This is a genomic window from Dapis brunnea BLCC-M229 (assembly GCF_050015995.1).
In the GTDB taxonomy this organism is placed as follows: Bacteria; Cyanobacteriota; Cyanobacteriia; order Cyanobacteriales; family Microcoleaceae; genus Trichodesmium.
Genome location: NZ_JBNHEP010000029.1, coordinates 1 through 52,992, shown reverse-complemented (window position 1 = coordinate 52,992; position 52,992 = coordinate 1). Strand labels below are relative to the sequence as shown.

43 protein-coding genes are annotated in these 52,992 nt (G+C 36.9%); 33 read left to right on the top strand and 10 right to left on the bottom strand.

The window, feature by feature from the left end; all coding sequences use genetic code 11:
• The 4 genes from ACP6PM_RS02970 to ACP6PM_RS02955 form a co-directional block, all read left to right on the top strand.
• A partial coding sequence (locus tag ACP6PM_RS02970) for a DUF3134 domain-containing protein (protein ID WP_426581712.1) occupies positions 1-437 on the top strand: 437 nt, incomplete at its 5' end.
• 99 nt (positions 438-536) lie between these two features.
• Positions 537-1,625 carry a phospho-N-acetylmuramoyl-pentapeptide-transferase gene (gene mraY, locus ACP6PM_RS02965; RefSeq protein WP_426581710.1) on the top strand — a complete coding sequence of 363 codons (1,089 nt, stop codon included), beginning with the start codon at positions 537-539 and terminating at the stop codon, positions 1,623-1,625.
• 135 nt (positions 1,626-1,760) lie between these two features.
• Entirely contained in the window at positions 1,761-2,687 is a 927-nt protein-coding gene (locus ACP6PM_RS02960) for a glycosyltransferase (RefSeq protein ID WP_426581709.1), read from the top strand.
• A gap of 542 nt (positions 2,688-3,229) precedes the next feature.
• Positions 3,230-3,601: a hypothetical protein gene (locus tag ACP6PM_RS02955; protein ID WP_426581707.1), complete on the top strand. Its 372-nt coding sequence runs from the start codon at positions 3,230-3,232 to the stop codon at positions 3,599-3,601.
• A 391-nt stretch (positions 3,602-3,992) separates the two neighbouring features.
• Here ACP6PM_RS02955 and ACP6PM_RS02950 read toward each other — a convergent pair whose 3' ends face one another.
• From ACP6PM_RS02950 to ACP6PM_RS02940, 3 genes are all read right to left on the bottom strand, one after another.
• Positions 3,993-4,214 carry a DUF4351 domain-containing protein gene (locus tag ACP6PM_RS02950; protein WP_426581705.1) on the bottom strand — a complete coding sequence of 74 codons (222 nt, stop codon included), beginning with the start codon at positions 4,212-4,214 and terminating at the stop codon, positions 3,993-3,995.
• 24 nt (positions 4,215-4,238) lie between these two features.
• Positions 4,239-4,553, bottom strand: a complete 315-nt coding sequence (locus ACP6PM_RS02945; RefSeq protein WP_426581703.1) for a PD-(D/E)XK nuclease family transposase — start codon at positions 4,551-4,553, stop codon at positions 4,239-4,241.
• A 763-nt stretch (positions 4,554-5,316) separates the two neighbouring features.
• Positions 5,317-5,814, bottom strand: coding sequence for a 2TM domain-containing protein (locus ACP6PM_RS02940; protein ID WP_426581701.1), 498 nt, complete (start codon positions 5,812-5,814; stop codon positions 5,317-5,319).
• A 1,466-nt stretch (positions 5,815-7,280) separates the two neighbouring features.
• Here ACP6PM_RS02940 and ACP6PM_RS02935 point away from each other — a divergent pair.
• The 9 genes from ACP6PM_RS02935 to ACP6PM_RS02895 all read left to right on the top strand — a co-directional run bounded on the left by ACP6PM_RS02935 (position 7,281) and on the right by ACP6PM_RS02895 (position 17,153).
• Complete coding sequence (locus ACP6PM_RS02935) at positions 7,281-8,003, top strand: DUF928 domain-containing protein (RefSeq protein ID WP_426581699.1); 723 nt, start codon at positions 7,281-7,283, stop codon at positions 8,001-8,003.
• Positions 8,004-8,241: 238 nt separating this feature from the next.
• Positions 8,242-10,476, top strand: a complete 2,235-nt coding sequence (locus ACP6PM_RS02930) for a CHASE2 domain-containing protein (protein ID WP_426581697.1) — start codon at positions 8,242-8,244, stop codon at positions 10,474-10,476.
• Positions 10,477-10,612: 136 nt separating this feature from the next.
• Positions 10,613-11,365: a glycosyltransferase family 2 protein gene (locus tag ACP6PM_RS02925; RefSeq protein ID WP_426581695.1), complete on the top strand. Its 753-nt coding sequence runs from the start codon at positions 10,613-10,615 to the stop codon at positions 11,363-11,365.
• Positions 11,366-11,815: 450 nt separating this feature from the next.
• A complete protein-coding gene (locus ACP6PM_RS02920; RefSeq protein ID WP_426581693.1) occupies positions 11,816-12,988 on the top strand; it encodes a Gfo/Idh/MocA family protein in 1,173 nt (390 codons plus the stop codon).
• Between the two features lie 397 nt (positions 12,989-13,385).
• Positions 13,386-14,234: an FkbM family methyltransferase gene (locus ACP6PM_RS02915; RefSeq protein WP_426581691.1), complete on the top strand. Its 849-nt coding sequence runs from the start codon at positions 13,386-13,388 to the stop codon at positions 14,232-14,234.
• Positions 14,235-14,653: 419 nt separating this feature from the next.
• Positions 14,654-15,628: an endonuclease/exonuclease/phosphatase family protein gene (locus tag ACP6PM_RS02910; protein WP_426581690.1), complete on the top strand. Its 975-nt coding sequence runs from the start codon at positions 14,654-14,656 to the stop codon at positions 15,626-15,628.
• A gap of 21 nt (positions 15,629-15,649) precedes the next feature.
• Positions 15,650-16,399 carry a Rossmann-like domain-containing protein gene (locus tag ACP6PM_RS02905; RefSeq protein ID WP_426581688.1) on the top strand — a complete coding sequence of 250 codons (750 nt, stop codon included), beginning with the start codon at positions 15,650-15,652 and terminating at the stop codon, positions 16,397-16,399.
• A 14-nt stretch (positions 16,400-16,413) separates the two neighbouring features.
• The gene (locus tag ACP6PM_RS02900) at positions 16,414-16,830 is read left to right on the top strand and encodes a XisH family protein (RefSeq protein ID WP_426581686.1); all 417 of its coding nucleotides are present in this window, start codon (positions 16,414-16,416) and stop codon (positions 16,828-16,830) included.
• Positions 16,818-17,153, top strand: coding sequence for a XisI protein (locus ACP6PM_RS02895; RefSeq protein WP_426581684.1), 336 nt, complete (start codon positions 16,818-16,820; stop codon positions 17,151-17,153). The genes ACP6PM_RS02900 and ACP6PM_RS02895 overlap by 13 nt, the downstream gene beginning before the upstream one ends.
• A 386-nt stretch (positions 17,154-17,539) precedes the next feature.
• Here ACP6PM_RS02895 and ACP6PM_RS02890 read toward each other — a convergent pair whose 3' ends face one another.
• Positions 17,540-18,313: an SDR family oxidoreductase gene (locus tag ACP6PM_RS02890; RefSeq protein ID WP_426581682.1), complete on the bottom strand. Its 774-nt coding sequence runs from the start codon at positions 18,311-18,313 to the stop codon at positions 17,540-17,542.
• A gap of 414 nt (positions 18,314-18,727) precedes the next feature.
• Between ACP6PM_RS02890 and ACP6PM_RS02885 the strand changes: the two genes are divergently transcribed.
• From ACP6PM_RS02885 to ACP6PM_RS02865, 5 genes are all read left to right on the top strand, one after another.
• Complete coding sequence (locus tag ACP6PM_RS02885; protein ID WP_426581680.1) at positions 18,728-19,078, top strand: SH3 domain-containing protein; 351 nt, start codon at positions 18,728-18,730, stop codon at positions 19,076-19,078.
• A gap of 178 nt (positions 19,079-19,256) precedes the next feature.
• The gene (locus ACP6PM_RS02880) at positions 19,257-19,778 is read left to right on the top strand and encodes a photosystem I assembly protein Ycf3 (RefSeq protein ID WP_426581678.1); all 522 of its coding nucleotides are present in this window, start codon (positions 19,257-19,259) and stop codon (positions 19,776-19,778) included.
• A gap of 173 nt (positions 19,779-19,951) precedes the next feature.
• The gene (gene gatC / locus ACP6PM_RS02875) at positions 19,952-20,242 is read left to right on the top strand and encodes an Asp-tRNA(Asn)/Glu-tRNA(Gln) amidotransferase subunit GatC (RefSeq protein ID WP_426581714.1); all 291 of its coding nucleotides are present in this window, start codon (positions 19,952-19,954) and stop codon (positions 20,240-20,242) included.
• Positions 20,243-20,590: 348 nt separating this feature from the next.
• The gene (locus ACP6PM_RS02870; RefSeq protein WP_426581676.1) at positions 20,591-24,664 is read left to right on the top strand and encodes an nSTAND1 domain-containing NTPase; all 4,074 of its coding nucleotides are present in this window, start codon (positions 20,591-20,593) and stop codon (positions 24,662-24,664) included.
• 289 nt (positions 24,665-24,953) lie between these two features.
• Positions 24,954-27,620, top strand: a complete 2,667-nt coding sequence (locus ACP6PM_RS02865; RefSeq protein ID WP_426581674.1) for a C1 family peptidase — start codon at positions 24,954-24,956, stop codon at positions 27,618-27,620.
• Positions 27,621-27,756: 136 nt separating this feature from the next.
• Here ACP6PM_RS02865 and ACP6PM_RS02860 read toward each other — a convergent pair whose 3' ends face one another.
• Both ACP6PM_RS02860 and ACP6PM_RS02855 read right to left on the bottom strand, forming a co-directional pair.
• Positions 27,757-28,764 (bottom strand): glycoside hydrolase family 10-like protein, encoded by a 1,008-nt coding sequence (locus ACP6PM_RS02860; protein ID WP_426581672.1) that lies wholly within the window; start codon positions 28,762-28,764, stop codon positions 27,757-27,759.
• Positions 28,765-28,987: 223 nt separating this feature from the next.
• The gene (locus ACP6PM_RS02855) at positions 28,988-30,292 is read right to left on the bottom strand and encodes a homoserine dehydrogenase (protein ID WP_426581670.1); all 1,305 of its coding nucleotides are present in this window, start codon (positions 30,290-30,292) and stop codon (positions 28,988-28,990) included.
• Between the two features lie 807 nt (positions 30,293-31,099).
• Between ACP6PM_RS02855 and ACP6PM_RS02850 the strand changes: the two genes are divergently transcribed.
• The 3 genes from ACP6PM_RS02850 to ACP6PM_RS02840 all read left to right on the top strand — a co-directional run bounded on the left by ACP6PM_RS02850 (position 31,100) and on the right by ACP6PM_RS02840 (position 34,122).
• Positions 31,100-31,933, top strand: a complete 834-nt coding sequence (locus ACP6PM_RS02850; RefSeq protein ID WP_426581668.1) for a class I SAM-dependent methyltransferase — start codon at positions 31,100-31,102, stop codon at positions 31,931-31,933.
• A gap of 19 nt (positions 31,934-31,952) precedes the next feature.
• Positions 31,953-33,287: a guanine deaminase gene (gene guaD / locus ACP6PM_RS02845; protein WP_426581666.1), complete on the top strand. Its 1,335-nt coding sequence runs from the start codon at positions 31,953-31,955 to the stop codon at positions 33,285-33,287.
• A gap of 190 nt (positions 33,288-33,477) precedes the next feature.
• Positions 33,478-34,122 carry a restriction endonuclease subunit R gene (locus ACP6PM_RS02840; RefSeq protein ID WP_426581664.1) on the top strand — a complete coding sequence of 215 codons (645 nt, stop codon included), beginning with the start codon at positions 33,478-33,480 and terminating at the stop codon, positions 34,120-34,122.
• A 121-nt stretch (positions 34,123-34,243) separates the two neighbouring features.
• Here ACP6PM_RS02840 and ACP6PM_RS02835 read toward each other — a convergent pair whose 3' ends face one another.
• Positions 34,244-35,425 carry a GNAT family N-acetyltransferase gene (locus ACP6PM_RS02835; RefSeq protein WP_426581662.1) on the bottom strand — a complete coding sequence of 394 codons (1,182 nt, stop codon included), beginning with the start codon at positions 35,423-35,425 and terminating at the stop codon, positions 34,244-34,246.
• 310 nt (positions 35,426-35,735) lie between these two features.
• Positions 35,736-36,914, bottom strand: coding sequence for an NHL repeat-containing protein (locus ACP6PM_RS02830; RefSeq protein ID WP_426581660.1), 1,179 nt, complete (start codon positions 36,912-36,914; stop codon positions 35,736-35,738).
• 576 nt (positions 36,915-37,490) lie between these two features.
• On the opposite strand from ACP6PM_RS02830, the gene ACP6PM_RS02825 reads away from it, so the two are divergent.
• From ACP6PM_RS02825 to ACP6PM_RS02775, 11 genes are all read left to right on the top strand, one after another.
• The gene (locus ACP6PM_RS02825) at positions 37,491-37,949 is read left to right on the top strand and encodes a hypothetical protein (RefSeq protein ID WP_426581658.1); all 459 of its coding nucleotides are present in this window, start codon (positions 37,491-37,493) and stop codon (positions 37,947-37,949) included.
• Positions 37,950-38,307: 358 nt separating this feature from the next.
• A complete protein-coding gene (locus tag ACP6PM_RS02820) occupies positions 38,308-39,087 on the top strand; it encodes a hypothetical protein (protein ID WP_426581656.1) in 780 nt (259 codons plus the stop codon).
• Positions 39,088-39,264: 177 nt separating this feature from the next.
• Positions 39,265-40,086 carry a DUF1822 family protein gene (locus ACP6PM_RS02815; RefSeq protein WP_426581654.1) on the top strand — a complete coding sequence of 274 codons (822 nt, stop codon included), beginning with the start codon at positions 39,265-39,267 and terminating at the stop codon, positions 40,084-40,086.
• 697 nt (positions 40,087-40,783) lie between these two features.
• A complete protein-coding gene (locus ACP6PM_RS02810; protein ID WP_426581652.1) occupies positions 40,784-41,029 on the top strand; it encodes a UPF0175 family protein in 246 nt (81 codons plus the stop codon).
• Positions 41,026-41,517, top strand: a complete 492-nt coding sequence (locus tag ACP6PM_RS02805) for a PIN domain-containing protein (protein ID WP_426581650.1) — start codon at positions 41,026-41,028, stop codon at positions 41,515-41,517. The genes ACP6PM_RS02810 and ACP6PM_RS02805 overlap by 4 nt, the downstream gene beginning before the upstream one ends.
• A gap of 153 nt (positions 41,518-41,670) precedes the next feature.
• Complete coding sequence (locus ACP6PM_RS02800) at positions 41,671-41,916, top strand: UPF0175 family protein (protein ID WP_426581648.1); 246 nt, start codon at positions 41,671-41,673, stop codon at positions 41,914-41,916.
• Between the two features lie 139 nt (positions 41,917-42,055).
• Positions 42,056-42,358 carry a nucleotidyltransferase family protein gene (locus ACP6PM_RS02795; RefSeq protein WP_426581646.1) on the top strand — a complete coding sequence of 101 codons (303 nt, stop codon included), beginning with the start codon at positions 42,056-42,058 and terminating at the stop codon, positions 42,356-42,358.
• Entirely contained in the window at positions 42,355-42,699 is a 345-nt protein-coding gene (locus ACP6PM_RS02790) for a HepT-like ribonuclease domain-containing protein (protein ID WP_426581644.1), read from the top strand. The genes ACP6PM_RS02795 and ACP6PM_RS02790 overlap by 4 nt, the downstream gene beginning before the upstream one ends.
• Positions 42,700-42,708: 9 nt before the next feature.
• Positions 42,709-42,909, top strand: a complete 201-nt coding sequence (locus ACP6PM_RS02785) for a DUF2283 domain-containing protein (protein ID WP_426581642.1) — start codon at positions 42,709-42,711, stop codon at positions 42,907-42,909.
• A 164-nt stretch (positions 42,910-43,073) separates the two neighbouring features.
• A complete protein-coding gene (locus tag ACP6PM_RS02780; RefSeq protein ID WP_426581641.1) occupies positions 43,074-43,331 on the top strand; it encodes a hypothetical protein in 258 nt (85 codons plus the stop codon).
• Positions 43,332-43,695: 364 nt separating this feature from the next.
• Positions 43,696-48,210, top strand: coding sequence for a CHAT domain-containing protein (locus ACP6PM_RS02775; protein ID WP_426581639.1), 4,515 nt, complete (start codon positions 43,696-43,698; stop codon positions 48,208-48,210).
• A 131-nt stretch (positions 48,211-48,341) separates the two neighbouring features.
• On the opposite strand, the gene ACP6PM_RS02770 is transcribed toward ACP6PM_RS02775, so the two are convergent.
• Together ACP6PM_RS02770 and ACP6PM_RS02765 are read right to left on the bottom strand one after the other, a co-directional pair.
• The gene (locus ACP6PM_RS02770) at positions 48,342-49,010 is read right to left on the bottom strand and encodes a Uma2 family endonuclease (RefSeq protein ID WP_426581637.1); all 669 of its coding nucleotides are present in this window, start codon (positions 49,008-49,010) and stop codon (positions 48,342-48,344) included.
• A gap of 346 nt (positions 49,011-49,356) precedes the next feature.
• A complete protein-coding gene (locus tag ACP6PM_RS02765; protein ID WP_426581635.1) occupies positions 49,357-50,844 on the bottom strand; it encodes a SulP family inorganic anion transporter in 1,488 nt (495 codons plus the stop codon).
• Between the two features lie 660 nt (positions 50,845-51,504).
• Here ACP6PM_RS02765 and ACP6PM_RS02760 point away from each other — a divergent pair.
• Positions 51,505-52,884, top strand: coding sequence for an aromatic ring-hydroxylating dioxygenase subunit alpha (locus tag ACP6PM_RS02760; RefSeq protein ID WP_426581633.1), 1,380 nt, complete (start codon positions 51,505-51,507; stop codon positions 52,882-52,884).
• Positions 52,885-52,992 lie beyond the last annotated feature (108 nt).

The window sequence follows — 52,992 nt, the reverse complement described above, 5'->3', positions numbered from 1 at the left end:
AACCTGTAGTGCCACAAACCCCCGTACAGGAAACAGTAGTGCCACAACCTGTAGTGCCACAAACCCCAGTACAGGAAACAGTAGCAAAACCAACGGTATCAACAAGCATTGTAGAAGCAACGGTAGAAAAAACAGTAGAAAAAGAAATCGGAGCTATTAGCCGTAGAAATAATCAATCCCAGTCACCAACAGTTACACTCTATAATCCCTCTCTGCTTCTAATACCTCGTCATGAACCTGCAGATGTAATTACTGCCCAACGAGACTCATCTTTAGTTGATTGGTTGGAATCATCAGGCAAAATGTTGCCTAGAGACCCCGTTGAATCAGAGAAATACACAGAAGAAGAAGAAGAAATCTCAGCATTAATAGCTGTAGATGACAATTCTTATGATGATGAGCCTTTGGATGAAAATTCAGATGAAGCAGTTGAATAAAGATTTGTGATGACCAAAAAGCTATTTATTTATTAGCTAAACTTGATAGTTATTTATCAAATTTTAAATCTAAAAAAGTGTGTGTTGAGGAGTTTTTTTATGCAAAATAAGTTGACTTTGAATAAGTCTATCACCTTATCGGGAGAAAATTTATTATGGGGTCTAGGTTTAGGATTAAGTTTCTTTGCCTTGATTCTAGATGGTATGGCTAATAGGATTTTTAGTATCGGATCTCTTACTTTTCCCCTAATTCTTTGTGGCCTATTAACTGTAAGTTTAGGGTATTTTGCTCTACCTATACTAAGAAAGCTGAAAGCTGGACAAATAATCCGGGAGGATGGCCCCCAAGCCCACCTACAAAAAGCTGGGACTCCAACTATGGGAGGCATATTTTTTGTACCAGTGGGAGTAGCGATCGCCCTGATATTGTCCAGATTTCACCCAGATGTAATAGCTGTATCTTTACTTACTCTAGCTTATGGCTTTATTGGTTGGCTAGATGATTGGCAAATTTTGCAACGCAAGTCTAATAAAGGAATATCTCCAAAAATGAAACTGGCTTTGCAGATTGGTTTTGCTATTCTATTTTGTGGGTGGCTAGCATGGAGTCAGCCTAGTACGATTAGTAATATTGCTTTACCTTTTGGTCTAGAATTATCTTTGGGATTGCTATTTTGGCCTCTGGCAGGTTTTGTTTTAGTTGCTGAAAGTAACGCTACAAATCTTACTGATGGTGTTGATGGGTTAATGGGCGGTTTGGGAGCGATCGCTTTTTTAGGATTAGGAGCTTATTTAGCCCCTACCTCTTTAGAGCTGATGATTTTCTGTGCTTGCATGAGTGGTAGTTGTCTTGGTTTTGTTGCTCATAATCGTAATCCTGCTAAAGTGTTTATGGGTGATACGGGTTCTTTAGCTTTGGGTGGTGGTTTAGCAGCAGTTGCTTTACTGACTAATACTCTCTGGGTACTTTTAATTATTAGTGGAATTTTTTTGATAGAAACTCTTTCTGTAATTGCTCAAGTGAGTTATTACAAAGCAACAAAAGGTCATGATGGAGTAGGTAAACGGTTATTTAAAATGGCTCCTTTCCATCATCATTTGGAACTATCGGGTTGGTTAGAAACTCAAGTGGTAGGAACTTTTTATTTAGTTAGTTCAATTCTAGTTAGCTTCTGCTTATTACATTAGAAAATAGGGAGTAGGGAGTAGGGAGTAGGGGGAAAAAATTGATCGATTAAGAGTACTATAATTGATTTGATTTTTGATTATTTGGAGATGTCTATTAGTCATTGAAAATTTTAACAACTTCCTTGAGCGGGTAAAATGACAAAAGTTTCAGTAGTTATACCAATTTATAATGGTGAGAAAGACTTGCCAGAGTTGATAGAATGTCTGCGATCGCAAACTTATTCTGCCGACAAAGTAGAATATTTACTGGTAGATAATAATAGTAGCGATCGTAGTAGTTCTATTATTCAAGCAGCAGCAGAGTCAAAGGAAATTACGATTCGCCCACTGGCAGAAAATCAGATTCAAAGTTCTTATGCTGCTCGTAATGCTGGTATTCGGGCAGCTAATAGCGAGATACTGGCTTTTACTGATGGCGACTGTCGCCCCCAACCCGAATGGTTAGAAAATTTAATTCAGCCATTTTCTGACTCTAATGTTGGTCTTGTAGTGGGGGAAATACTTGCTTTACCCGGTGATAGTTTATTAGAAAAATACGCTGACAAACAAGAGACTCTTTCCCAAAAACATACTTTAGCTCATCCATTTTGCCCTTATGGTCAAACTGCTAACTTAGCTATTAGAAAGCAAGCATTTGTAGAAGTAGGATTATTTCGTCCTTACTTAACAACAGGTGGAGATGCTGATATTTGTTGGCGGATTTTACGAGACACATCTTATCAGTTTAAGTTTGCCGAAAAGGCTATAATTAAACATCGACATCGTTCAACTTGGAAAGATTTACAAAGTCAATGGCGCAGGTATGGAAAGTCGAATAAATATTTGCATGAACTACATGGCGTTGATTTAATGAGAGAGTTGAAAACTAAAGAATATGTGTATCGTTTGAGTAGATGGTTATTAAAAGAATTACCCCTAACAACAGTTAAAATAATATCAGGTAAAGCAGAGGTATTAGAGTTATTTAATACTCCTATTGGTTTGCTAAATGGTAGGGCAAGAATTATGGGTCAAAAAGAAGCAAAATTATCAGAAAAATCGCGACAAATTGATAGGTTTTAGTTAGGTTATATATAGAGAAATCAAAGTATTTTGTGTTGAGAATCTAGCAATTTATAATTAAAAAAAAAACTGCTCAAATTCACGGTAATAATATACAGCATATTTCGGACTAATGAGGTACAAGGCGTGAATAGTAAAATTATTGTAGTGCGGGGATCTTGCCCGCGATAGGTGTACCTCATAACATCGGGAAGTGCTGTATTTTTACTAGGCAAAGTGAGGAGTAAGATATAGGAAAGTAATTTTTGGTAATAAATATCTATTTTAGTTTGATTGATCAATCTTTACTTGATTAAATTTTTTAGTTTTTTAGATACAACTTTGTGATATAGGAGTAAGTATTTAGAGCGTGGACATTGGTAAATAATGTTTGGGTTGCCAAAAACTTACTCAGAAATTACTTGTAACTTTTGACTTGCGTATAGCGCTATAGTATATTGATATTTGCTCAAGCAATAGCAGGTAATATACTGCTCAATTAAACCTGTCTTAAACAGGCCAAAAATTCATACTTAACCTGAAAAAAGAAGAGATAAATTCACATGAAAAACCTCACTGTTGATAGTAAGAAGAACTGCTTAATAGTAGATAAAGCATGGATGGATAACCTACAGAATGAGGCCGCATCCGCCACTTTAGAACCTGGTATGTATGTTTTGCGGATTAAGAGTGGAGCATTTAGCTATGCTAGTGGCATGACTGCTGAACCATTTGTATTACTGTGGATATATGGTGGAAAATTTGTTAACCTCAAGACTAATGTAGAAACTGTAGCAACATGGTCTTCTTTGAATGGATATGACGATACCATGACATTAGAAGTTAAAGAGACAATTACGGTTAGTGCTTTGTTACTGGATGTTTATGAAGAAGATAATTCTGGTGAAATTGTTGTTTCTATTTTAGATGCCTAAATCATCAGTTTAATATCGACATTTTGTCAAAAAATTAGTGAAAAATTTGAGGCGATCGCTTTCTTAATTAGTTAGGTGAGCGATCGTTTCTTTTCTTGAGAGTAGGGAGTAGGGAGTAGGGTTCAACCGAATAAGATATTTTTGCTCTTTTCAAACGAATTGTTAGAAACATTACTGAACTATTATTATTACTGAATAACTGAAGTTTTGAGGAAGTATAGCGTTATTTTTTGGAATTGGTATAATATAAAATATTCCAGATTAATGTGGTTAATTGACGGGGTAAATATTTTTTTGCTGATTCTCTATCCTCCGATGCATCTTCCCTATTCCCTATTCCCGAGTATGTGTACTTCATCAAGTAGGAAAATGCTGTATAAATTTAGTTTAATTAATCATCAAAAGAGATTCTCTCCTCCAACCAACTTAATAAATCATCCAGATTATTAAAATCCAAAATAGCCTCAGCTAAATCATCGAAATCTGTATCAGATAAATAATCAAACTGGCGAGTTATCTCTTGAGAAATTTCACCAAATTGTTTATTTAGTATACGCATTAATACCTCTAATTTAGCAGCATTTATTCTGCCTCTATCATCTTGCAAAGCCATCCCCTGTCGGTCTACTTCATCTAATTATTCTAAGGAAAAGTTGGCTTGATTAGCAATATTTAAAGCACGTTCTATTTCTGGTACTTCTCCCAAAATTTCTGGAATTGTTTCTAAGCGAGAATTTTCCTTGAGAAAATAAATCCACTTATCTATTAATGTCTCTAATTCTGCCAAATTTTTATGAAATTTTGGCAATTCTACAAATATTAACTTGATCAAATTTGATTTATATGTAAATGATTCATCTTTCTCTTTAAAGACGAAATTAGTTACAAATTTATCAGTTTCTTTGAACATAAAAAAATCTGTTATTGTCACGGCAATAACTGGATTTAGCAAATGATAACGTTACCCTCTTTCTAATTGATTAGCATAAGTTTTTGAGAGATTATAAGCTACTCATTTATCAAAAGCAATTGTAGTAGCAATTTGCATTTCAATAATCACAACCGAATGGTCTTATAAAACTGCTTTGATATCTAAATAAGTTTCTTTTAAAGTGATAATCTTACCAGGGGTATATGGGTTGATAATTGTGAGAGATTTGATAATACTTTCACCATTGTAAATAATTGCATTTCAAAAGCTGATTAGTATCTCTTAACTTTTGTTAGAGCCGAATATTCTTTTAAAGGTATAATCAATTTTGGGGTTGATAAATCTCATAGTAATATAGCGCTACGCGCTAGGGAATAGGGAACAGGGAACAGGGAACAGTTGACTATCAAAAGGTTTCAGGATTTAGAAATGTCCGCGCCCTATTTGCGTAGTGCTATATCAGTTCCAATAGAGCTTTTTGTAGAAATATTAACGTCAATATTAGGATGACTAATTTATGAATAAGTCACGTTAGCTTGCTTATGCAATCCGCGGATTGGTTGTGAGAATTTTTCTAATAGTTAATTTGAACTAAAAACCTTTAAAATTATGACTCCTGACTCCTGTAGGGGCGAATAGCCATTCGCCCCTACCAGCAAAATATTACAACTTAAATAGGATTGCTATATTTGATGAGGAAGGGAAAAGAAGCAATATAAAATGCTTTTAATTAATCAAAAAAATCTTCTTATTCCCTATACTTATAAATTATGCTGATTATGATTCAAGACTGTATATTCTTGAAAAATTTATCCGCCAAAGAACCAATAGATTGCCCTACCTTTTTCTTTAAACGCCATCTTTGAAAAGCATTTTCATAATCTTCTCCTTCCAGTTGAAAAGTTTTCCAAGCATCCAAAGCTAACCATAATCCCCACAATAATAAAATTGGTAAAGACCAGGAAAGAGTATGAGCAGTTACTAAATTAAGCAGCATTAAAAATGAATTAACAATTCCATATTTAATCGCACTTTGCTTTAATTTTTCTCGGCGAACTTGATTAAAAATTTGTTTTTCTTGAGACTCACCCCGTTGGGCAAGCCATTCCTGTTCTGCTGCTGCTAATTCTTCAGGAGAAATACCCATCTCCTGGGCAATTTCTAATACTTGTGCTTTTGTAAGTTCGCCTCCTTCAGAGCGATGTGCTAAAGCAAGTTGGAGAATTTGCTGAACATCATCTTGAGCATAAGTTTGGGTAATTTGGTTTTGTGGGTTTGTCATTTCAGTTATCAGTTATCAGTTAACAGTACTTCCAGTAATAGAGAGGCGAATAAAATCAACAATTTCCTTTTTTATCCCCTTGACTGAGGAGGCTATTTACCGAATAATTAATAATTGTTAATTGTTAATTAAATAATTCACTCTTTAAAGCCTCCCCTTTCAAGGGGAAAAAAGCGGTAGAGGGATGGCGAGGTCTCCCGCTCTTGCAGAGCCACTTCGTTAACGCCATATCCAATCTACCAAGAGAAGAAATAATATTTCCTTATATTCAATTCCTGTACGGTTTTAACCAGAGGTAATTATCCATTATCCATTATCCATTAATTAACTTGTTTCTTGGTCATAACTCTACTACTTAAATTTTATAATTATTTATTATGATATATAGCAATTAGCATACTTGTAAAATAAAAAATTCTAGCTTTTCGGGAACAGGGAACAGCAAATAGAAAAGATTAACTGTACCTCAGACTTACCGAGAAACCCTATACTCTAATTGTGCGATAAATACTAGAGAATAACAATGGAGGATTCCTACCCGTTAAGAGGGGAAATTTCTACTGAATATTTTCTGCAATTAACCCTGAAAAAATCAACAGTTCTCTCAAATTAGAAAATATTTGGCACAGAATATATCTATATTTTTCTCTGTCACTATCTTGAATATTAAGTTTATCAATGATATTTCAGGCAATACAGGCCATAAAATAATACAAATTTTCCTAAATAATTTCTCAATGAGAATAGAAATATAATATCTAGAGGTATGACTCTTGAGTCTGAAGATAGTTATAGCTTTTAATATAGCAATTCTCAAGTGTGAGTGATATCAAATCCTGTTAAACAGTTATAGATTGGTTAAGTCGTAATTAGGTCAGGAGGAGAGAGAATTACAAAGATGAGCGTAGTTCTGACGATTGGAGAATTTTTTTATGTCCAATTCTCCCGGATTTGATATGAGTTAGAAAGTTATAGATTTTAGGGAATCGGAACCAGGGAAAATAAAAGAAGAAAAACAAGTAAACCTTACAAAAGCTGATAAACACTATATATTTAAGTAAGGAAAATTTTCCTTTGAGATAATATTGACTGAAAAATTTGGGTCTCAAGTCTCTTCTTTTAAGGGGATAAAATAAAGAATATTCCGAATTTTCGTAGCCTCCCTATTAAAGAAGGTACTGATAACTGAAATGATGTGCCACAACCTTCAACCTTCAACAATTAATAATTAATTAATTATTAATTATTAAATAATTCGCGCCTTGAAGCCTCCCCTTAGATAGGGGAAAAAGCGGAGGCTTTAAACCTTAATTATTCGGTAATTTCAAATACATAGCTAACGAAAAATCTCAAAAAAAATCAATAATTAAAAGCCCTCAATTAGAGTAGGTAAATAGACTGATTGAGAGATATGTTAGGATGGCAAGTATAGTTAAATCATCTAATCAAAGGAGATGTGATTGATTATGGGGAAGCCAAATATTAAGTCTAGGGGACTTTTAGCTTTAGTAATATCTCCAATTATTGTGACTTTTTCAGGTTGGCAATTGGCAAAAGCACAGTCAACCCCAGAATTGCTAATTAGTATAGAATTTCCTGATGGGGGACAAAGATCGCCTTCAGGTCGAACCAGTGGTGGAGGTACTCGCGGTCCTAGCAGAAGTGACTTGATAGCTCTAATGCCAGGAGATGATAATGCTGGAACTACAATCGCTAGTAATCCGAAAATTTTTCTGTATGTTCCTGAACACGAAGCAAAGTCAGCAGAATTTGAAATAATTGATGAATTTGGTGAAACTATATATTTAACCAATTTAGATGTTACCAATACTTCTGGTATTGTGAAACTTACTGTGCCCAAAAATGTAAATTTGACAAAAAATCAAGAATATACATGGAGGTTTGCGATAGTTTTTGACCCTTGGGATCGCAGTGCTGACAAATTTGTTGAGGGAACTATCAAAAAAGTAGAAATAAGTTCAGACTTAGAAAATAGCTTAAAAAATGCCACTCCCCTTGAACAAGCAGAAATATACGCAAAAGCCAGAATTTGGAATGAGACAATAGCCACTTTAGCTGAGTTACGCAATTCTAACCCTACAGAGTGGGAAGAATTATTAACATCAGTAGGATTAAAAGAAATTGCTTCTGAACCTTTTGCATCCTGTTGTCAAATAGAACTTGAATAACATATAATTACCATTGTAATAGCTGCAACAAGCTCCTAAATTGATTCGGAGCAGTCTAACTTTGACTTGAACGTAAAATTGGGCTCGCCGAAAAATTCAGCTATAAAGCCTCTCTATTCATGGATAAAAAAGAAAAAATTCCTTTTAACCTAATCCTTCTATTACATGAAGAGGTAATAATTAATAATTAATTATTAATTATTGAACTGTTTGTTTCCTAAAAAGTGGTTAATAACTGATGTTATGGAATAAATGCACTTATTTTTTTAGTCAATGGTATGGTGTTTGGATTACCGCACCCAGTATCACAGTTTTGGTAATCCTACTACGTTTTGTTGGTTTAGTACAGTTTTGGGAGTGGCGCACTTATGATGCATATATGCGGATGCGACCCTTGGAAAATCCAGACAATAGAATTGCTATTGTAGGCATTAATGAAGACGACCTTAGAGCAATTGGGCAGTCAATTTTTCCTGATGCTGTTTATGCTAAATTGCTGAATAAATTGAAAGCAATGGAGCCAAAAGTTATTGCTTTAGATATTTATCGGGATGTACCTGTAGAACCTGGTCATCAGGAATTAGTGGAAGTTTTCGAGTCTACCCCCAATTTAGTTGGAATTAAAAAAGTAGTGGGGGATAGACAAAGGGATGTGATAGACGCAGCACCTGCTTTGGAGGAGAATAATCAGTCAGGTGCTAATGATTTAAAAGTAGATTCAGATAAAAGGATTCGACGAGGTTATTTACTTGTCACCCTTGAAAATGGGGAAAATGTCTGGAGTTTTGCTTCTCATATTGCTTTGCGTTACTTGGAGAATTTTGATATTAGTCTAGAGAAAGTTGATGATGAGAAATTTCAGTTAGGTAAAGCTGTACTAAAGCAATTTAAAGCTAATGATGGTGGTTATGTACGCGCAGATGCAGGTGGTTATCTAATTCTTTTAAATTACCGGGGTCCGACTCGCCATTTTGAGACTGTTTCCATGATGGATATTTTAGAAGACCGAGTACCTCCTGACTGGGGGAGCGATCGGATTATTTTGATTGGGAAGGTGGGTCAAAGTTCTAAGGATTTATTTTCTACTCCCTACAGTAGTAGCTTAATTAGAACTTTAGAACCTATGAGTGGGGTTGAAGTTCATGCTAATATTATCAGTCAACTGGTTAGTTCTGCTATTGATGGTCGTTCTATGGTTAAGACTTGGGAGGAACCGTTTGAGTGGATGTGGATTTTATTTTGGTCTGGAATAGGAGCAGCGACAACTTGGAAATGGCGAACTACTCGTGGTGTTAGTTATTTTTCTATTTGGAAAGTAATTACGATGTTTGTTGCTGGTGGAGTTTTATTTGCTAGCACTTATATTGCTTTTTTGTGGAACTGGTGGTTGCCTGTGGTTCCCGCGTTTTTAGGGATGACAACATCAGCAGTTGCGATTACAGCTTATATTGCTCGTACTGCTCAGGATATTCGCAAAACTTTCGGTCGTTATTTAACTGACGAAGTAGTGGCTACTTTATTAGAAAGTCCTGAAGGGTTAAAGTTAGGAGGAGAACGTCGTAAAATCACAATTTTAACTTCCGATCTAAGAGGTTTTACTGCCACATCAGAACGTTTGCCACCAGAAGAAGTTGTGAAAATTCTGAACTTTTATTTGGGATATATGGCAGATGTAATTACTAAGTATCAGGGAACTATTGATGAGTTTATGGGGGATGGAATTTTAGTTTTATTTGGTGCCCCTATTACTAGAGAAGACGATCCAACAAGAGCTGTTGCTTGTGCTATTGATATGCAGTTGGCAATGGAACCTGTAAATAAACAGATGAAAGAGTGGGGTTTAACACCTTTAGAAATGGGAATTGGGATTAATACAGGGGAAGTTGTTGTAGGTAATATTGGTTCTTTGAAACGGACAAAATATGGTATTGTTGGCAGTCAGGTAAATTTAACTTATCGAATTGAATCTTATACTACTGGAGGGCAAATTTTAATTTCTGGAACTACTTTAAACGAAGTAGGATCGATAATTCAAATTAATGGTGAAAAAGAAGTTATGCCAAAAGGAGTTAAACAACCAATTACTATTTATGATGTGGGTGGTCTTGGTGGTAAATATAATTTAGTTTTAACAAAAGAAGAGGAAATTTATTTACCTCTAAAAGAAGCTATTTCTTTACATTATGTAGTTTTAGATGGCAAAAATGTTGGTGATTGTTTAAATAAAGGAAGTTTGGTAAAGTTGTCGGAAAAAGAAGCAGAAATTCAGGGGGTAAATTCAGGGGAAAATATCCCGCCAGCTTTGATTAATATTAAGCTTAATTTTGTGTGGGATGGAAAAGAAAGTGAGGATGTTTATGGTAAAGTTTTAGAGAAAAAAGCAGAAAATGGTAATTTTTATATTCGTTTTACTGCTAAACCTCCGGATGTTTCAGCTAAGTTAGAATCTCTGTATAAATCGCTGCAAAATTAATGGTTAATTCTTAGTAGTATTAAGTCTGATTGATGAGTTTTGATAGTCCAAATATATATTTGGTCTGATATCATTTTAGGTAAAACACAGCTTGGTTACACAAAAGATGACTATAAAGAACAAAGATAGGTAATATATGTTAGAGGTAACAAAAAAAGCACCAAGTTATCAAACAACAGCAAGTGTAATTATACCTGCCCGAAACGAAGCTGGTACTATTGAAGATTGCATTACTCAACTGCCAAAACTAGGTAAACATACAGAAATTATATTTATTGAGAGTAATTCCTCAGACAATACTTGGGAAGAAATCAAGAGAATTAAGAGTTTATATGAGGAGCAATGGGATATCAAAATATGTCAGAATAATGGAAAAGGAAAAGGTGATGCTGTTCGTCAGGGTTTTAACATGGCAACAGGTGATGTTCTGATTATTCTAGATTCCGATTTAACTGTTCACCCAAATGAGTTAACCAAATTTTTCGAGGCGATCGCTTCAGGTAATTGTCAATTAGCGAATGGATCGCGACTCACCCATTCAGTATCATTGAAAACGATGCCATTGTTCAATCAACTTGCCAATCGCTTTTTTGCTAAACTGCTATCAATCATATTAGAAGTTGAAATTAAGGATTCCCTTTGTGGAACTAAAGCTATTACCAAAGAAAACTATCTCCAGATAGTTGCTAATTGGGAAAACTTTGGTAAATACGATCCTTTTGGGGATTTTGATTTGCTCATTGGGTGCAAAAAATGTGGCTTAACTATTCAGGATATTCCTGTAGAATATTTACCAAGAACTTATGGGAAATCAAATATTAAACATATCCAAGGCGGTTTCCAACTTTTAAATATGATTTTATATACTGGTTTAGAGGTTAGCAGGTGAGAAATTAATGAAATTTTTTCAGAAATTTTTAGTATTTATCTATAGCTTAGTTAATAATACTGGTTTACTATGAACACATACTATATTACCAGATTCTATATCATCCAAAAATTTCAATAACTATAACGTTGGAGTTAAGGGTCAGACCCCTCATAATAACTATAACGTTGGAGTTAAGGGTCAGACCCCTCATATCAAATCCGGTTAAATAACCTCACAATCAATAGACATCTCCAGTAGGAAGTAGGGAGTAGGGAGTAGGGGGAAATAATTGATAATTTATCTAAGATAATTGATTTTATTTTTTATTATTGGAGATGCCTAATAGCTTAAAATCCTGATTATGACGTTATTGGTTCTATGTGCAATTAGGCGGATTTGATATCATTTAGTCTTCAAACCCTCATATAAAATAAGGTTAAACACTTAAATTATATAACCGGACTCTATATGAATCCTGACTTCTACCCTTACCAAAAGATTTTCCATACGCAAACCCTAAATAGTAATATTTTGGTGCCACTCATGCAGATCAATGACCAAATTATCATGCCTGAGCAGCCACGACCCATAGTAATTATCGGTGCTGGTGGCATTGTGTCCGATGCTCACCTGCCAGCCTATCAGATCGCTGGTTTTAAGGTAGCAGGAATTAATGATATCAAGCAGGAGAAAGCAGTCTCCCTGGCTCAGAAATTCTCCATTCCCAAAGTTTACGCTAGTGTTGAACAGGCGGTAGCCCAGGCTCCAGCAAACACAGTCTTTGATATTGCTGTACCAGCTTCGGCTTTACCGGGACTGCTGCCCAAGTTTCCGCGAGGAGCTGGGATATTGATCCAAAAGCCCATGGGCGAGGATTTAGCTCAGGCACGTCAGTTGTTAAGCATCTGTCGCGAACGGGAATACACTGCGGCAGTTAATTTTCAGTTGCGCACAGCACCGCCTGTGATAGCAGCTCGCCACTTGATCGAAGAAGGTTGCCTGGGCGAGCTTCTCGACATTGAGATGCGGGTTACGGTTGACACCCCTTGGCATTTATGGGATTTCTTTGAAAAGTGCCAGCGGGTAGAAATTCTTTACCACAGCATCCACTATATCGACCTCATCCGCTCATTCTTGGGAGACCCCAAGAGGGTTTACGCAAAAACAGTAAAGCATCCCGATCTAATCAAGATAGCCTCAGTGCGCACGACCTTAATGTTGGACTATGGGGAGTTTGTGCGGGCTACCATTAACACTAATCATGCTCATAAGTTTGGTCTGAAACATCAGGAATCATATTTGAAATTCGAGGGCACCCAAGGAGCCATCAAGATCCGCCTGGGGGTGATGATGGATTATCCCAAGGGAACTAGCGATGAATTTGAAGTTTGCCTGTTGCAGGGGGAAGAGGAAGCGGGGTGGCAAAGCTACGATATTCGGGGGTCGTGGTTCCCAGAAGCCTTCATTGGTTCCATGTCCAGCCTGATGTGCAAGTTGGAAGACCCATCTCGCCCCTTGCCCACTTCGGTGGAAGATGCCTTCGCCACAATGTCCTGCGTTGAAGCAGCCTACCAGTCTAGCGAGGGAGGTGGCGTTCCTCTTTACGGAAGTCAAAATTCAAAAGTCAAAATTCAAAAGTAAGATTTTATAGACTCAGATACCGTTTCACGGAAGTCAACAGTCAAAAGTAAGATTTTATAGACTCAGAACTTTGACACTACAGCAACTTGAGGAAAGTATTTCACATCTTTAAAGTGAATTGGTATAACGTGCCATTGGAGAAAAATATTGAAAGGCTTCACCGAAAAAGTGGGTCTGAAGCCTTCCCCTTTCAGGGATACTTTTGCTAAGATTTCTTTAGGATGATGTGAATTAACGAAAGGTAATTTTACCAAAAAATAAGGTCTAAAGCCTCCCCTTTTAAGGGGATGAAAAAAGTAAGTTTCCGTATTTCAAGCCTCTGGGTTTCCTCGGTCATGCTGCGCAAACAGCCAGAGCTACTGATAACTGATAACTGATAACTGATAACTGAAATGACATGGTGAGACTTCCAACTGAGAAAAAAATCACAATTGCCCGATTGATTAGTAATTTGATTGTTGGGGCTAGAAGAATTTTTGGGCTTTCATCAACTACTAAAGTATATCGTCGAGGTTTACATTGGTCTCTTGATTTAAAAGAGGGTATAGACCTTGCCATTTATTTAGGAGTCTACGAGCCAGAAACAATCAAGGAACTAAAGCGTATTGTCAAGCCGGGAGATTTTGTTGTGGATATCGGTGCAAACATCGGCGCACTAACCCTTCCCTTAGCTGAATATGTGGGAGTTAATGGAGGTGTTATTGCCTTTGAACCAACCTCATGGGCTTATGGTAAGTTACAGAATAATTTATCTTTAAACCCTCATTTGCTCAATCGGGTTAAGACTGAGCAGATGATGTTACTAGAAGAGGAAAAAGAACTACCATCTTTTGTGTATTCGAGTTGGAATCTGTCGGTGAGCGAGGACAAATTGACGCACCCACAACACAAAGGAAGATTAATGACGACTGATGGGGGTCAAGGGATATCACTTGATGGATATTTCGAGAAGAACCCCCACAAGAGAGTCGAGCTGATTAAGTTAGATGTGGATGGCTACGAACTAGCTGTTCTCAAAGGTGCAAGGAAACTTCTTTTACGAGATTCCCCCAAGATAATTCTTGAGATGGCTCGTCAGAATGAGGAAGAGGAAAAACAGTTAGAGAAATTGCTTGCTGAGTTAAAAGACGCTAAATATCGACTAATACATTTAACCGCTAAATATCCAATTATGATGACAAAGGAGGCGATCGAAAAATTATGTCCTCCGGGTGGAAGTATAAATGTTCTTGCACTTCCGCAATAAGACCATTTCTCAAAAAGAATGCTATATCTGATAGGATGGGGAAGTGTGGGAGGTGTGGGGAGAGGAAAAGTAGGAAAAATAATTAGGGTTTGCTGAAAAAGTCTTTTTTAAGGAGTAGGGGAGTAGGGGAGCAGGGGAGTAATTTTTTTGCCCAACTCTTGCCAAAAATGTGCTCCTTTTTGAGCATGAAGATCTAAAAACTAGGTACTTTTTAAAGACCTAAAAAGGCTAAAATATTTATATGTAAATGCTTTTATATTTATTCAGCAAGCCCTAATTACTAACCGACTAATAATTGTCAAAAACAGACTTTTAATCTTGGTAATTATTTGACTGTTGAAGTATAGCATTACTTTTGGTAATTGGTATAAGACCATTCCAAATCTAATCTTGGATATCTTTAATTAACAGGACATTTGATGGATATTTTGGGGATAGAAAAACTAATATACTTGATTTTTGTCATTACTATCGTCTTAGTGACTCTATGTTCTCTGGCTAGTTATTTAGGAAAGTTTCACTATCTGCTCGAACTAACCTGTCATTTGAAAATCCAATATACATTTTTGAGCTTATTGGGGATATTATTTTTTTTATGGGTTAGCAATTCTCTCTGGTTGCTGATTAGTTTATTCTGCCTGACGATTAATTTATTAGAAGTAATCCCGTTTTATATTTCCCCAGATATAATCAAATATCCGAGCGATCGAAAAATCAGATTTTTGCAAGCGAATGTCTTCTATAAGAACCAACAGTATGAGCGATTAATCTCTCAAGTAAAAGAAGAAAATTCCGATCTAGCGATATTTATAGAAGTGACTGATGCTTGGGCAGAAAAATTAGAACTTTTACAAAAAGATTATTCTTATTGGATGATTCATCAAGAGCCACAAATTGCTTTCGATAAAAATGTAAATTTGGGAATAGCAGTTTATAGTAAAATACCTCTAAAAAATACATCAATACAAGATTTAGGGGGAGGAAGAAAAACTGTAAGTACCCAAATCGAGATTCAGGGAAAAACTCTCTCAATATTAGCAACCCATCCCAGCTGGGGTATTGGAAAATATGGGTTTAATTTGCGGAATAAACAGCTATCAGAAATTGCTAATCATATAACACATCAGAAAAGCTCAATAGTAGTTATTGGGGATTTGAATATAACGATGTGGTCTCCATATTACAAAGAGTTGATTAGTAATTCTGGACTGTATAATGCACGAAAAGGCTTTGGTATGATTCCTACTTGGCCAAGCTTTCTCCCGTTATTATCTATTCCAATAGACCACTGTTTGGTAAGTCAAGATATTAGGGTTGTCAGAACAAAAAGTGGTAAAAATATAGGTTCAGATCATTTACCTTTAATCACAGATTTAATAATTACTGAGAACTGAGAACTAATAACTGAAATAACTATGGTGCATCCAAAAGAAATATACGATTTATTGTTAGACTATGGGAATACTAATACTCCCATAAAGGAAATATTAATCGGTTTAACCTGGACTCTGTGTGAAACTGAAAGTATTGGTTTATGTATGAGTCCGGGTACAGTTACACGCACGTTGCCTTGGTCGGGAACTCTGGTTAATAAACCTGCGAAAGAGTTGGCATCCTGGTTAAGGTCTTGGAATAGCTTTGAAGCAACTGTGGGAATGGCAGCTATTAATGCTGAAATAAATGGGCGATCGCTACTTCCGACTCAAGCAGAACCTTTATCTCCTTACGGACCTGGAAATTTGGCAGTATTTGAATATTTTCTACCAATGATTCGTGGAAAAAAAGTGGCTATTATTGGTAGGTATCCCCGGTTATCTCGTTATGAGAATGAGGTGGAGATGACTGTCATCGAACGGCAACCGGGAGCGGACGACCTTCCCGACACCGCATCAGAATATTTGTTACCGGAGGCGGAATGGGTGTTTTTGACAGCGACTTCTATTGCTAATAAGACTTTTCCTCGGTTAGTGGAATTGGCAAAAAATTCTCAGTTAGTTTTGATGGGTCCGACTATGCCTTGGTTAGCAGAGTTAAAGGAATTTGGGATTGATTATTTGGCAGGAGTTACTGTTAGTAATGCTCAAGCTTTAAGACAGACTGTTGCTGAAGGTGGAGGGGTAAGAATTTTTGAAACAGGCGTGCAATATCAAGTGTTAAAGTTGTAAAGTTGTAGTAAATTATGCCTGCTAAAGATGTTTTCCATGATGCTGTAAAAAATGCCTTAATCAAAGAAAATTGGGTTATTACTGATGACCCTCTTTACTTAGAATTTGGTGGAGTTGATTTGTATGTTGATTTAGGTGCTGAAAGAATTGTTGGCGCTGAAAAAGATGGAAAAAAAATTGCTGTTGAAATTAAAAGTTTTATTCGAAGATCACTAATTTCAGAATTTCATAGTGCTTTGGGGCAATTTATTAACTACCGAACAGTATTAAGAAGAATTGAACCGGAAAGAGTTCTATATTTAGCTGTTTCTGAAGATACTTATGAAGCTTTTTTTACTCTTGTATTTACTCAAGTAGCAGTTGCAGACAATCAAATAAAATTGATTATTTACAATCCTGGAAATGAGGTAATTGTGGAATGGAAAAATTAATCAAATATAGGAATTATGTCAAAAATATTATTACTGAGTATAGTCAATACAAACCATCTTATGGAGATATAGAAGTACAAGTTATTTTTGACGAACAAAGAGACCATTATCAACTTCTAAATGTAGGTTGGCATGGCAATAGAAGAGTACGGGGTTGTGTGTTGCAAATAGATATTAAAGATGAAAAAATCTGGATACAACATGATGGTACAGAAATTGGTATTGCTAATGAATTATTAGATTTAGGGGTGCCAAAATCAGATATTATTCTGGCTTTTCTTGCACCTTACAAACGGCAATATTCGGGTTTTGCTGTGTCGTAAAATTAGAAGTAAGGAAGAAGTTTGTAGGTTGGGTTGACGCAGGAAACCCAACAGTATAATTTCTAAAGTGCAGTAAAATAGTTTTTAATAGTTAATAACTGTACAACGTGGTATTCGCTCATCACTGTAAGTTTTTGGAGTGCCTATTGTTGGGTTGCGCTGTCGCTTAACCCAACCTACTAATATCAAGAATTATTTGATTGTGCTTTTGTAAATAATGTTTGCCAAAATAAGGATTTATCATCATCAGTTTGTAGGTTGGGTTTCCTGCGTCAATCCAACAATAGAATTTCTAAGTACCACTTATCGTTATCAGGAATTTGATTTAACAATAAGCAATAAAGTTCTATTTGTTGGGTTGCGCTGTCGCTTAACCCAACCTACTACTATAAAGAATTATTTGATTGTGCTTTTGTAAATAATCTTTGCCAAAATAAGGATTTATCATTATCAGGAATTTCGTTTTTTCCAGCCTGATTAATTATCTCAAAAGTCTGGTTAATTGTGCAGTCTAATTTGAGAGCTTCTACACAAGCTTCAGCAACAATAATTCTACTGGTTTCACCGAGTAATTTATCTCCTTGACCAACAATTATTTTTTGGCGATTTTCACTTGTTGCCTTGATTAATGTATTCAAATCATAAGAAGTATAAGGACCGTCTGTTAGTCTACCTGGTCTAACAATTGTGTAAGGTAAACCAGAACTCTTTAATAAGTTTTCTGCTTTTAATTTATAATCTAAAACTCCAAATAAATTGAGAATTTTATAAGGAAATTGGTCGGAACGTTCGACTCCTACTGAAGAAACTAAAATAAATCGTTTTAAATTAGGAGGCATCACATTAATTAAGTTTTGATTGCCTAAATAATCCGTATTTTCTGGATTGTTACCTCCCCACCATCTAGTTGAAGGAAAAGCTGTAGTTCCGAGACAAGAAATAGTGGCATCTATTTGTTGATTTGCCAGACATTTTTCTAAGGATTTTTGTTCGCGAACATCTCCTGGAAAAATTTTGATATTTGCTGAATCACCAAATAACTTTTGAGCTTTTTCCATATCTCTAACTATGGCAATAATTTGATAATTTTGGGCGATTAATTTGGCAACTACTATTTGACCTACTCCCCCTGTTGCACCTAAAACTAGAATATTTTTCATTAATGGATAATGGATAATGGATAATTACCTCTGGTTAAAACCTTACGGGAATTGAATATAAGGAAATATCCTAGCACTTTTCTCTTGGTCGATTGGATATGGCGTTAACGAAGTGGCTCTGCAAGAGCGGGAGACCTCGCCATCCCATCCTACGGACTGCTCCGCAAACGACCGCTTTTTCCCCTGTCAAGGGGAGGCTTTTAACCAAGGTATTTAATTAATAATTATTAATTATTAATTATTCAGTAATTTGATTGGGATCTGGAGTTTGTTTTTCTGTTATATTGTTATTCATAAATTTCAGTTTTGATATTATTAACTAAAGCTTCGATCGGGTAGCACAATCAATAGCTAACAGCTGAATGCTTACGGTATAATTATATTTTATAGTCAATCCAAAAGAGGAAACAAAATATGAATAACTGGAAAAAATATCTAATAAATGCTGCTTGTGCTTCTCTATGTTTATTAGGCTTTAATACAGTTGTCCTAGCTGTTACCCCTAAAACAAAGATTGTGCCAACTCCAAAATATCAACTGGCTCAAACTCCTATTGGTTATTGTACAGTATCAGACCCAACTGATTCACCTCTGAATGTCCGAGATAGACCAAATGGCGAAGTAATTGGCATCCTGGAAAATGATACAGTAGTGGCTATTGGAGTTACTGATGGTAGTGAAGGTGAAAATTGGACAAGAATTATTCGTCCAATAGAAGGTTATGTATGGGCAAAATATTTAACAGATTGTCAATATAAGTATTGAGGGAGTAGGGAGTAGGGGGAAAGAATTGATAATTTATGTGCTATAATTTACTTTATTTTTTATTATTGGAGAGGTCTATTAATTAGATAAATTTTTGGCCGATATTTCTAAGAAGTTGCACATACTTTTCAAAATTGTTCTACTCTAGTTTATGTACCTGAGAATATAGAGTTGTAATATGCCCAGAACTCAACGTAATGATAATTTCATTGACAAGTCATTTACGGTTATGGCAGATTTGATTTTGAAGCTACTACCAACAAATTATCAAGCTAAAGAAGCTTTTGCCTATTATCGTGATGGAATGTCGGCACAAGCTGATGGAGAATATGCTGAAGCTTTAGACAATTATTATGAAGCTTTAAAATTAGAAGAGGACCCTAATGACCGGAGTTATATTCTTTATAATATAGGCTTAATTCATGCTAGTAATGGGGAACACGATCGAGCATTGGAATATTATCATGAAGCATTAGAAAATAATCCCAGAATGCCTCAAGCTTTAAATAATATTGCTGTTGTTTTTCATTATAGAGGAGAACAGGCAAAAGAAAGAGGTAACTCAGAAGAAGCGGATGGCTGGTTTGATAAAGCTGCAGAATATTGGAAACAGGCAATTAGTTTAGCTCCTAATAATTATATTGAAGCTCAAAACTGGTTGAAAACTACTGGGCGTTCAAATAAAGATGTATTTTTCTAATTAGGGAGTAGGGAGTAGGGAATAGGGAGTAGCTTACAAGGTGGGAAAGTAGACAAGGTAGATTTGGGGGTAAAGCAGACAAAAAACAACAAACGCCTCCAAATTAAAACTTAAATTTAGTCATCTATCACGCCAGAATTTTATAGTTTTGAAAATAGGAAAAGTTACTGATGATTATAGACAATGAACAAGTGCGTAAAGTTGCACATTTAGCTAGATTAAAACTCAAACCAGAAGAAGAAGAAAAATTTACTACTCAGTTAAGTAGTATTCTCGAATATTTTGAACAGTTGAGTGAGTTAGAGACGGAAACTGTGCCTCCTACTACTAGGGCAATTGATGTTAGTAATATTACTCGTGACGATCGTTTGGAACCTTTTCCTAACCGAGAAGAAATTCTCTCCTGCGCTCCAGAACAAGATGGGGACTTTTTTAAAGTTCCTAAAATTATGAGTGAAGAATAAAAGCTCAAATATTAGGGTAGCATATTTATAGCGGTTTTCATAAAGGTAGATTACAGAAACAAGATAAGTATATTTGAAGTTTGATAAGTTACAGACCTGATAGTTATATTCTATGTGAATGAAAACTGCTATATATTTGCCCTATTAGACAAAATTTATTTAAAGATAGAAAGATTAGTGATCGCTTACCTAAGATTAGTGAAGCTCTAATTTACACTGGAATGATTTCAATTTTATTAAAAAATAATTTAATGACCGAAAAATTAGAGTCTTAAATCTCGCAATACAGCAGGAGATACCGATCGCTGTTAACGAAGTTCCTCCAGAGGAGGCTAACTGATAACTAAAATGACCAATAATTCCAATCCCAAAACTATCCTCATCCTCGCAGCTAATCCCAAAAATACTGCCCCCTTAAGATTAGACCAAGAAATACGAGAAATAGACGAAGGGTTACACCGAGCTAATAAACGGGACAAATTTCAATTACAACAAAAATGGGCTGTTCGTGTCCGTGACTTTTATCGAGCTATTTTAGATTATCAACCTCATATCGTTCACTTTTGTGGACATGGTGCGGGACAAGATGGTATTGTTCTCGAAGATGACACGGGACAAATGGTGCTAGTTCAGACAGATGCTCTGGCTAGTATGTTTAAATTGTTTGCTAAAAAAAGTGTAGAATGTGTACTTTTAAATGCCTGTTATTCAGAAGTACAAGCGGAGGCTATTAGTCAATATGTTAATTATGTTATTGGGATGAATAAGGCGGTGGGAGATAATGCTGCTGTGGCTTTTGCTGTGGCTTTTTATGATGCTCTTGCTGCTGATTATGAGGTGGAGGAAGCTTATGAATTAGGTTGCTCCCAAATGATGAGTTATCTAGAAGATAAAACTCCCATTTTAAAGAAAAAACATTTAACTGATACTTCTATAAATGATGAGAATTTAATTACTGAGGATGATGTAATTCCCCCTAATCCCTATCAAGGTTTATCTGCTTTTCAAGAGGAAGATTCTGACTTCTTTTTTGGGCAAGAAAAGTTTGTTAATAAGTTAGTTGAAGTTACTCATAAACAACCTTTAATTGCTGTAGTTGGACCTAGTGGTAGTGGTAAATCTTCTGTGGTATATGCGGGATTAGTTCCTCAATTGAGAACAGAAAAAAAATGGTTGATTGAGTCATTTTTGCCTGGGAAAGAACCGTTTTTATCTTTAGCTTTTGTGTTGGTTGGACAATTGGAACCGGAAGCTGGTGAAACGCAAAAATTACGGGAGGCAACGGGATTAGCTAGGGATATGCAGGAAGGTAGAATCACTTTGTCACAGGTAGTTAATCGCATTTTAGAACGTAATCATGGTCAACAATTATTGTTAATTGCCGACCAATTTGAGGAATTATATACCCTTTGTCGGGAAAAGGAAAAACAGGAACGTTTTGCTGAGGTATTGTTAACAGCTATTCGGGAAGAAAATGTCAAACTTATTTTAACTTTGCGGGCTGATTTTTATGGATATGTGCTTTCTTATCGTCCGTTTCGAGATGCTTTGCAGGAATATACGCCACAGTTACTTAGTTCGATGAAACGGGAAGAGTTACAACAAGCAATTGAATTACCTGCTCAAAAATCAGAGGTACAATTAGAGGCAAAATTAACGGAAAGAATTTTGGATGATGTGGGAGAAGAACCGGGTAATTTACCATTATTAGAATTTGCTTTGACTAGGTTGTGGTCAAAACAAGAAAACCGAGTATTAACTCATCATGCTTATGAAGAAATAGGAGGGGTAAAAAAAGCGATCGCTAATCATGCAGAACAAATTTTTCAACAATTAAAAGAGACAGAGAAAAAACAGGCAGAGCGAATATTTCTCCAGTTAGTACGTCCGGGGGAAGGTACAGAAGATACTCGGCGTGTTGCTACTCGTGGAGAAGTGGGGGAAGATAATTGGAATTTGGTGAGTTATTTGGCGGGGTATCAAGCGCGGTTGGTGGTGACGGGGAGGCGGGAAGAAGAAGATACGGTAGAGGTGGTACATGAAGCTTTAATTCGAGAGTGGGGAACTTTGCAGGGGTGGATCGATGCTAACCGTGAGTTTAGGACATGGCAAGAACGGTTGAAGGTGACATTACGGGAGTGGAAAAAGAATAACAATGATCTGGGAGGGTTATTGCGGGGTGTGCGGTTGAGTGTGGCGGAAGATTGGTTGCGTAAACGTGGGGGGGAGATGACAGAGGAAGAGCGAAATTTTATTCAGGTTAGTTTTAAAGAAAGGGATAGGGAGAAAAAAGAGCGGGAACGTAGGCGACAACTGACAATTATTGGGTTGAGTGCTTTTTCCTTTATAGCTTTGAGTTTAGCTGGAATAGCTGGGTGGCAATGGCAGAATTCAATAAAGAGTGAGATTCAAGCTCTCAGTGCATCCTCTAAAGCACTTTTTACCTCAAATCGATATTCCTTTGATCCGTTGATTGGTGCTTTGCGAGCAGGTAAGAAATTGAAAAATTCCATTTGGTGGAGAAATGATGCCAAGCTCAAACTAGAAGTTATGGAAGCATTGAGTGCAATTTACTGGGTAAGAGAAAGCAACCGCTTAGAAAATCATCAAGGTTTTGTTCAGCAAGTCAAGTATAGTCCCGACGATCAAACTATTGCCACCGCAAGTTTCGACAACACAGCTAAACTTTGGAGTACTGATGGTAAAGAACTTGTTACATTGGAAGGACATACAGCAGATGTTGTGGATGTAAGTTTTAGTCCTGATGGTCAAACTATTGCTACTGCTAGCAGAGATAAGACTGTCAGACTCTGGAATAAACAAGGAGAGCTTTTAAATACTTTCAATGCCCATGAAAATGTTGTTTGGAGTGTTAGTTTTAGTCCAGATGGTAAAACAATAGCTACCGCTAGTGCTGACCAAATAGCAAAGCTTTGGACACTAGATGGTGTTTTGCTGAAGGATTTAAAAGGTCATAAGGGAGAAATTTTCAGAATCAGCTTTAGTCCAGATGGTGAAACAATAGCTACTGCTAGTGCTGATAATACAGTAAAACTATGGGATATCCAAGGTAATTTACTTGATACTTTCACTAGACATACGGATAAAGTAATGAGTGTTAGTTTTAGTCCTGATGGACAAACTATTGCCTCTGCTGGAAAAGACAAAAGACTCATCCTTTGGAATAAAAAAACTAAAGAACCAGTGTTTCCCCCCGTGAATAACAAAGATTCAGTTGCAATTACATATGTAAGCTTTAGTCCAGATGGTCAAACTATTGCTACTGCATATCAAGATGGAAAAGTACAACTACGGCGTAGTAAAGACGGTTTACTATTAGAAACTTTAGAAGGACATAAAGATCGAGTCAACAGTGTTAATTTTAGTCGAGACGGCAAAACTCTTATATCTGCAGGCAATGACAGAAAAGTCAAAATTTGGCCTTCAAATGATTTGCTGACTCATTTTGTTGGGCACAAAAGTGAAGTTTACGGTATCGACATTAGCCCTAAAAATAATATTTTGGTAACTGCTAGTGCAGACAAAACGGTCAAACTTTGGAATTTACATGGTCAGGAACTTCAAACATTTCAAGGACATGATGAAGCCGTTTTGAAGGCTCATTTCAGTTCAGATAGCAAAAAGATTGCTTCTAACGGTTACGGCAAAACAATCAAACTTTGGAATTTACAGGGACAGGAACTTCAAACACTCACAGGGCATAATGATTCTGTAGTGAACCTCGCTTTCAGTCCAGATGGCGAGATAATTGCCTCTAGTAGTAGAGATCAGACTGTAAAGCTTTGGAATTTACAGGGACAGGAACTTGAAACACTTACAGGACATAAGAATGCCGTTATGGATGTAAGTTTCAGTCCTGATGGCAAGAAGATTGCTTCTGTGGATCAGGATGGATACTTGAAACTCTGGAATTCTGATGGAAATTCTTTAGATAGCTGGGAAGCACACAATCCATTCTCAGCCTACAGCATTCGCTTCAGTCCTGATGGGCAGGTTATTGCAACTGCTGGTGAAGACCAAACTGTGAAATTATGGAATCTAGATGGCGTTCTTCTCAGTTCTCCTTTGGACTTTAACGGTCATACTGCTGCAATTGGGGGCATGGATTTTAATCCTTATCAAGAAATAATTGCTACCGCTAGCGATGATGGTACAATAAGAGTCTGGAAGCTCAATGGCACATTAATCACCCCCCTATTAGGGCATAACCAGGCAGTTAGCTCTGTGAAGTTTAGCCCTGATGGTAAGATGCTTGCCAGTGCTAGTTCAGATAAGATTGCACTTCTATGGAATGTTGAGAATTTAACCTTGGATGGATTTATAAAGTATGGATGTAATTGGTTGAGTGACTATCTGAAAAATAATCCTAATGCTCCGAAGGATATTTGTAATGATATTTAAAGGTGACTAATATCATTTTAGGATAATTACAATTACTTTTTGTAAAGTTTTTGTTTGTAGTATTGGTCTAGCCTATAAAATAATATCTATAACTTGGGGCTAAAGCAATACTACAAGCTTTAATCAGGGTTTTTTGAGCTGAGGAGACGTTTACATTTTGTTAGATAGGGATTTAACTAATTTTAATGCCTACCTATTTATTTAAGCCAATTAATTATTCCTGAAATACTTTTCTCAAAGATTTAATAACCATAAAAGTGTTATTCATTTAATAATAGAGGAGAAAAAAATGCCAAATAAAAACTGGAAGGATAGAGGACTGGGCTGGATTCCAGAATATCCAGATTTACGTGACTATTCTATTGGTAATGAAAAAAATGTTAGATTAAAAGTAGAAGAAAAGACAGCTTTAGTTGAAAAACAAGCGAGCAATTTACTTAAATTAATAGAGGAAATGAATAATGAACTGAAGACAATTAAAGAACTGAAGACAATTAAAGAACAGTTAAAAGAAAAAAGTCAAGATACTCCCGAAGATACTACCAATGAAGTTCCAATATCTAGTAAAAACGAAAAAAATACTCAGAATATAATAGATAAATTAAAAAATGAAATCTTCGACGAGATTATCTTTATTAAAGTTAAAGTACATAAAGTTTTTAGATATTCATTTCTTCCAGAAAATGAACTGATTAACAAAGTACCCGATCAAAACAACCTATCTAGACAGCAAATACTCGAACTCAAAAAGTATCTCAGTCTTTTAAAAATAGAAAAACAAGAAACTAAAAAGACTGGAGAGCAGGAAGTCGATTTTACGAAAGCCCAAGAAGTTTTTAAGTGGATGAGGAAAGAAAATTATGATTTAACAACTCAAACACTTGTAAAAAAATTCCAGGAAAACCAAAATATCCAACAAGACGGTATTTTTGGATTAGAAACTTATATGACTTTAAATGAGCACTTTTCTAAAGATAAAAAACAACAAACATCATCGGATTATCAGTATAACAATAGTATATCTTTAAACAATAAGCTGATCTCAAAAATTAGATTTGTTTCTGTAACTTCGTTAATACCAAGTATAGCCATTGATACATTATTAGATTTTCTTATTAAAAAAGCTGTAGAAAATATATATAAAGAATATCAAGAAAATTACGAGATTTCAAAATCCACAAAATATAAATTATATCCCATTATTTTTGAACAAGATTTTTTAGAAAAAATTGGAGTTGGAGAAACAGATTTTTTTAAGAATCGGTTAAACGACGAATATAAAAGAGTTTTTCAAGGCATTATCAAAAAATATGATGAATATAAAAGTCAAAATAATGATTCAACACTAGACATCCCCGATGATTCATCTAAAATAACTATAAATAAAGCTACTATAAAAAGCTTCTTAAATCCTAATTTCAGCATAAGTCCACTGGAAAAATTAAAAACAGAGGCTTCAAAAGATTTGTGGTCAGAAATTAAAAGCAAAAATAATAACAAACCCTTTCTGTACCCGGAAATAATAGAAGCATTCCGTGATTCTTATTTAATTGAGCCAATAGTTTCCAGTGCTATAAAAATGTTATATCCCTTAGCACAGTTTAAAAATAAAAAATTTGAAGAATTGATAGAAGAAGGTTTGAATAAATTTGAAAATGCTTTATTATTTTTAGACAATTCTAATCTCGAAATCAGTGACGAAGACAATCAATTAGCTGGACTAGCTGAAGCTGCAATTCAAAAATCACTGCATCTTCTGAAAATGCAGATAGAGTCACTTGTAGAAGAAATGCAAAACAACTCTAAAGATCAGATAGAGTCACCTGAAGAAGAAGTGGAAAACAACTCTAAAGATGAGGATAAATATCAGAGCCAGATATTTTTATGTTTTCTAATAACAAAATATTTCAATCACTTTGAGAAACAAATTAAAAAATTTGAAGACGAAATTCAAACAAATGAGGCAAGTCAATCGAATATAAATATATTTGATAAGCAGGATTTGTTTGAAATTGATTATGGAGAAAATTCAGACTCAGAAAATTCAGACTCAGAAAATTCAGAACTTTTCCCAACCTTAGAGCTAAGTATTCCAATTGTTGATAATGATGTTTTAAAAAAAATTAAATCTAATTGTCAAGATACAAATAAAAAGCAATATAGTCTTCTTCCTAGTCTTGTAGATTTGAGCTTTTGGTGTTGTCCAGTTAGAGACCAAGGTTCACTAAATTCATGTACAGCGTTTGCAGCCATTTCATTATATGAGTACTTTGTCAATAGAGCTTTTAACAAGAAAATAGATGCCTCTCCTTTATTTCTATACAAAGCTGCACGTAACAAAATGAATGTTACCGAAGATGTGGGCTCATCTATACGAGAAACAATGAAAGCACTTGCATTATACGGTGTCCCACCGGAAGATTCTTGGTCTTATGATGAAGATAAAGTAAACGAAGAACCTCCTGCATACTGTTATGCCTATGCTCAAAACTATAAGTCACTCAAATACTTTCTTTTAGATTATGCAGGTATTCAAAAAGAAACTTTGCTGTTTCAAATTAAAGCTGTTCTAGCTGCTGGCTTCCCTTGTATATTTGGATTCACAATGTATCGCTCTGTCTATGATGACTCAAATGACCCTGGTCATATTCCGTTTCCAGATCCAGAAAGCGATAAAGTAGTTGGAGGACATACAATTGTTGCAGTTGGTTACGATGATTTCCAGTATATCCAATGTGCTGACCGCAAAAAATATTCCGAAGGTGCATTTTTAATTCGGAACTCTTGGGGAGAGGACTGGGGAGTTAAAGGTTATGGATGGCTTCCCTACGACTATGTTTTAGCTGGACTTACCGCTGCTTGGTGGTCTCTAATTAAATCTGAATGGTTTAATGAAGGACATTTTGGAGCAACTGGAAGTGGTGGAGTTCCTGGTGGAGGGAACCCAGGAGGTTAAAGCAACGGAAACCAATTTATACCAATTTACTTTAAAGCTGTCACAAATAGTTTCAAACTTTCAAGCTGACTGCTGAATGCTTACGAAAGTTAGCGATCGCTAATTCCCTTAAAAGCTGGATACTCTTCCTCCTCTGTCAAAAAAACTGTGCTAAACGACGTAATACCAAATATTCCCAACTAAAGATCGAATAACCATAGCCTTGTTGCTTAACTGCTTCAACCTGTTTTTCTACTGTATTAAGTGAGAAAGGAACAACATTCCAGGTTGCTGAGAGACCAACTCCAACTGGCACATAATAAGAAGCAGTGTAAATACCAGAATTTGATAAACTTGCTATTACCGCTTCTGGTGTTGGGCGATAAACCTGCAATACTACTTCATCTACTATGCCTTGTTCCACCCACGACAACCAATCTTGATTGTATTTTGAGACAGCAAAGTTGTAAGGGTTAGGGGAAAGACTAACCACGAGTTGGGGATTTTTAGCTTTAATGTGACTATACACCTTTTGGGTTAACTTTGTTAACGCCTGACGTTGATTACTATTACCAAAAGTCTTGGGAACAGCCCAATGATCGTCTAGTTGAATTCCTTCTAACCCTTTGATTTTCAAAATATCATCTATGTGACCTAAGATATATTCTTGAACTTCTGGATGAGTTGGATCTAGCCAAACATTTCCATCTTCTACAGTTTCCCCTTCTACTGTTTTAAGTAACCAGTCTGGATGTTTCTTAGCAATAGTATTTCCAGGATAAAGCATCATACCATATTCAAACCAGGCATAAGGCTTTAATCCTTGACGACGAGATTCTTGCACTGCTGCTTTGAGAGGATTAGTCAAAGGAGGACGCAATAGAAAGTGAGTAGAACTGTGAGAAGTCGGGTAGAGCGTTCCTTTTAAACCATAAACACTAAAGTAAACACGGTCATATCCTGAAAGAGAAAGGTGATGTAGGATTTCATCTAAGAATGTGGTGTGATGTAGAAATGCTGTGGCAACATTGGTCATCCAAATACCCTGCATATTCTCTTTAACAACAGGAGAACGAGGAGACGCATGATTAGTCGCCACCAACAATAAGCAAACCCCTATAGTAATGGGTAACCATCTGAAGAACTTTTTGATCATTCTTTTCATTAGACATCTCCAGAAACTAAGCTTTACTCTTCATTACAAAGGTTTGAGATTAAATTTCGGAGAAGTCTATTTTCAAGTTAAGTTTTTCTAATAGAACTTACGCAGTACAACGTATTTTTGTCATTGCGACCGACAGGGAAGCAATCTCAAATCGTAGTTTTTCCTACCTCATGCGTAAGTCCTGTCTAAGTTGGTGTTTAATTTCCATCTGATTTTTTTGTTTCTACAAGACCCTCAAAACACTAGGAATGCTATCAATAACATCTAATGATTGAATTTCCTCTAATGCTTGCCGGAAGTTACCTTCTCTTACATCATGGGTAACAACAACTATTTCTGCAAGTTGGTCTTGTATTCCTGTTTGTACCACAGATTCTAAACTGACATCATGCTTACCGAAACAAGTACCAAGTTTACCAATGACACCAGAGTTATCTTTCGTAAGGAAACGAGCATAAAATCTGGTGACAAGTTCGGTCATCGGTGCTGTTTCACAATAATGTTGGTGGGTACAACTTAATAATGGGTGGGGAATAGGTTCGGTTTCCGTTTGCAGGATAGCAGCAATACTCATAATATCGGAAACGACGGCACTTGCAGTCGGACCAGAACCAGCACCAGGGCCAAAAAACATCACTTGTCCGATGGGTTCTCCTTCGATCAGAATAGCATTGTAAACATCGTTGATACTGGCAAGGGGGTGAGTTTTGGGAACTAGAGTAGGATGTACTCTTAGTTGTAGTTCCTCTGTGCTGGAGTTGGTATTATTGGGGTCTCGCTTGGCGATCGCTAATAATTTAATTACGAAGTCTAGTTTATCCGCATAGGCAATATCTGCTGCGGTTACTTGACGAATCCCTTCGCAGTGGATATCTTCTAATTTTATTCGACCACTAAAAGCAAGAGAAGCAAGAATGGCGATTTTATCTTTGGCGTCCAACCCTTCCACATCAGCAGTGGGGTCTGCTTCTGCGTAACCTAACTTTTGAGCATCAGCTAGAACATCTGCAAAATCTGCTCCCTCTTTTTGCATTCTGGTAAGGATGTAGTTAGTAGTTCCGTTGATAATACCGATTACAGAATGAATGCGATTTACTCCCAGAGATTCTTTGAGAGGTTGAATGACTGGGATACCGCCTCCCACTGCTGCTTCTAACATGACATAAACACCTTTAGCGTTAGCTGCCTCAAAAATTTCTGGACCGTAACGAGAGATGACAGCTTTGTTGGCGGTAACGATGTGTTTACCATGTTCGATAGCTTTTAGAATCAGACTTCTTGCTGGTTCCAACCCACCGATGAGTTCTATTACTATGTCTACATCTGGGTCAGTAGCGATCGCCTCTAAATTTGTTGTTAAAATATCTGGAGATATATTTATATCCCTAGTTTTGGATACATCGCGCACTCCCACTCGGTATATCTCCAGTTCCTGAATTAAAGGATGGCGACCTTGTGGGGATAGCAAAATTTTTGCTGTCCCTGTACCGACTGTACCTAATCCCAACAAACCGATTTTGAATCCCACAATTGTTAACCCTTACTGAATTCAATATTTTGACTAAAGTTCAGCTATAATAGAATAGCCGAATATTATTTAATTTTAACAGATAAGTTAAACAAAAAAATAGTCTCTTCTGGAAAAATATTATTTCTAGTTAAATATTTATGATTCAAATAGTTAGTTCATTTCAGTTATGAGTTATCAGTACAGAGGTTTGAAATACTGAAGTTGATTTTTTTCATACTCTTAAAATGGGAGGTTTGAGACCTTATTTTTTGGTCAGTAGTGGTAGTAAGGAGTAGGGGAAAAGTTTAAATATATTTTATCTTGTAGGAATAATTTTTTTACCGAAAAATTCAGGTATAAAGCCTCTCCATTCATGGAGAAAAAGCGGTCGTTTGCGGAGCATTCCGTAGTGGACCGACACAGCTAAAATGGTGCGTTACGACGGATTGCTTAATTCCTTTCATAGTCTTAACTTAAGCCGTCTAACGCACCCTACAATTTTGCTGTTTCATCTTAAATATTGCAATAGATGTAGGTTGGGTTGAGGGACGAAACCCAACAACAATCTTTCTCCTCTACTTCCCTACTCCCCTGCTCCCCTACTCCCTAATGCACTATTTTAGGTGAAACAGTCGAGTAGGATGGGAAGGAAAAACTTAGTCCAATATAAATTATTTCCGATCCTTGAGTAGAAGTTATTGCCTAACTAGAGGTCTTCTTAGAAAAACTTATAGTAAATTAATATATAGGATAATTTTTATTGTAGTTAGTCAAAATTAAATATTATAATTAAAATTTTTGTCACAATTAATTTGAGATTTTTTTATGAATCAACTTAACTTAAATAATTATAAACAAGAAATAGCAGACTTATATACTAGAAGAAGTGAGAGATATGATAATAGTCATTGGCACTGGAGAATTGCCAATCATTTAGTTGAACATGGACAAGTAAATCCCGGTCAAAAAATTTTAGATATTGCCACAGGAACTGGTCATTGTGCTATTGCAGCAGCTCAATTAATGGGTGAAACAGGAAAAGTAATTGGGATTGATATTGCACCTGGAATGATTATTCAAGCCCAAAATAAAGCAAAAACTATGAGTCTAAATAATCTAGAATTTTTACTAGCTGATGCTGAAAATATTGATTTTCCAGAAAATCATTTTGATCGGATTTTTTGTGCATCTGCATTTATTTGGATGTCCGATCTAATTAAGTCTCTGCTTCTTTGGCGTAAATTTCTCAAACCAGGGGGTATTCTAGGAATTCAAGCTTTTGCTGAAACGGCTTTTGTTGGTGGAGTTATTACACAAAAAATTCTGGAAAAATATGGTATTTCATATTTGATGAGTAAACCAACTGGAACAGTTGAAAAATGTCAAGACCTGCTTAAAAAAGCGAATTTTGAGTCAATTGAAATTCAAGTGGAACAAGATGGTAATTATATTAGTTTAGAAGAAGCACAAAAAATGTGGTCTGGAACTTCTCATCCTGCACCAGGGCAATATCCTCATCCTTTATCACAGCTTTCAACAGAGCAATTGAAACAAGCTAAACTAGAGTTTGAAAATGAATTAAAAGTGTTACAAACTGACCAAGGTATCTGGAATGATATAACGACTTTCTACATATACGGTCGCAAACCAATGATTTAGATTTAGGAAGGGAATTGAAATGACTCAAAATACAAATCTCAAAACATCAGCAATTAGAGGTTCATTTCTAGATTTTATTAATGATCCGTTTTATTACTCAGAGTTAGAAACTATTCGGTATATCAATGATGGTTTAATGATTATCTCTGGAGGAATAATTCAAGAACTAGATACCTACAATAAATTAAAGCATAAATATGCTGAAATCCCTGTTACTTCTTATCCAGGAATGCTAATTTTACCAGGATTTATCGATATTCATATCCATTATCCTCAAACAGAAATAATTGCTTCCTCTAGTAGACAACTTTTGGAATGGTTAGATAAATATACTTTTCCAGCAGAAGGAAAATTTAAAGACAAAAACTATGCTCAAAAAATAGCATCATTTTTTCTTGACCAACTCTTACAAAATGGTACGACAACTGCCTTAGTTTTAACTACAATTTATCCTCAGTCAGTCGATGCTTTATTTGAAGAAGCAGAACTACGAAATATGCGCATAATTGCTGGTAAAATGCTCATGGATCGGAATGCTCCAGATTATTTGATGGATACTCCAGAAACTGGTTACCAACATAGCAAAAGTTTGATTAAAAAATGGCATGGTAAAGGTAGACTTCTATATGCTATTACTCCCAGGTTTGCTATTACTTCTACATCAGAACAATTACATCTAGCTGGAGTTCTGAAACAAGAGTTTCCAGATGTTTATGTACATACTCATTTATCCGAACAGCAGTCAGAAGTTGAGAAAGTTGCTCAAATTTTTCCTAATAGCAAAGACTATTTAGATGTTTATGAAAAGTTTGACTTAGTAACCGATAAATCAATTTTTGCTCACTGTATTTATCTCAGCGATTCTGAATTTGAGAGACTGTCAGAAGCTGGTTCAACTATTGCATTTTGCCCGACTTCAAATCTATTTTTAGGCAGTGGTTTATTCCCAGTAAACAGAGCAAAATCTGAAAATAATCCAGTCAAAGTTGGTTTAGGTACAGATGTGGGAGGTGGTACTAGCTTTTCAATATTTAAAACGATGAATGATGCTTATAAAATTTCTCAATTACAGGGGCAAAATTTATCATCTTTGAAAGCTTTTTATCTGGCTACTTTAGGAGGAGCAATATCTCTATCTCTAGAGGATAAAGTTGGGAATTTTGAGGCAGGAAAAGAAGCAGATTTAGTTGTTATAGATACAAAGGTAACTCCATTATTAAAGTTGCGGAATGCTCGAAATAATCCTGATTCATTAACTGATATTGTTGATGAGTTATTTACTCTGATGATATTAGGGAATGAAGGGGCAGTTAAAGCTACTTATGTGACGGGAAATTTAGTTTATGAAAATTAAGAGAAAAGGGAATAGGAAATAGTTGCAAGTGTTAATTTTTCTGCATTTTTCCAGCCTGGTAGTGAGGGAAAATCCCAAAAAGTGAATAAAAATTTAGTATTTTGAGGATTCTATATTTATTCAGCAAGCTCTAACTATTCAAGCGGACATGATATTATTTGGTAAAACCCTACTCCCTAGTCTCAAGAATATGATTCAAACTATTCAATCCCAAGAAGTAAGTCTGCGTTATCTATCAGATAACTTTGGCTTAAAATTAGTCAGAGATGAACAATTTTTTCGAGAATGGCAAGATGATTTGCCAGAGATTAGTGACTTGGAAAAAGAACTACTAAATCAAGTTCAAGAAGGATATTTTAACTTATTAGAATATCCACCTTTTTTAGAAGATATTGTCAGAATGGCAATAGTCGATCCGATTTTGTTTATCGGGAAATTTTTTCTTTACCCCTATCATATTCGTTCTGAACAATCTATTAATCTAGAACTGGCAGATAAAGAAGTAATTATTAGAGGTCGAATAGATACTCTTGTTCTGAAAGAAAATCTATGGGTAATGATTATTGAATCAAAAAGAGCCGAGTTTTCCATAGAAGCTGGTCTGGCTCAACTATTAACTTATCTCTTAGCTAGTCCCCATGTTGAACATCCTAATTATGGTTTAATTGTTACAGGTGGTAGTTTCATTTTTGTCAAGCTAGTCAAAACAGAAATTCCCCAATATGCCACATCAAAAATGTTAGCTATCCGTAATCCTGGTAATGAACTTTTTGATGTACTCCGCATCCTTAAACGTTTAAGTGAAATAGCTAATCAAGAATATTTTAGCAGTTAGAAGAACAAAGAGAAGGCACAGTAATTTTTTCCTCTTAAGAAATCCTCTTCTCCTTTGTAAGAAGAGGTAATTATTAATTATTAACTGTTAATTATTAATTGTTGAAATTCTGCCTTACCTTTTAAGAATTTCCCTGACTAAAAGGTAAATCTTCATTAATTCTATCCATTTCTAGCTGCTCCATTTCATTCACTTGCCCAATATAAGATAAAAATATTTTTGACAAACGATTATGATAAAATCTGTGCATACTATGGTTAGGTGTGGCAGGAAAACCACGGCGTTTTTTATGTCGTCCTCCAGCACCAGGGTCAAAACTATTAATACCATGCTCGATCGCCCATTCTATCGGTGCATAATAACAAGCATCAAAATGTAAACAGTCTATTTCATAAGTACTACCCCAGTAACGTCCGTAAAGGCGATCGCCCTTAGTAATACAAAATGACATTCCTACTGGGAAGCGATCGTCTTCTTCACTATAACCTGCCACAAATAATACTCGATGGCGAAAGTCGTGATGTAACTGTTCAAAAAATCGCTTTGTCAGATATTTACTCCCCCACCAACCAAACTTATCGCAGGTACTCTCGTAAAAAGTATACATCTTAGAAAACAGCGCTTTCGGTATCTCATCCCCAGTTAAAGTCTGCATTTGTAAACCAGCTTTTCCTACCGCTTTACGTTCCCGCTTAATATTACGACGTTGGTTAGCATTAAATACCTTCAGGTAGTCGTCAAAAGTTTCATAACCATGATTTTGCCAAATGTAGCTATGATGGAGCCAATTGGTAAAACCATTACGTTTGATAATAGGGTGCCATTCTGGATCGACATAGAGAAAATGACATCCAGAAATATTGTGGCGATCGCAAAAATGGTCAATCTCACTAACCATCATACCCGTTATTTCATCCTCATCTTCCCCAGGAGCAATCAAAAATCTATACCCCTCAGCAGGAGTAAAAGGCGACATTCCCAATAACTTCGGGTAATATTCAATACCTATGCGATAGGCAACTTCGGCCCATTGATGGTCAAAGACAAATTCACCCTGACTGTGCCCCTTAATATATAGTGGTGCTGCTGCTATGAGTTGTCTGTCTCGCCATACTGTTAAATGTTGCGGTAGCCATCCACTTCTACCACCCACACTACCAGATTTTTCCATATTGTGGAGCCAGTCCCATTCTAGAAAGGGAGTTTTGAGGGGTTGGGCCAAGGTATCCCATTCTTGTTTGGGCACTTCAGCAATTTTACCAATCCAGGCTAGAGAATATTGAGGTTTGGGCTGTTGGATCATGTTTAATTCTCATAGGCGTATTCAGATATCTAAGTTAATCTATTATTTGCTGAGTTGACATTTAAAGCCAAAGGTCAAAATAAAAAAGACAAAAGTTATAGAAACCTGGTTTGTGCGAGCAGATGTTATATCATGTACTTCCTCTGGGGGAGCTACGAATTGCGGATAATCACTTAAAGTTTAGTTTATGTTTGTAGTAGGGCTGAAGCCCTACTACGAACTTTAATTATAATAACTATTTAACCGAACATGATATTAGTATAGTGAGACATCTAAAACAAACCCGGTTTTTTTAGTTTCTTTATAAGTATCAAAAGGTTAAAGATAAATTCAAAGACCATAACAAAACCCGATTATTTCCAGAGTCAGCAATAACAGCAGTGTTGCCACAAACAGAAATCCCATACGGCCAACACAAACTTTGCCGAGTCGGATACAAACTCAAAGCATTTTCAGCCTTACTTTTAAAATCAGGTTGACCAGTCAATGCTAACGCCGGAGTTCCCATTTCCACAACATCCCGCCAACCCAAAAACCGAGAATTAGCAGTATCAGCAACAATCAACCATTCACCAACCGCAGTAACACCATAAGGCATACTCAGACTAACAGCAGAAGGAAAATAAACCCCCTGATTTAACTGTACTGTATCAAATTGAGATTGACCAACAACCACATAACAAGGTTGATTATTCTCAGTAGGGATACCATCCCAAATCATCACTCGGTTATTGCCAGCATCTGTCACAACCAAACGTTCGCCCCAAAAAGTAATCGCATGAGGCCAACGCATACTCGCCGCCGTTGCCTCACCGCCACCATTTTCATCCCGACAATTCATATCTGCTTGCCCCAATACCAAATCAGCAGGTTGCCCATTAATCTCTGGTAACTTCTCCCACATCAAAACGCGACGGTTGCCCGTATCCGCCACCCAGAGTTTACCTTGATGACAGATAACACCATAAGGCCAGTGCATTCGGTCGGCAGCAGTTTCCGACTTGCCTCGGTTGGGTTCATTTTCAGAAAAATCTGCTTGACCTAAAACGATATCCGCAGGAACATTATTATCTTCTGGTAACTCTTTCCAAATTAACACCCGATGATTCCAAGCATCTGCCACCGCCAACCCTTCCCCATAAGCACAAATACCAGTGGGAACACTAACGGTTGCTGCTGTTGTTTGACCGTTGGCGTTTTGCCCCTCTTGAGAAAAGTCTGGTTGCCCGATAACCCAGTCTGCTGGTTGCCCATCAGTTTCAGGGCGTTGTCGCCATCCCAATAACCGATGATGTCCGGTGTCAGCTACCCATAAGGGACCTGTTTCGGAGATGAGGCAAGCGCCACGAGGTCCGAACATTGTGGTTGTACTGGGTTTGAGTGGTACAACTAAAGAATCGGAAGATTCTGCACCGAGAATGATTTCTGCACCGTTAGGGTTGAGAATATGTGGGTTTGTTTCTGGGTTTTGATTGGGAGATGCTGTCATGTAATTTTCAGATTTTGGGTTTGAGATTCCTGATGGATTAGTATTCCAGTATACAGCAATTCTGTGTTATCAATAAAAAAAAATATTAAGGTAGATTATGAGTAGTGGACTGACACATATTCAATGGTGCGTTACGACGGATTGCTGAATATCTTTCATAGTCTGAATTTTAGCCGTCTAAAACACCCTACAAGTTTTGCACAGTTTTAGCTGTGTCGGTCCAGTAGTGGACTGACACAGCTAAAACTGTGCATTAGAAAAATGACTTAATCTCTGATACATTCAGACTTTTCCTAAAAATTTATTGCACCATTTAAGGTGTGTCAGTCCAGTAGGGTGCGTTAGTGTCAGCGTAACGCACCATTATAGTAGTGGACTGACACATATTCAATGGTGCGTTACGACAGATTGTTAAATGCTTTTCACCGTCTAGGTTATAGCTGTCTAACGCACCCTACAAGTTTTGCTTTTTTGTCTTGCTATACCAATAAACAAAATTAAATTATTGAAAACGCATAATTGCCTTTCTCCAGATAGTTAATTAACTAGAATAAATAAATTAGGAGTGGGGTAAAAATGGCTCAACAATCTTTTGAAGACTTGGTTACAAATAATTGTGCAAAAGCTGGCGGGAACATTGCTAAATTAAATGATAAACAGGCAATGCTTAAGTTTAATATGGATTCTGGAATAGAGCAAATACTTTATATCACTAAATATGATTCTATTCTGAATTTTTCTGTTCCTAGTGCTGCTGTATTTGATTCTTTAGAAGAGATTCCACATATTATTTCTAGTATTTTATTAACAAAAAATGCTGCATACAAACTTGGGGAATGGTGTGTGGAAAAAATTCAGGGTAAGATGGTTTATTGTATCATGCACAATGTAGATATGAACTTTGTTGATTCAGGTTATTTTGTGAATTTAGTCAGTTGTCTAGTTTCAGAATGCGATAAATTTGATGGTTTTTTAGTGGAGACAGAGGTGGGATGTGCAAATCTAAGTAAGTTAACTGTGAATATAAAACAATAGACATCTTCAGAAAAGAGGGAACAGGGAACAGGGAACAAGGAACAGGGAACACTTAACCCACCCCTAACCCCTCCCAAGAGGGGAGTAATTGATAATTTCTGGATGATAATTGATTTGATTTTTAATTTTCACCAGATGTCTAATAAGTATTTGCTTATCCTACCAGCTCTTAGTTTGACTAATAAATAAACTCTTAGGGATGTTCCATGGAACGTCCCTGCAATATGAACCACGAAATTATAGATTTTTCCAAAACTGCATCTTTTTGCATCGAATCGCAGAAGTAATTACTAAAGGCACACAAGAAAGTTGATGGGCCTAACTTTTTCTTTTTTTGTCCTAAAATTTTAGTAGTAATATGATAAAAGCACTATTAAAAAGTCAACAGCAACAGGCAATGAATCGAAAACTGGAAGACTTGAGTCAGTTATTCAAGGACATCCTTAGTGATGAATCTGATACTCGTAATAAAGCCAAAAATAAGTTTTGCACATGGCTCTGGCAACATCCGACAATTGGTCTAGTAGTTAAGAAGAGTTTTTCTCAGACTAATTTTGATGACTCAAATGAGTTTTATGATAATTCCCTACAGGAAACATTCTTAAAGTTTGACAAAATTCTGACAAATTTTTGTAGGAGAAATCAAATTACTCTCGATCAACTAGATAATATTTCTGATGATAAGCTTGGTAATCTATTCATTTGTTACTTTAATCGTGCCCACTATAATACAGCTTGTAATTTATATCGTCAATGGCAAGGTAAAAGTCAAGTTGATGGGCAGATTATTGTCAGTTTAAACCAACCGAAAAATGATGCTGATGGTCAAGAATATTCAACGGTGGGTGAGAAGATAAAAGACCATAAGAACTTAAACGATTTAGATAATTTTAACCTAGGGGATCTTTCTCAGGAAACTATAGATAAGTTACCTATTTTTGGTGGTTCTATAGATAAGTTGCGCAACTGTACTAAAAAAGTTGACTGCTGGGAATTTTTACTGCTGAAATGTCGAGGTTATACAGAAACAGAAATTGCCAATAAAATAGGTGTTAATCAATCTACTGTTAATCGAAATTGGAAGAATAAATGCCTCAAATGTATAGATCGAGTTATTGCAGAAAATAATATTGAATAATGAATAATGAAAACTATATCTAATTATCAATTAGATAAAATCCGGATAATTACTATATTCAAGTCATTGCGACTTACACTCCGTGGAAGGAAGCAATCTCCGGCATCCCTGAGATTGCTTCCTATCGTCGCAATGACAACTGTTCAAATTGTCAACAAAAAATTACTAATTTAAACTATGAATAGTATCACCGAATCATTGATTTTTAGAGTTCCGTTATCTCCAGAAAGTCATGCTATAGCTGAACAATTTGCTCAACAACAAATTTCTCAAAAACGGGCAAAAGAAGTTTATCTAAATACTCTGGCAGTATATATCGGGCGAGATTTTCTCAATGGCTTAGATTTTGACACAAACTTAGAAAATGCTGACTCTTTTAATCCTGTTTGGCGGATGGCTGAGGATGTGGCTGATGTAATAATTACCGATTTGGGCATAATAGAATTTCGGCGGGTTTTACCAGGAGAAACAAGTTTTTTAATTCCTGAATTTGTCAGAGAAAATCGACTGGTTTATGTGGCAGTTGGTTTTGATGAATCTTTGGATTTTGGCGACATTTTGGGATTTATTTGTTTGAGCGATTTAACTGAATCTGATGGTTATGTTTCTCTGGAAATATTACAACCTGCTGAAAATTTATTGGATTATTTAATGCAGTTAGAAGTGGGTAGAGATTTTTTGCTTAGTGATGACCCCTTAGCTGTGGAATTTCGTAATGTTGTGGAGGCGGAAACCCAGGAAAAATCTTTGGGTTTGATGGCAGCAGCATTGGAGGCCATTTATCGTCAATCCCCTGATGATGGGGGGAACTGGCGTGGTAAAGGGGGAAAGGTATTGGCGGGTGATTTGCCCGCCGTTGGTAAAGTTATGGAAGAAAGAATGGCTGTTGCTACCAGAGATGAGGTAGGGGAAATTGTGGAGGAAATTAAGTCCGTACCGCGCACTACTCAAAAGTTGGCTAAACAACTTTTGGGTAAACTGAAAGAGATTTGGGAGTAGGTTGGGTTGAGGTATCGAAACCCAACACCTGGGTATTCTCGATCCCCCCTAACCCCCCTTTTCAAGGGGGGGACTGGAAAGAAGATTGTCATTGCGAGGGGGGAATATTTGATATAGCACTACGCAAATAGGTTAGGACATTTCTAAATCCTGAAACCTTTTGATAGTCAACTGTTCCCAGTTAAGTGTTCCCTATTCCCGATTCAAGTAGCGCTATACTAATTCTGGTATCAACAGTTAATACCCCCCGAAGCAATCTCTCAAAGGAGAGTTTTAGACCTTCGAGATTGCTTTGCTGTCGCTCGCAATGACAGAAGTACCTGATTTTGCGTAAGTCTTGAGTTGTCATTGCGAGGGGGGAATATTTATATTAGCTCTGGTATCATACAGTTAATACCCCCCGAAGCAATCTCTCAAAGGCGATCGCTTGAATTATCAAAAATCATTGTGGATGGGAGTAATATCATGTCCGGTTGAATAGTTATAATTAAAGCTTGTAGTTGGGCTTTAGCCCTATCTTATACTTCGGGCTAAAGCCTAACTACAAACAAAAATTTTTTGTTGGCGTCAGCCAAACGGAGTTCTATCGCTAATTATCCGGAGATGATATAAAGGGGAAATTATGGACGGGAGCATCTTGCTCCCACTGCCCCTCCCTCAAATACTGCTAAAATAATGAAAAAATAGGGAACTTACCATGAGCATTATTATTTCTGATGAAATATTGGCTGCTACTAGAATGACTCCATCTGAGATGAAACAAGAAATTGCTGTCATGCTTTTCCAAAAAGATAAGCTGACTCTTGGTCAAGCAAGTCAATTTGCTGGTATGAATAGAATCGCTTTTCAGCATCTACTAGCAAGTCGCCAAATTCCCGTTCACTATGACGTGGAAGATTTGGAACAGGATATTAAAAATTTACAGCAGATGGGGAGACTATGATTGTTGTCAGCGATACCTCAGCTATCAACAACCTAGCTTCTATTAACCAAATCAACTTGTTACGCCAACTATACGGTGAGGTGATTATTCCTACCGCAGTTTACCAGGAATTGACAGAAACAGCTTTTCCTGTGGCAGGGGCAACTGAAGTTCAAACATACGATTGGATTTCAACTTCCCCAGTCACTAACCAACTGCTGGTGGAGCTATTGCGAAATGAGTTAGATCGTGGAGAAGCAGAAGCAATAGCTCTGGCAGTTGAGATGTCAGCAGAGCAACTTTTGCTTGACGAACGTCGCGGTCGAATGGTGGCAGCTAGGTTAAATTTACCCTATACAGGGATTTTGGGAATTTTAATTGAGGCCAAAAGTCAAACTCTGATTCCTGAAGTTAAGCCTTTGCTAGAAGCACTCATCCATCAAGCGGGTTTCTGGGTGGCCAAACCTCTTTACGACCGCATCCTGGAAATTGTTGGCGAGTCTCCTTAGTTTTATATTGTTGAGTTTAGGGTGAAATTGTCATTGCGAGGGGGGAATGTTTTATATTAACTCTGCTATAAACAGTTAATACCCCCCGAAGTAATCTCTTAAAGGCGATCGCTTGAATTATCAAAAATTAACGATTTAATAGAAACTAGAAAAATGACTATGATTATTTCCGATGAAATTATCAAAGCGAGTGGAATGTCTGAAGATGAATTTTTGTTAGAAATTATTTTGTTGCTGTTTCAGCAGGAAAAGATTAGTTTGGGAAAAGCAGCAGAATTGTTGAATATGTCACAGGTTCGTTTTCAACGGTTAATTGCTAACTGTGGCATTTGCATCCATTATGATGTTCCTGAATTACAGGAGGATATTCAGCATTTGACTGCAAAGGGGTGGTTATGATTGTTGTGACTGAAATTTCACCAATAGAAGTAGGTTGGGTTGAGGTATCGAAACCCAACTCTAGTAAACTCAGAAAACCCTTGTGGTTGGGTTCGCTGTCGCTTAACCCAACCTACTACTGGTTGAAATTTTACAAACTATGGAATTTGAAAATATGGTAGAAAATATTCTGAATAATTATCGTCAAGAAATATTGGAATTAGCTAATAAATATGGTGCCTATAACGTGCGAATTTTTGGTTCGGTGGCGCGGGGTGAAGCTGATGCTAATAGCGATATTGATTTCTTGGTAGATATGGAAGTTGGTAGAAGTTTATTTGATTTGGGTGGTTTGTTAATGGAGTTGCAAGAATTGTTGGGTTGTCGAGTTGATTTGGTGACAGAAAAAGGTTTGCGAAAACGACTTAGAGAAAGGGTTTTACGGGAGGCAATAGAGTTATGAGAGATAATGCTGAGAAATTGAGAGATATTATGGAAGCGATCGCTCGAATTGAGAGATATGCTTTTGAGAGTAGGAAAAGTTTTGAAGGAAATGAACTACTGCAGACTTGGTTTCTTTATAATTTGCAAGTTATTGGAGAAGCTTCTCGTGCTTTATCTGCTGAGTTTCGAGAGCAACATCCAGAAATACCTTGGACAGAAATTATTGGTATGAGAAATATTTTGGTTCACAATTACTTTGAGGTAGATTTGGATATTGTCTGGTTTGCTATTCAACGAAATGTGCCACAGTTAAAATCTCAAGTTGAAGCAATTTTGCAAAATATGGGTGAAACGTATTAAGAGACAATTATGAAATTAAAAATTGATCAGGAAACTGATACTTTATATTTTCGCCTTGATGAATCTCAAATTATTGAGTCGGAAGAAGTACAACCAGGGGTTATTTTGGATTTTAATAGTGAGAATAAGGTTGTAGGAGTCGAAATTTTGCAACTGAGTACGAGAGTGAAGTTGGCAGATTTGAATGTTCTACAATTTGAAAATTACTAAGCAAGCGATCGCCTCTTTCCAGAAGTAGGTTGGGTTGAGGTATCGAAACTCAACTATAGTAAACTCAGAAAACCCTTGTTGTTGGGTTCGCTGTCGCTTAACCCAACCTACTACTACTGAATTTTGAATGTTCTACAATTTGAAAATTAATAATTTCTGGAGCAATGAATAGAGAACAAGTTTTGTTAGATAAGTGGCGGAGTTTACCTGTGGAAAAACAGCAGGAAGTATTAGATTTGGTTGAACAATTTTATAGACAAAATCTGGATATAAATCAGGAAAATATTTATCAACCTAAAACAGATATGGGTAAAAAATTATGGCAAATTCGTTCTCAAGCACTTGCCAAACAACCTAAGTTATTAACTTGGGATGAAGTTGAGGCAGAAATTAGCGATCGCTCAAGAGGAATAAGAGGCTAGACACAGATTTTGCCACGGATACACAGATAATCTGGGGTAGAGGTTAGCGATCGCCTCTCTCCCCTCCAGTCCCCCCCTTCCCAAGGGGGGTTAGGGGGGATAGACTAAGCGATCGCCTCTATCTAGAGGTAGAGGTTTGACAGCACTACCCATCTAGAAACTGTCTGTTAACTTAGAAAAACCTCTCTCCAAACCTCTCTCCTACAAGGAGAGAGGCTTTGAAACCCCGAGTCCCTTGTAGGGAAGCGGAGCAGGGGGGTTAGGTTTTTAGGATTCAGCAGCAAGAGAAAACCATCAATAATTACACCCCTCCAGTCCTCCCCTTTCCAAGGGGGGTTAGGGGGGATAAACAAACAAAAATAACATGAACGAACAACGCCTAACAGCATACGCACAACTAATTGAACAACTCCTAGAATGTCCCCAAGGCAAAGAGCCAGACATTCTCCAAAACCATCAACACCTAATAGATGAAGGATTAATCGCTGTAATGCAGCAATATGCTCAACATCTGGCAGAAGCAGGCAACGAAAATAGCGCCCGACGGCTACTGAATATGGCTCAACAACTAACACAATGGTTAAATCAATCGCCAAAATCTATCTCCGAGGAATCTTACATCACCCTACTGCAACAACTACTACAGGCAGAATTCAAAATTTACGACGGTGAAGCAAACAAAAGCATCGTCTACCACATCCTAAACAATAACCGACACCTCCTCAATGAAAACCTCGCCCACATCCTGCCACAATATGCATCCTACCTTATCGCCAACAACCCTCCCGAAACTACCGATACTACTGTTGCATTAATCGTAAACCTGAGTTTTCATATTTTGGATTTTCCAAGGGGAGACAGAAAAGCACAAATAGAAATAGCGATCGCCGGATATTTATTCACCCTCAGCCACCATGAAGAAAACACCAAAGATTGGGCAAAGACTCAAAATAGCCTAGGATCAGCCTACCGTCAGAGAATCAAAGGTAAGAAAGCCGAGAACATAGAATCTGCCATTGCCTGCTGCCAAGCTGCTTTGAGAGTATTCACCGAATCTAACTACCCCCAAGATTGGGCAAAGACTCAAAACAACCTAGGATCAGCCTACCGTCAGAGAATCAAAGGTAACACAGCCGACAACATAGAATCCGCCATTGCCTACTACCAAGCTGCTTTGAGAGTGAGAACCTTCTCTGATTACCCCGAAGATTGGGCTATGACTCAAGACTGCCTAGGTATAGCCTACTACTATAGTAGAATCAAAGGTAAGAAAGCCGACAACATAGAAACTGCCATTGCCTACCACCAAGCTGCTTTGAGAGTGAGAACCTTCTCTGATTACCCCGAAGATTGGGCAGAGACTCAAAACAACCTAGCTGGTGCCTACTATACTAGAATCAAAGGTAACACAGCCGACAACATAGAATCCGCCATTGCCTACTGCCAAGCTGCTTTGAGAGTGAGAACCTTCTCTGATTACCCCGAAGATTGGGCAGAGACTCAAAACAACCTAGCTGGTGCCTACTATACTAGAATCAAAGGTAACACAGCCGACAACATAGAATCCGCCATTGCCTACTACCAAGCTGCTTTGAGAGTATTCACCGAATCTAACTACCCCCAAGATTGGGCAATGATTCAACACAACCTAGGATCAGCCTACTCTTACTCTAGTAGAATCAAAGGTAACGCAGCCGATAACATAGAATCTGCCATTGCCTACTACCAAGCTGCTTTGAGAGTATATACCCTCTGTGCCTATCCCCAAGATTGGGCAATGACTCAACGCAACCTAGGTATAGCCTACTTTACTAGAATCAAAGGTAACAAAGCTGACAACATAGAAACTGCCATTGCATACTATCAAGCTGCTTTGAGAGTATATACCGAATCTGACTACCCCCGAGATTGGGCTATGACTCAAGACTGCCTAGGTATAGCCTACTCTAGTAGAATCAAAGGTAACACAGCCGACAATATTGAAACTGCCATTGCCTACTACCAAGCTGCTTTGAGAGTGAGAACTGAATCTGACTACCCCCGAGATTGGGCAGAGACTCAAGACTACCTAGGATCAGCCTACTCTAGTAGAATCAAAGGTAACAAAGCCGACAATATTGAAACTGCTATTGCCTACTACCAAGCTGCTTTGAGAGTATATACCGAATCTGACTACCCCCGAGATTGGGCTATGACTCAAAAATACCTAGGATCAGCCTACTCTAGTAGAATCAAAGGTAACGCAGCCGACAATATTGAAACTGCCATTGCCTACTTCCAAGCTTCTTTGAGAGTGAGAACTGAATCTAACTACCCCCGAGATTGGGCAAAGACTCAAAACAGTCTAGGATTAGCCTACTTTAGGAGAATCAAAGGTAACGCAGCCGACAATATTGAAACTGCCATTGCCTACTACCAAGCTGCTTTGAGAGTATATACCGAATCTGACTACCCCCAAAATTGGGCAAAGACTCAAAACTGCCTAGGAACAGCCTACCGTCAGAGAATCAAAGGTAACAAAGCCGACAACAAAGAATCTGCTATTAACTACTGCCAATTTGCTTTAAGAGTATATACCGAATCTAACTACCCCCAAAATTGGGCAGAGACTAAAAACTACTTAGGAACAGCCTACAAAAACAGAATTAAAGGTAAGGCAGCCGACAATATTGAAACTGCCATTGCCTGCTATGAAAATGCTTTGAGAGTGAGAACTGAATCTAACTACCCCCGAGATTGGGCTATGACTCAATACAACCTAGGATTAGCCTACAAAAAGAGAATCAAAGGTAACGCAGCCGACAATATTGAAACTGCCATTGCCTACTTCCAAGCTGCTTTGAGAGTCAGGAAACCAGATACCTTACCAGCAAACTGCTTAAAAACCGCCCGTCAATTAGCTAACTTAGCCTTAAAACAAAAAAACTATCAACTCGCCATCGATAACTATGAAACAGCTATTACCGCCATTGAGCAAAGTCGAGATTGGATACCCGACGAGATAGGTAGGCAAGAAATCTTGCGTGACAATATATATGTCTATGAAAATATGATTCAAGCTTCAGTTAATGCTGAACAATATGATAAAGCTTTGGAAACTTTAGAAAGATTCCGCTGTCGTCGCTTGCTGGATTTAATTCTCACTAAAGATTTATATAAAAATGGCGAAGTGCCAGAAGATATCCGCAAGTTAGAAGCAGAGATGGAAGAGAAACAACGGGAAATTGATAATTTACGTCGGCAGTTACAGACACCAGAGGATAATCAGGAAAAAGTTGGAGCAAGTCGTCACATTACCCGCGATGAGTGGGATGATATTACGGAGGAAATTCAAAAGTTGATGGCGGAAAAAGGGAAAATTTGGCAACAGATGCGTCAACTAGACCCGGTTTTAGCTGAAGGTCAACAAGCGCCGGGAGTTAGTGTGGAGAAAATGAAGGAGTTGTTGGAATTTAGGAATGATCCCCCCCAACCCCCCTTAGAAAGGGGGGAGATGGAGCAGAGAGAGATGGAAAGAGACGATGTTGCTTTGCTGAGTTTCTACACTACGAATGATGACACTTATATTTTTATCCTCACTCAAGCAGGGGTAAAATTGCACCGTTGTCAAGAGCAAGGTTACAAAAATCTCCAACTGTGGTTACAGGATAATTGGTTAGAACCCTACGCCGAAATAAATGATTTAGCAGTACGTCAAGCAGCAGCAATTTTAGCCAAGTGCGATATTGATGCCATTGAGTCTATTAACCCCAAACCATCCAATGTTATAGTTAAACTCAAAGATGGCACCACAACAGAAATTAGTTTTTCCGACTTTAACGCATCCCGCAAACAACAGAAACACGACTTATACAAACAATGGCAAGACAAAATGGAGGGAATGTTAAAAGAATTAGCAGACAGACTGCAAATTAACCAACTGATAGAAAAACTCACAGACATCAAAGAAATTATTCTGGTGCCGTTTATGTATCTGCATCAAATTCCCTTACCAGCATTACCCCTAGACAACGGCGAATATTTAGGGGATAAATTCCGGGTGAGAATAGCACCCAGCACCCAGGTATTAACATTTTGTCAAAAACAACCACAAAATCCAGAAGCAAATTTACCACGTTACGGTATAGTCGAAAATACCAGAGATGACTTACCATACACTCCCAAAGAATGCGAATTGGTATCACAAATTTATGGAGTCGCCCCCGAACACCATCTCAAAGGCAGCAAAGAAGCAACCAAAGCTAAGTATAAACAGTTGTTGACGAGAGAGAAAGTTAATGGTTTACTCTCCAGTCACCACGCCAAATCTAATTTAACCGAACCGTTAGAATCAAAATTATTGCTGGGAGACACGGACTTAACATTAGGGGAGTTGCTGAATGCCAGCATTCGTTTCCCGCAGTTAGGAGATTTATTTCTCTCTTGTTGTGAAACAGCATTAGGAAATTCAGAATTAACGGACGATATTTTTACCCTCAGCGCCGCCTTTTTATCAGCAGGTGCGTCGAATGTTATCAGTAGTTTGTGGGCAGTCAACGATTTGGCAACAACAATTTTATCATATTTTTACCACCGCAACCGCGCCCAAGATATTCCGAGTGCAGATGCGTTATGGCAAGCACAGATGGAGTTGAAAGAGTTAACTGTGGCAAAAGCGGAGGAGAGTTTGGACGATGCAGAAGCAGTATTAGAAGAATTTGAAGGAAATAATACAGTGCGAGCATCTTGCTCGCCAGTCACAGAATACGAACAAAAGGAGAAAATAGCAGATAACTGTCAAGAAGTTTTGGATTTAGTGAGCGAAGCTATAAAATTGATAGGGGGCGAAAAACCGTTTAATCATCCTTATTATTGGGCTGGTTTTGTGTGTCAGGGGTAAATTCAGTTATCAGTTATCAGTTATCAGTAGTGCGAGCATCTTGCTCGCCAGTTATATCATCTCCTCAAGCTCGTAGTAGGGCTTTAGCCCCAAGTATATATCGGGCTAAAGCCCTACTACAAACTGAACACTCAGTCAGAGATTACTTCTGAATTCTCAATTCTCAATTCACTTGTTATCCAATTCCGAAATGCTTTCATGGTTTGATTTCCACCTAGAGTTTGACAGCGATCGCGATATTCTGGAATAACTTCAGTTAAGGGTAAATTGGGAAAATGAGGACTAAATTCCGATTCTATATATTGGTTATTTTCTAATACATATATTTGCAATTTTCCTTTCTCAAATCGCCACAATTCACCCACTCCTAAACTTGCATAAATATTAGGATGAGTACGAGAAGTTACATCTATTTCTAGGGCTAAATCTGGAGGCGGATCGATAGTTAAATCTAGACGTTCCTTGTCACGAACTTGAGCTTCATTTTCTATATAAAAACAATTGTCAGGTTCTATTCCTTTTGCCATCTGCTCATTTTTGAAAGTTGTGGAACCTAGAGTTAAAAATTCTGTGTCTAGTTCTTCTAGTAGTGCTTTTAACAAATCACTAATAATTTCTTTACTACGTTCATGTTTTGGTAAAGGAGCCATAATTTCTAAAGTATTATTTGCATAAGCTATTCGAGAGGAACGACTTTCTCCTAAGTCCGTGAGAATTTCTTCAAATTCCTGCCAACTTACATCTTTTAATAATACTTTTTGTCCAGGAGGTATGGTTAATCTTTTTAGTTCTAGTAGCATTTTTTTCCTTTAATATATGATATTATATTCAACGATTATATTATACAGTAGATTTCATCAAGAGTGAGGTACAAATGTCGCAGGCTAGATGCCTAGGCCACAAAGATTAGCTCGTTAATATTTGTACTTCTTATGCTTATAACCTGCTATATCAATACTCAAACTTAGTCAGAAATTACTTCTAACTTCTAACTTCTGACTTATGATACCAATTCACTGTAAAGATGTCACAAATAGTTTCAAACTTTAAATGTGAAATTATTTTAGGGTCAAAGTTTTGACCCTGTAAAATCTTAGTTTTGACTTTTGACTTTTGACTTTTGACTTCCGTGAAACGGTATGACTTCTAATGAATAACTCGCCCCTCTTTAAAAATTGTTTGTTTACTAGAATGGGTAGTCAAACGGTCTAACAAAGTAGCACTAGCTTCATTCAAACCAATCAAATTTACCTTAATACAGCGTCTGCGAAAACGCAGCACAACTTTATCAACTGCATCTACAGCAGATTGATCCCATAAATGAGCATGAGTTAAATCAACAGTCACAGACTCTAAATGTTCCCGAAAATCAAAGGAGTTGAGAAAATTATCCACAGAAACAAAAAAGATTTGACCATTGACACTGTAAATACGCTCCACACCATTTTCTTGTAAGTAGGAGTCAACAAAAATTAGTGCGGCAATTTTACGACTAAAGAAAATCGCACTCAGCGCTACCCCAACAATTACTCCAATAGCTAAGTTATGAGTCAAAACTGTAATCAACACAGTAGTTATCATTACTGCCGTCTCACTCTTGGGCACCCGACGAATATGGCGAATCGAACTCCAGTGAAAGGTACTGATAGAAACCATAATCATCACCGCGACTAATGCTGCCATAGGAATACGCGCCACCCAGTTATTCAGCACAATAATACAAACAAACAGAAAAATTCCAGCACTCAGAGACGATAGTCGAGTTCGCCCTCCGGAACCTACATTAATCATAGACTGACCGATCATAGCGCATCCTGCCATACCCCCAAAAAATCCAGCAACAATATTTGCGATGCCTTGACCTACTGCTTCCTGGTTTTTATCACTGGAGGTATCGGTGAGGTCATCAATTACATTAGCGGTTAAAAATGATTCCAGTAACCCTACCAAAGAAAGCGCTAAAGCATAAGGCAGAATAATCTCTAAAGTTTTGAAATTCGCCGGTACCATTGGCAAGGCAAAACTAGGTAAAGCGTCGGGCAATGTTCCCATATCTCCTACTGTGGGGACATCTAACCCAGTCACCATAGTAAATATTGTCAGCACAACAATAGCAACTAAAGGAGAAGGTACTATCCTAGTGAAGCGAGGCAACCCATAAATAATCCCTAACCCAACTGCTACCATTATGTAAACCCAAATAGAAGCATCTTCAAATTGAGTTAATTGAGCATCAAAAATCAATATTGCCAGAGCATTGACAAATCCTAGCATTACCGCTCTGGGTACAAATCTCATTTGATTTCCTAGTTTTATCCACCCTAGGAAAATTTGTAGAATACCTGTGAGAATAGTAGTTGCTAACAGATAATTTAAACCATAATCTTTAACCAAGGTTGTCATCAGCAACGCCATCGCCCCAGTTGCTGCAGAAATCATTGCTGGTCGCCCACCTAAAAAAGCTGTAACAATTGCAATGCAAAATGAAGCATACAGACCTACTTTTGGATCGACACCAGCAATAATAGAAAAACCAATTGCTTCAGGAATTAAAGCTAAAGCGACCACAGCGCCTGCCAATAAATCTTTTTGTACGTTGGAAAACCAGGCTCGTTTCATTAATATATCTTTCATTTTTTCACCTTATCAAAAAAACACCTGTAGAATTTGTCGCGTGCATTTTTGTGTAATTAGTGCCATGCCAAAAACATTAATTTTTAACACTAATTTTTGCAATTACTACATTCGAGCGTATCCTAAAATAAATTTGCTAAGATTATCAAAATAAACAGATTTATTTGTAGATATTTGCTAGGTGGCAGTAAAATGTAGAAATAGAATGTTGATCGATTAGGTATAATTAATTATAGCGTTTCTCAAATTGTTGACTAAAGTAAGAGAAATTTGATAAAATATGCAATAAATTTTGTGTTATTGCTGAGATTATTGTAAATAATACCATTTTCAAAAATTATTGTTACATTCACGACCAAAGGAACAGGGAATTTTGTATCTCACGCTTTTTGGGAATTGCTATATACACTTCTCGTAGTCAAGGTCAGTTTTTTTTCCAATACTTTTAATTCTCCTTAAATCTCTCAATACTAATTCCTACTGTCAAGGCAATGAATTAATAGCTAATACCCGATGGCTGATGGCTGAATGCTTACATATTTTGATTTATTTCTCATATTAACATCATCAATAAATTATCAAATATATTGTCTAAATTGGAAAAATACACTAGATTAGAGTTAGGCGATTAAATTGTAGTTTAATACATTAGTTAATTTAATGATGACTAACTTTTCCTGGACTAAACAATGGTATCCCGTAACCCCTATAAGTTATCTAGATGCCTCTCATCCAACCCCAATAACTTTACTGGGTAAAAGGCTGGTAATTTGGCGAGACAAACAGCAAAAATGGATAGCAATGGATGATACTTGCCCACATAAATTGGCGCAGTTATCTTTAGGAAGTATTGATAAGAATGGAGATTTAATGTGTCGCCATCATGGTTGGTGTTTTGATGGAGCAGGCAAATGTATAAATATTCCTATGTTAAGTGATGAAAAAGCTTTAGAAACAGCTTGTAATAGTGAGCGATCGCGCGTACAAACATATCCAACTCAAGTGCAACAAGGATTACTTTGGATATGGGCGGATAATAGTTCTAATGCTGTTGAAGATTCTACCTTAAAACAACCTGCTGTTATGCCAGAATATAAACTTGATACTTCTTCAACAGATTGGTTTATGTCAGAAGTTCCTGTTGGTTATACTGTCTCTGTTGAAAGTAGTTTCGATCCTTCTCACGCCCAATTTTTGCATGAAGGAATTGCTGGTTTATCTCCAGAAAGAGCTATTGCAATGCAAAATTTTGAAGTATTCGGAGAAATGTCTGCTGAAGATGGTTTTACCTTAAAGCATTCTGGTTACAATATTTTTAACAAAGATATGGATGCGACGCGGAAATTTACCCCGCCCTGTTCTAATACAACAATATATGAATATTCTAATGGTAAATCTGCTTTATTTCAGTTGTATTTTGTGCCGACAAAACCAGGTTATTGTAAACATATTACCAAGTTTATTTTTGATGCAGCTCCACAAAAACGTAACTTCTTTTTTGAACTCCTACCAAAATATTTAGTAACTGGGTTACAACACTCATCTAGCTATAAGTTAAGTAATCAAGATTTATCAATGATGCACTCCCAAGCTGTTAATGAATCAACAGAAAATAAAACTTGGCAAAAATCTTATTTCATGCCTTCATTAGCTGATGTTGGTATAGTTACTTTTCGCAAATGGTTAGATGAATTTGCCGGAGGTAAACCTGAATGGCAAGGAATCACAGAAACAGCTTTTCAAGAATTAAATCATGAACAATTATACGATCGCTGGCACAGACATACAAAGCATTGTCCTAGTTGTCGGCAATCTCTAATTTTGATAGATAAAATCAAAGATTTTTGTCAAAATTTTACAGCAGTTTTAGCAATTTTTGCCTTGTTGTTAATAGCAATTAATTTACCTGTAAAAATTATTTTTATCCCGGTTTTACTTGGGATATTAAGTTTAATTTGTTCCTATAAATTAGACTCAATCCGACAGCGTTTTCTCAGCAGTATTCCGAAAAAAGGTTTGCCAGTTGTGAAATTATATTAGACTAATTATTATATCTGGTAAAACACTTATAAATTAGGCTCGTAGTTGGGCTTTAGCCCTAAAAGGTTTGCCTGTCGTGAAATTATATTAGACTAAATATTATATCTG

Excerpts from the sequence above, each read along its gene's own strand:
- ACP6PM_RS02790 (WP_426581644.1), top strand. The coding sequence starts at position 42,355 with ATGAGAGATAATGCTGAGAAATTGAGAGATATTATGGAAGCGATCGCT.
- ACP6PM_RS02865 (WP_426581674.1), top strand. The coding sequence starts at position 24,954 with ATGCCAAATAAAAACTGGAAGGATAGAGGACTGGGCTGGATTCCAGAA.
- ACP6PM_RS02825 (WP_426581658.1), top strand. The coding sequence starts at position 37,491 with ATGGCTCAACAATCTTTTGAAGACTTGGTTACAAATAATTGTGCAAAA.
- ACP6PM_RS02895 (WP_426581684.1), top strand. The coding sequence starts at position 16,818 with ATGGAAAAATTAATCAAATATAGGAATTATGTCAAAAATATTATTACT.
- ACP6PM_RS02770 (WP_426581637.1), bottom strand. The coding sequence starts at position 49,010 with ATGCTACTAGAACTAAAAAGATTAACCATACCTCCTGGACAAAAAGTA.
- ACP6PM_RS02870 (WP_426581676.1), top strand. The coding sequence starts at position 20,591 with ATGACCAATAATTCCAATCCCAAAACTATCCTCATCCTCGCAGCTAAT.
- ACP6PM_RS02910 (WP_426581690.1), top strand. The coding sequence starts at position 14,654 with ATGGATATTTTGGGGATAGAAAAACTAATATACTTGATTTTTGTCATT.
- ACP6PM_RS02775 (WP_426581639.1), top strand. The coding sequence starts at position 43,696 with ATGAACGAACAACGCCTAACAGCATACGCACAACTAATTGAACAACTC.
- ACP6PM_RS02885 (WP_426581680.1), top strand. The coding sequence starts at position 18,728 with ATGAATAACTGGAAAAAATATCTAATAAATGCTGCTTGTGCTTCTCTA.
- ACP6PM_RS02830 (WP_426581660.1), bottom strand. The coding sequence starts at position 36,914 with ATGACAGCATCTCCCAATCAAAACCCAGAAACAAACCCACATATTCTC.
- ACP6PM_RS02920 (WP_426581693.1), top strand. The coding sequence starts at position 11,816 with ATGAATCCTGACTTCTACCCTTACCAAAAGATTTTCCATACGCAAACC.
- ACP6PM_RS02955 (WP_426581707.1), top strand. The coding sequence starts at position 3,230 with ATGAAAAACCTCACTGTTGATAGTAAGAAGAACTGCTTAATAGTAGAT.
- ACP6PM_RS02905 (WP_426581688.1), top strand. The coding sequence starts at position 15,650 with ATGGTGCATCCAAAAGAAATATACGATTTATTGTTAGACTATGGGAAT.
- ACP6PM_RS02765 (WP_426581635.1), bottom strand. The coding sequence starts at position 50,844 with ATGAAAGATATATTAATGAAACGAGCCTGGTTTTCCAACGTACAAAAA.
- mraY (WP_426581710.1), top strand. The coding sequence starts at position 537 with ATGCAAAATAAGTTGACTTTGAATAAGTCTATCACCTTATCGGGAGAA.
- ACP6PM_RS02795 (WP_426581646.1), top strand. The coding sequence starts at position 42,056 with ATGGAATTTGAAAATATGGTAGAAAATATTCTGAATAATTATCGTCAA.
- ACP6PM_RS02930 (WP_426581697.1), top strand. The coding sequence starts at position 8,242 with ATGTTATGGAATAAATGCACTTATTTTTTTAGTCAATGGTATGGTGTT.
- ACP6PM_RS02925 (WP_426581695.1), top strand. The coding sequence starts at position 10,613 with ATGTTAGAGGTAACAAAAAAAGCACCAAGTTATCAAACAACAGCAAGT.
- ACP6PM_RS02815 (WP_426581654.1), top strand. The coding sequence starts at position 39,265 with ATGAATAGTATCACCGAATCATTGATTTTTAGAGTTCCGTTATCTCCA.
- ACP6PM_RS02805 (WP_426581650.1), top strand. The coding sequence starts at position 41,026 with ATGATTGTTGTCAGCGATACCTCAGCTATCAACAACCTAGCTTCTATT.
- ACP6PM_RS02960 (WP_426581709.1), top strand. The coding sequence starts at position 1,761 with ATGACAAAAGTTTCAGTAGTTATACCAATTTATAATGGTGAGAAAGAC.
- ACP6PM_RS02950 (WP_426581705.1), bottom strand. The coding sequence starts at position 4,214 with ATGGCTTTGCAAGATGATAGAGGCAGAATAAATGCTGCTAAATTAGAG.
- ACP6PM_RS02820 (WP_426581656.1), top strand. The coding sequence starts at position 38,308 with ATGATAAAAGCACTATTAAAAAGTCAACAGCAACAGGCAATGAATCGA.
- ACP6PM_RS02880 (WP_426581678.1), top strand. The coding sequence starts at position 19,257 with ATGCCCAGAACTCAACGTAATGATAATTTCATTGACAAGTCATTTACG.
- ACP6PM_RS02850 (WP_426581668.1), top strand. The coding sequence starts at position 31,100 with ATGAATCAACTTAACTTAAATAATTATAAACAAGAAATAGCAGACTTA.
- ACP6PM_RS02785 (WP_426581642.1), top strand. The coding sequence starts at position 42,709 with ATGAAATTAAAAATTGATCAGGAAACTGATACTTTATATTTTCGCCTT.
- ACP6PM_RS02915 (WP_426581691.1), top strand. The coding sequence starts at position 13,386 with ATGGTGAGACTTCCAACTGAGAAAAAAATCACAATTGCCCGATTGATT.
- ACP6PM_RS02935 (WP_426581699.1), top strand. The coding sequence starts at position 7,281 with ATGGGGAAGCCAAATATTAAGTCTAGGGGACTTTTAGCTTTAGTAATA.
- ACP6PM_RS02780 (WP_426581641.1), top strand. The coding sequence starts at position 43,074 with ATGAATAGAGAACAAGTTTTGTTAGATAAGTGGCGGAGTTTACCTGTG.
- ACP6PM_RS02810 (WP_426581652.1), top strand. The coding sequence starts at position 40,784 with ATGAGCATTATTATTTCTGATGAAATATTGGCTGCTACTAGAATGACT.
- ACP6PM_RS02760 (WP_426581633.1), top strand. The coding sequence starts at position 51,505 with ATGATGACTAACTTTTCCTGGACTAAACAATGGTATCCCGTAACCCCT.
- ACP6PM_RS02840 (WP_426581664.1), top strand. The coding sequence starts at position 33,478 with ATGATTCAAACTATTCAATCCCAAGAAGTAAGTCTGCGTTATCTATCA.
- ACP6PM_RS02900 (WP_426581686.1), top strand. The coding sequence starts at position 16,414 with ATGCCTGCTAAAGATGTTTTCCATGATGCTGTAAAAAATGCCTTAATC.
- ACP6PM_RS02890 (WP_426581682.1), bottom strand. The coding sequence starts at position 18,313 with ATGAAAAATATTCTAGTTTTAGGTGCAACAGGGGGAGTAGGTCAAATA.
- ACP6PM_RS02800 (WP_426581648.1), top strand. The coding sequence starts at position 41,671 with ATGACTATGATTATTTCCGATGAAATTATCAAAGCGAGTGGAATGTCT.
- ACP6PM_RS02860 (WP_426581672.1), bottom strand. The coding sequence starts at position 28,764 with ATGAAAAGAATGATCAAAAAGTTCTTCAGATGGTTACCCATTACTATA.
- guaD (WP_426581666.1), top strand. The coding sequence starts at position 31,953 with ATGACTCAAAATACAAATCTCAAAACATCAGCAATTAGAGGTTCATTT.
- ACP6PM_RS02940 (WP_426581701.1), bottom strand. The coding sequence starts at position 5,814 with ATGACAAACCCACAAAACCAAATTACCCAAACTTATGCTCAAGATGAT.
- ACP6PM_RS02835 (WP_426581662.1), bottom strand. The coding sequence starts at position 35,425 with ATGATCCAACAGCCCAAACCTCAATATTCTCTAGCCTGGATTGGTAAA.